Below are 56088 nucleotides of genomic sequence, written 5' to 3'. Positions count from 1 at the left end.
GTCATGCCCTTGGCCGGCATCAGTTGCAGGTTCACGCACATATTGATGGCCGACTGCAGACCGAAGACGGTGACGAGGCCGCCGACCGCATAGCGGGTGAAATCATCGTGTTCCTTGAGCGCGATGCTCAAGCCGCGCAGCACGATGAAGGCAAAGATCGACATGATGAAGAAGCACATGATCAGCCCGAACTCCTCGCCGGCGACCGAGAAGACGAAGTCGGTATGAGCATCCGGAACAATGCGCTTGACGGTTCCTTCGCCCGGCCCAACACCGAACCAACTGCCGTTGATCAGCGCCTCGCGGCCCATGTCGACTTGGAACGTATCGCCTTCGCCGGTCAGAAATTTGTCGATGCGCAAGGCAACGTGCGGGAACACCGAATAGGCTGCGAACAGACCGCTTGCCCCGACCATGCCGAGAGCCACGATCCACAGCCACGGCAGGCCGGCCATGAAGAACATGACGCCCCACGTGCCGGTCACCAGCATGGTCTGGCCGAGGTCGGGCTGCGCCACCAGAAGCGAGATGACCAAAGCAAGCAAAAGCATGGCGAACAGATTGCCGGGAATATCGGGCTGGCGCTTGTGCTCGGCAAACAGCCACGCGCAGATGATGACGAAGGCGGGTTTCAGGAATTCGGACGGCTGGATGGAAAGGCCGGCGAGCGACACCCAGCGCCGCGCGCCCTTCACCTCGACGCCGATGTAGAGCACCGCCACCATCAGCACCAGCATGATGCAGAGCATTACCAGCGACATGCGCCTTATCTGCCGCGCCTCCAGGAAGGAGACCGCAAGCATGACAATGAGCGCCGGGATGGTGAAGATGACCTGCCTGGTGGCGAAATGAAAGCTGTCGAGGCCGATACGCTCGGCCACTGCGGGGCTCGCCGCGAAGGACAAAATGATGCCTAGCCCCATGAGCGACAGGAACGCGGCCAGGAACCAGCGATCGATCGTCCACCACCAGGTTGCAACAGGACTTTTGTCGAGACGGCTTTGCATCAACGTGGCCCTCCGATGGGTTTGACCCCATCAATAGCAGTCGCAGCTTGCCTGAAGGCTTCGCCGCGAACCTCGAAATTCTTGAACTGGTCGAAACTGGCGCAGGCCGGCGAAAGCAGCACCACGGCTTCGCCGCCGGTGTCGTTTGCCGCGTCATGGGCGGCATGCTCGACCGCCGCCGCAAGCGTTCCCGAAATCTCGTATGGCACCGCCTCGCCGAGCGTCGCCGCGAAGGCAGGCGCCGCCTCGCCGATCAGATAGGCCTTGGCGATGCGCGGGAAGAAGCCGCGCAGCGGCTCGATGCCTCCTTCCTTCGGCAGGCCGCCGGCGATCCAGTAGATGCGGTTGGCGAAGCTCGACAGCGCGGGTGCGGCCGCGTCGGCATTGGTTGCCTTGGAATCGTTGACGAACAGTACATGGTCCTTGCGGCCGACCTGCTCCATGCGGTGCGCAAGCCCCGGGAAGCTTTCCAGCCCGGCCTGGATTTCGCCGAGTTCGAGCCCGACTTTCAGACAGGCGACGACGGCGGCCAGCGCATTCTGCGCATTGTGCTGGCCGCGCAGCGAGCCGATGCCTTCGAGGAAGGCGACGCGGCTGTAGCGGCCATGAACGGCTTCCATCAGATTGGTGCCATCGGCGAAATAGCCATCGGTCAAAGGCAAGCGCTTGGAAATACGAACGACCGGCCGGCCGGCCCTCTCCAGACGGTCGGCGATCTGGGCGCACCAGGAATCGTCGACGCCGATGATCGCGGTGTCGCTGCCGGCGACCAGCCGCTCCTTGATCGAGGCGTAATGCGCCATCGTGCCGTGCCGGTCGAGATGGTCGGGCGTAAGGTTGAGCAGGATGCCGGCGGTCGGGTTGATCGAGGGCGCCAGATCGATCTGATAAGACGAGCACTCGACCACATAGTGCCGCTGAGGCTCGGGCGGATCGAGCGTCATGATTGCGCGGCCTATATTGCCGCCCACCTGCATGTCACGTCCCGCCGACTTCAAGATATGCGCCGTCAGTGCCGTCGTCGTGGACTTGCCGTTGGTGCCGGTGATCGCGATGAAGGGTGCTGCCGGCGCGCGGCTGTTGCGCTCGCGGCAGAACAGCTCGATATCGCCGATCACCTCGACGCCGGCGCCGCGTGCGAGCTCCACCGTCCAATGCGGCTTCGGATGCGTCAGCGGCACGCCTGGCGACAGCACGAAGGCAGCGAAACGCGGCCAGTCGGCTCCACGCAGGTCCCCGGTCGCAATGCCTGCGTCGGCCGCCTTGGCGACGCTGTCTGGATTGTCGTCCCAGGCCAGCACCTCGGCGCCCCCTGCGATCAGCGCATGCGCGGTGGCGATCCCCGAGCCGCCAAGCCCGAAGAGCGAAACGCGTTTGCCGGAAAAGGAAGCGGCGGGGATCAAGCAGGCGTCCTATCTGAGCTTGAGGGTGGAGAGGCCGACCAGCGCCAGGATGACGGCGATGATCCAGAAGCGGATCACCACCTGGCTTTCGGTCCAGCCGAGCTTTTCGAAATGGTGATGGATCGGCGCCATCAGGAAGACACGCTTGCCGGTCATCTTGAAATAGCCGACCTGGATGATGACCGACAGGATCTCGACCACGAACAGGCCGCCGACGATGACCAGCACGATCTCGTGCTTGGTGGCGACGGCGATGGTGCCGATCAGCCCGCCCATCGCCAGTGAGCCGGTGTCGCCCATGAAGATCGCGGCCGGGGGTGCGTTGAACCAGAGGAAGCCCAGGCCCGCGCCGATCACCGCGCCGAGCACGACGGCGAGCTCACCGGTGCCGGGCACGAAATGGATCTGCAGATATTCGGCGAATACCGCGTTGCCCGACAGATAGGCGATGACGCCGAAGGACGCCGCCGCGATCATGATCGGCACGATCGCCAGCCCGTCGAGACCGTCGGTCAGGTTCACCGCATTTCCCGCGCCGACGATGACGAAGCAGGAGAACGGCACGAAGAACCAGCCGAGATTTATCAGGAATTCCTTGGCGAAGGGAAAAGTCAGCGACGATGAGAACGGCGCCTGGCCATTGTGCATTATCACCCACGCTGCGATGGCGGCGATGATGAACTCGATCGCCAGCCTCGCCTTGCCGGAAAAGCCCAGATGCGACTGCTTGGTGACCTTGAGATAGTCGTCGTAAAAGCCGATCGAGCCGAAGCCGACGGTGACCAAAAGCACCACCCAGACATAGATGCTGGACAGGTTCGCCCATAAGAGCGACGAGCCGATGATGCCGGACAGGATCATCAGCCCGCCCATGGTCGGCGTTCCCGCTTTCTTGAAATGCGTCTGCGGACCATCGGCGCGGATCGGCTGGCCCTTGCCTTGCCGCAGACGCAGCGAATTGATGATCGTCGGCCCGAAGATGAAAACGATCAGCGCCGAGGTGATCAGCGCGCCGCCGGTGCGAAAAGTGATGTAGCGGAAGACGTTGAAGAGTGAGATCTTATCCGCGAAATCGACGAGCAGTGTGAACATGGTTCTTCCGTCCCCGGAACCCGACCTAGGCCGGCTTAATGTTTGTGGCTTCCGCCGGAAATTTGCCGAGCAATGCCTCGACCAGCTTTGAAAACCCGATGCCTTTCGACGATTTGACCATCACCACGTCGCCGGGCCTGAGCGCGGAGATCACGATCGGCTTCAGCTCTTCGGCTCCCGCCCGATATTCCGTCTGGATATCGGCCGGCAAAACCTCGGCCAGCGCCTGCATTTCCGGCCCGCCGAGGAAGACGTTGCGCGTGCCCGTGCCGACGATCAGCTCGGCGAGCGCCGCGTGGAGCTTGGCCGAATGGCTGCCGAGCTCCAGCATGTCGCCGAGCACCGCGATGCGTCGGCCCTCGCCCGAGACCGGCGTAGCGTTGAGCAGGGCCATCGCCGCCGCCATCGACGCCGGATTGGCGTTGTAGCTCTCGTCGATCAGCGTGATCGGCCCGTTGGGATGATGCAGGACGTGGCGCCGGCCGCGCCCGCGCTCGGCCGAAAGGTCCGCAAGCGCGGCCGCGATCTTTTCGACATCGGCGCTGACCAGCTGCGAGGCGCCAAGCACCGCCAGCACATTCTGCACGATATGGCGGCCGGGCGCCCCGACACGAGCCGTCACGTCCTTCTTGCCGATCTTGACAGCGATGTCGGAATGGTCGGCATGAAGCTCGCAGCCGACAAGGCGGAAGGCCGAGCGGGCATTTTCGCCGAAGTCGAAGACATGCGCGACGCCTGCCTCTTTCGCCATTTTTCCGAGCAGCTTCCAGCGTGGATCGTCGCGGTTGAGCAGCGCGGCGCCACCAGGCTCGATCCCCTCGAAAATCTCGGCCTTGGCCATGGCGATCTCGTCGAGATTCTTGAAGAAACCGAGATGGGCGGCGGCAATGATCGTCACGATGGCGACATGCGGCCTGACCATCTTGACCAGCGGCCTGATCTCGCCTGGATGGTTCATGCCGATCTCGAAGACCGCGTAGTCGCAGTCCTGCGGCATGCGCGCCAGGGTCAGCGGCACGCCCCAATGGTTGTTGAACGACTGCGCCGAGGCGTGCACCTTGCCGACTGCCGACAGCACATGGCGCAGCGCTTCCTTCGTGGTCGTCTTGCCGGCCGAGCCCGTGACCGCGATGATCCTGGCCTTCGAGCGGGCACGGGCCGCAACACCAAGTTTCTCAAGCGCTGCAAGCACATCCTGCACGACGATCATCGGCGCCGTCAGCCGGCCGAGCGAGGGCAGCTTGCCCTCGGCGACGACCAGCACGGCCGCTCCGGCCTTGACCGCCGCTGTCGCGAAATCATGGCCGTCCATCGCCTCGCCCTTGATGGCGAAGAAAGCGTCTCCGGGTTCCAGGCTGCGGCTGTCGATCGAAATGCCGGTGATGCCCTCCGGCAGCGAGCCGATCGGCCTGCCGCCCATGGCTTCGACGAGCGCTTCCGACGTCCACAGCAGGTTCATGCGGCGCGCTCCTTGAGCGCCTCGCGCACTTCCTCATGGTCTGAGAAGTGGAAGGTTTCGGAGCCGATGGTCTGGCCTTCCTCATGCCCCTTGCCGGCGACGATGAGCGTGTCGCCGGCGCGAAGCATCGCCACCGCCTCGTGGATCGCCTTGCGGCGGTCGCCGATCTCGATGGCGCCGGGCGCAGCCGCAAGGATCGCGGCGCGGATGGTCTCGGGCACTTCCGTGCGCGGATTGTCGTCGGTGACGATGACGATATCGGCGAGCCGCGTCGCGATCTCGCCCATGATCGGCCTTTTCCCCCGGTCCCGGTCGCCGCCGCAGCCGAACACCACGACGACGCGGCCAGTGGTGAAAGGCCGCACCGAAGTCAGCACATTTTCCAGCGCATCGGGCTTATGGGCATAGTCGACATAAACGGGGGCACCGGCGGCAGTGGTGCCGACGAGGTCGAGCCGGCCCGGCGCGCCCTTTAATTTCTCCAATGCCGCCAAGGTCTTGGCCGCGGGTGTTCCGGTCGCGATGGCAAGCCCAGCCGAAACCAGCGCATTGGCGATCTGGAAGTCGCCGGCCAAAGGCAGGTCGACCTCATGCAGCACGCCGTCCGCCACGATTTCGGCGCGCTGGCGATGGCGCTCATGCTCGACCCGCTTCAGCGTCAGGAAATCGCCATGGCGGCCGACGGTCAGCACTTTCAGCCCCGCCGCCCTCGCGGCTTTGATGGTCGGCTCCGACCACGGATCATCGGCAAAGACGATCGCGGGAGCGCCCTTCGGCAGCAGCGTATCGAACAGGCGCAGCTTGGCGCGGTGATAATCCTCGACCGTCGGATGGTAATCCATGTGGTCGCGGCCGAGATTGGTGAAGGCGCCGGCGGCCAGCTTCACGCCGTCGAGGCGGCGCTGGTCGAGACCGTGGCTGGAGGCTTCCATCGAGGCGTGGGTGACACCCGCATCCGCCAGTTCCTTGAGCAATCGGTGCAGCGCCACCGGGTCGGGCGTCGTCAGTGAGCCATATTCGTTGCGGCCGGGCGCCACGACACCGGTCGTGCCGATCGAGGCGGCGGCAAAACCCGCCTGCTCCCAGATCTGGCGGATGAAGGCGGCGACGGATGTCTTGCCGGCGGTGCCGGTGACGGCGACCATGGTTTCCGGCTGGCGGCCGAACAAGCGCGCCGCGCTGAGCGCCAGCGCCAGGCGCGGATCATCGACGGCGAGAACCGGGATCGACAGGCCGGAGACGGTCGTGCCCCTGCCGGTGACGATCGCCGCGGCGCCGCGGGCCGCGGCGTCGGCCGCATAGGTCGAGCCGTCGGCCTTGCTGCCGGCAAGCGCGAAGAAGACGACGCCGGTCTTGACCGCGCGGGAATCGGAGGAAAATCCGGTCACCTCCAGATCGGGGAAAGCTGTTCCCTCGACAGGCAGGATACCGGCTAGATCTTTTAGATGCATCGAGTCCCGTTCACCGCAACAAAATAGCGCGCAGTTGCCGGCGCGCCCCAAGAATCACTGATAGGAAACCAGCGTTGCACCATTTTCATGGCTGAAATCTGGCTTCACGCCAAGCATGGCGGCCGCGCGTCTGATGATGTTGCCGGCCATGACCCCCGCATTGTTGGCGGCAACGTCCGTCATACCGGGCTTTTCAGGATGCGGGGCGTCGGCGATCGTGAACACCAGATATTGCGGATCGTCCATCGGGAAGGCGGCGACGAAAGTGTTGAAATTCAAGTCCTTGGAGTAGCGGCCGTTGATGACCTTCTCGGCCGTTCCGGTCTTGCCGCCAACGCGGTAGCCGGGGACTCTGGCGTTTCTGGCCGAGCCCTTCTCGGCATTGAGCGTATAGAGATAGCGCATGCCTTCGACCGTCTTGTCACTGACCACTTTCTTGGCCACCGCCATTGCCTCCTGCTCGCTGCGCACCAGGAATGTCGGCTCGATCAGATAGCCCTGCATCAGCGCCGCGCAGCCGACGGCTGCCTGCAGCGGCGTCGTCGACACGCCATGGCCGAAGGCGATGGTGAACGAATTGACCTGTTTCCAGACCTTGGGTTCGGTCGGGCGCGCGACCTCCGGCAGTTCGGTCTGCATCCTGTCCAGAATGCCGAGGCGGTGCAGGAATTCGCGGTGCCCCTCGATGCCGACCAGCTCGGCTTCCCTGGCCGACCCGATGTTGGACGAATAGAGGAACACTTCCGGCAATGACAGCACACGGTTCTTGCCATGGAAATCGTGGATGGCCTGATGGCCGACCCGGATCGGATGCGAAGCGTCGAAGCGGCTGTTCATTGTCGCCTTGCCGGAATCGAGCGCCATGGCCGAGGTGAAGCTCTTGAAAGTCGATCCCATCTCGTAGAGACCCGCCGACATGCGGTTCAGCCGATCCTTTTCCTGCGCATTATACGGATTGTTCGGATCGAAGTCCGGCACCGAAGCCATGGCCATCACTTCGCCCGTCTTGATGTTGAGCACGACGGCGCCGGCGCCCAATGCGCGATAGCGCTCCAGGCCGGCGGCGATCTCGTCGCGCACCACATGCTGGACGCGCAGATCCATCGACAGCTTGACCGGCTTGAGATCCTTGGCCACGGCGAGCCCCGACGCCTGCAGGTCGCTCAGCCCCTGCTCGTCGATATACTTCTCCATGCCGGAGATGCCCTGGTTGTCGATGTTGGTAAGGCCGACGATATAGGACGAGGTCTCGCCGCTCGGATAGAAGCGGCGCTTTTCGGTGCGGAAACCGAGGCCGGGGACGCCCAGCGCCAGGATGTCGGCCTGCTGCTTCGGCGTCAGCTGGCGCTGCAGCCAGACGAACCCGGCCCCGCTCTTGAGCTTGCGGTAGGTCTGCTCGTAATCGATCTCGGGCAGCACGGTCGACAATTTCTCGATCGCTTCGTCGGCGTCGACGATGCGGCGCGGCTCGGCGAACAGCGACGCCGTCTTGATGTCGGTCGCCAGCACCTCGCCGTTGCGATCGACGATGTCCGGACGCGACGCCGTGACCCGGCTCTCCGGGCCGCCCGAAAGATCCGGGTTCTGCATGCCGAGATAGAGGAGCCGGCCGGCAATGGTCGAATAGATGGTGAAGAACACCGCCATGGTCATGACGATGCGTGTCTTTGCCTTGCCGCCCGTCGCCTTGCGGGCGGCGTCGACGACGATCGAGCCGTCCTCAGCCTGCTTCTTTCGGCGCTTCAGCAGGTCACCGATCCTTGGAAGCCTGCTGATCATTGAACGGTGCTCCCGGTGACCACTGGATCCTTGCCGTCCGCAGGCTCCTTCCCCGAATTGTCGGCCATGCCGCCAAGGCGCTGCGAGGAGAGGTCCTCGATGGTCAAGGGTTTCACCGGAATGTCGTCGAGGCTGCCGATCTGGTGCGCGTTGACCGGTTCGAGTCCGAGTTGGCTCTTATAGACGTCGGCAAGCTTCTGCAGTCGCGACGGCTGCGTGAGCAGGCTCCAGTCCGCCTTGAGGAGGTCGATCGTTTCTTCCTCGTAGTGGATCTGCGCTTGAATCTTCTGCACCGCCGCCAGTTGCTCTTCGGCTTCGCGCTTCGTCTTGTAGGTAAGGGCCGCGGCCGAGACCATGACGGCGATCAGGACTATGTCGCTAGTACGAAACACGTGCTCACCTCTCCCCCGGCCGTTCGACGGCGGGAAGCTTTGGAAGGCCGAAAATCGAAAAATCGTCGGCGCGCGCCGGGGCATCCGTGCGGATCGCCGCGCGCAGCCTGGCCGAGCGCGCGCGCGGATTGGCGTCCAGCTCGGCCTCTCCCGGCGTCACGCCGCCGCCGGCCTTGCGGAAGGTCGCAGCGCGCGCCGGCGCATCGGGCATATGCCTTGAGCCGCCGCCAGCTTCGGAACGGTCGGCGATGAAGCGCTTGACGATGCGGTCTTCCAGGGAATGGAACGTCACCACGGCAAGCCGTCCGCCGGGCTTCAATGCCCGCTCGGCGGCCAGCAGCGCCCTTGCGAGCTCGCCAAGCTCGTCATTGACGAAGATGCGCAGCGCTTGGAAGACGCGCGTGGCCGGATGGATCTTGTCCTTCGGCCCCCGTCCGATATGCGTTTGGATGGCGTCGGCGAGATCGAGCGTGCGCTCGAAAGGCTTCTTCTCGCGCCGGCTCTCGATCATGCGCGCGATGCGGCCGGCATGACGTTCCTCGCCGAGAAAACCGAAGATGCGGGCAAGGTCGCCGGCCTTGAAAGTGTTGACGACGTCGGCGGCGGAGAGACCCGCCTGCGCCATGCGCATGTCGAGCGGCCCGTCGGCCCGAAACGAAAATCCGCGCTCGGCCTGGTCGAGCTGCATTGACGAGACGCCGATATCGAGCACAACGCCATCGGCGCTTTCGACATGCTCGTCCAGCGTCGAGAACGGCGCCTGGACCAGCCTCAGCCGTTCGCCGGCCTGCTCTTCGAGCGCCCTGCCCGCCGCGATCGCGTCCGGGTCGCGGTCAATGGCGACGACCGACGCGCCGCGCTCGAGGATGGCGCTGGTGTAGCCGCCGGCGCCGAATGTTCCGTCGATGATCGTCTCGCCGGCCTTGGGCGCGAGCGCGTCAAGCACCTCGGCAAGGAGGACCGGAATGTGACGGGCCAGTCCGCCAACGGCGTGAGGGTCATCGCCGTGGCCAGCCATCATTCCGATCGCTCCCCGGGCTTCGTCCCCTGCCGTAGCTGCAAAAGCCTGGCCCGCGCCTGGGCCCCATAGGCGGCAAGCCGTCCCGGTTCCCATACTTGAAAGAAGTTGCCGCGACCGACAAAGGCCACCTCGTTCGAGATGCCCGTATGCTCGCGGATGAAATCGGTCATGGTGATGCGGCCGTCCTGGTCCAGCTTTAGAAATGTCCCGTCTCCATGGCAGAAGAACGACATGTCGTCCGCCGTCTGCAGGAATGGATTTTCCAGCGCGATCCGCTGCTCGTAGCGGTCGAGCAGGTCGAGGCCGCCGACATCCATGGCCGGCAGGTCCAGGCAGCGCAGCGCGTAGAGTTCCGCATAGCCGCGTTTCTGCACCACGGCGCGGAACTGCGCCGGAACGGACACCCGCCCTTTCGCATCGATCCTGCTCACGGTGTTTGACAGAAACCGGTCCAATAAACGCTACAGCCGCTGTTGTTGCCGCTGCACCCCTCATGTTGTTCTCCGCGCCCTCGCCGCATTCGCGGCAAATGGCTTCATTCACCGAGGCAAAAACCGGCAAACGCACAGCCGCCGCGGCTGCCCGATTGGCGTACGCTTCACCCTGACGCGGAACGAAAGCTTGATTTAAATGGGATATCATGGGGCACTATGGGCGTCAACGGGAACAGGCATCACAAACATGCACGCCACAACCAGAAAGCGCAGGTTGAAGGCACGTCTCGTCTTTATCGTCTATTAAGCCTAACGAAGCGTTTAGAGCCCTCTGGCCCAAAAAGACGCAGCTTGCTGCGCACAGCCGGCGCGCATAGCGTCGGTGGAAGTTTTCTGCCGAAGGATCGAGCCGATGTCGGACACTGCGAAGTCACGCGCCGCGACACTTGCCCATCTGCGCAGCGCCGATTTCGCCAAGGGCGATCCCATCCCCTTGTCGCTGACCATGGCCTCGATTTTCCACGCGCCTGGCGACGCGACGGGCTTCGATCAATATGGCCGATTCAGCAATCCGACCTGGCATGCCGTCGAGCATGCGCTCGGCCATCTGGAAGACGCGCAATGCGTTATTTTTCCGTCGGGAATGGCCGCGATTTCCGCGGCTTTCTTCGCGCTCGTCAAATCGGGCGACCGCATCCTCTTGCCGTCGGACGGCTATCATACGACGCGGGCCTTGGCCGAACGTTTCCTGAAACCGCTCGGCGTTGCCTATGAGGTGCGGCCGACGGCAAGCATGCTCGACGGCGGTTTCGCGGGTTACCAGGCGGTTTTCGTCGAAAGTCCGTCCAACCCGCGGCTGGACATCTGCGACATCACCGCGGCCGCCAAGGCCGTCCACGCGCAAGGCGGAACCCTGATCGTGGACAACACGACGATGACGCCCTTCGGCCAGCGTCCGCTCGATCTCGGCGCCGACATCGTGGTCTCGGCCGACACCAAGGCGATCAACGGCCATTCGGACGTTCTCTTCGGCCATGTCGCCAGCCGCGATCCCGACATTGTCGCCAGGGTGAAGGATTGGCGCGAGACGGCCGGCGGCATCCCCGGACCGTTCGAGGCATGGCTGGTGCATCGCGGCCTCGAAACGTTGGAAGTGCGCCTCGACCGCATGTGCTCGTCGGCCGAAACTATCGCTCGGCGGCTGAAGGACCATCGCGCCGTCAGCGGCCTGCGCTTTCCCGGGCTCGTGGGCGATGCCTCGCATAATCTGGCGCGTGCCCAGATGGAGCGCTTCGGTTTCCTGATTTCCTTCGAACTGGCCTCCGAAGAACAGGCCGAGGCGTTCATCGACGGTTGCGCGCTGATTGAATCGGCAACCTCCTTCGGCGGCGTGCACACGTCGGCCGAGCGGCGCTCGAAACGGGGCGACGCGGTGCCGCCGGGCTTCGTTCGTCTCGCGATCGGCTGCGAACCGGTCGAGGAACTCTGGAAGGCAATCAAGGCGTCGCTGGACAAGCTCGGCGCCTAGTCCGCTATATCAGGTCGTCAGCCTCGATTTTGCGCCGGCCATGCAGGACGCGAAGGACTTCGATCGCGTCGTTGCCAATCCGATAAAACGTAAGATACTCCCCGACAACGAGGTGGCGGATGCCCGGCAGAATATCATCGCGCGGCGCGCCTGATCGGGGATGAAGGGTCAGCAAATCCCATCGCCTCTGAAGAGCTTCCACAAAACGGACTGCGGCGTTTGGGTTGCGGGCAGCGATGTAGTCGCCGATAGTTTCGAGGTCTACCAATGCCTGTGGAAGCAGGCGGTACTTCACTCGTCAGCGCCTTTGGCTTCCCCCATCTTCGCATATTTGGCGCGCAATCGCTCGATTAAGGGAGGGCCGTCCAGGGCAGGTCCGCTGTCGATGCCTTCCTGCACCAGTTCCCGCAATTCCTCGACGGTATAGCCGAGCAGGTCGCGCCGCTCCTTCCATTGCCTGAGTGCATCGCGGATGACTTCACTGGCCGAGGCGTATTCGCCAGCAGCGACGACATTGTCGACCGCAGCCGCCAGTTCCGGCGAAAGCGTGATGCTGCGTTTGTCGACCTGGCCCATGATGCACTCCTGCTCTTCCCCAAAGGTACGATTTAATCGCACCAGCTTCAAGGATACGTTCGACCAGGCCGCGGAGGCTATCTTGCAGAATGCTTGATCAGGAGATTCGCCTGTCGGCCTAACCTCCTGATCCCATTCAGCTATCGCTGCGAAAAATGCCAGCTGGCCTGTAAGCCGGGTTCTGTATGGCCCTCGCCTCGCAGCGAGAACGTGGCGGCCATTCATCTTGGGCGCATGTTGCCACGCGCCTCACGCAACCTACCCGGACGGTGGGCCGGAAACAGCCCTCGAAGGTTTCCCTCGTACCGCCCCTATTCGGTTTTGCTCCCGGTGGGGTTTGCCCTGCCGCTCCTGTTGCCAGTCGCGCGGTGGGCTCTTACCCCACCCTTTCACCCTTGCCGCGGCAACGCCGCGGCGGTTTGCTTTCTGTGGCACTTTCCCTGGGGTCGCCCCCGCCGGCCGTTAGCCGGCACCGTGTCTCCATGGAGCCCGGACTTTCCTCACCCGCAACCTTTCGGTTCTCGCGGGCGCGGCCGCCCGGCCAGCTGGCAAGCGCGTATAAAGGGATTCCCGCCTGAAAACGCAAACGAAAAAGCTGGGGAGGCACCCAAGGCAGTGAATCTGGGCAACGACATGCCTGGACGACACGCGTTGCCAAATCCATTTCGGCTTAAGCCGGCGAGCCCAAGGCCGCCATCTGCACCTTCACCTTGCTGCAATAGGCGGCCGAAATCGGATTCATCCGCGTCGCGCCATGGCCGGCATTGTATTTGAGGATCGTGCCGCAGGTGGTGCCGCCGCCGAGACCTTGCGCCATGGCAAGGTATTTCATGCCATATTTGATGTTGGTGTCCGGATCGAACAGCCCCTTGGCCGAACCGGTGTAACCCATCATGCGCGCCGTGGCCGGCTTGATCTGCATCAGGCCGATCTCGCCGGCGCTGCCGACCATGTTCGGCCTGTAGTTGCTTTCGATCTTGATGACGGCCGTGGCCAGCGACACCGGCACGCCATAGCTTGCGGCATAACGGGCAACGATCGCTGAATACTGGCCGCCGCCCGTCGCAGAGGACGACAAACCCGGCTTCTCAGGATGGATGGACGCTGTCGCGGTCAGGTCGATGGTCTGCCTGTTGCGCTTGGCTCGTTTGGCTGTCGATTTCGTCACCCTGGTTGCGGCCGCCTTCTGCATCTTGGCCGGAGCAGCTCTCGCGGTTCCGGATGTTTTGACGCTCACGGCGCCCTTGGGCGTCGCAGGAGCGGCTGCGAAGCCATTGTCTGCCCTGGGGCTCAGCGGGGAACTGTTGGCCTGGTTGAACGCAAAGCTTATCACTCCGGCAGCAACAGCTGCCGCTACGACGGTCAATTTTTGCATGTAGTCCTGTTCTGTTAGAACCGCGCGAAGAACTTCACGCAGCTATGCCAATTCAACATGGGATCATCCGGGGGGATAGACGCCCGACGACTTGCGGGAGAGGCATTTGGAGGCGGAATTGGCGTCAATAAAGGCGGCGCAATTCACTTTAAGTGACAGGTTGTAATTTAAGCAACTTGTCGTTGCTATTCGAGCGAGGCTGCCTTTACGGAAGCCAGGAGTCTTTCCAGCGTGCGGATCGTCGATTTATCCGCCACGCCATCCACCAGCCGCCGCCGGAAATGTCGCTGGAAAGCCGCCACCACGATCTCCGTCTGCCGGTCGTAGACACAAGATATCTCGACGTCATAGCCGTAGAGCGCCAGCATCGACTGCAACGCCTCGACCTCGGCGCCGGTGTCGCCGGCTTTCAGTGCGGCGCCGGACTTTATCGCCGCCGCTGGCACCAGATGGCCGACACCGGCCGCGAACAGCGCCTTCCAGGGAAATTTTTCGCCAGGATCGATCTTGCGACCCGGAGCCACGTCCGAATGCGCGAGCACCCTTACCGCAGGGATCGAATAACGGCCCACAATACCTGCGCACAACTCGATCAAGGCGCCAATCTGCCGCTTCGGGAAAGCCTTGTAGCCCAGCGAATGCCCGGGATTGACGATCTCGATGCCGACCGAACAGGAGTTTATGTCGGTACACCCGAGCCAGGAACTTTTGCCGGCATGCCAGGCGCGATCGCTCTCGCGCACCATCTGGACGATGCGGCCATCTTCATGAACAAGATAATGCGAGGAGACTTCGCTCGCCGGGTCGCACAGCCACGCCTCGGCGCCGGCGCCGCTTGCCATGCCGGTATAATGCAGCACGATCATGTCGGGCCGGGGCGTCTCGCGGCGCGGACCGAAATTCGGCGACACCCGGACCTCGGCACCTGGCTGGTCGGGCAGGAAGCCGCTCATACGTGCCTGAAGCCCCGCTCGATCATCTCATAGGCGGCATTGATCGCCGCGACCCGGGTCGTGGCGATCTTGATGAATTCCTGCGGCAGACCGCGCGCGATCAACCTGTCCGGGTGATTGTCGGAGATCAGCTTGCGATAGCGTTTCCTGACCTCCTCGAACGGCTTGCCGCGCTCAATGCCCAGAACGACGTAGGGATCGGCGGCGCCGAGATTGACATGCCTGGACAGGATCGCCTCGTAATGCATCTCGTCGATCCGAAAGATCTCGGCGATCCGGTGCAGGAACTGCCCTTCCCGCTCATGGATGAGCCCATCCGCCTTGGCGATGTGGAAGAGGCCGTCGAGTATATCTTCCAGCATCATGCAGTTGGCATGGCCGGAACCGCAGAGCTGCGCCATGCGCTGGGCATAGGTCTCGAAGCCGGCGACGTCCTGCTTGGCGATATCGTAAAGCCGCGCCACGTTGCGTGTCTCGCTCGGCGGCACTTCGAAGATTTCCTGGAAGGCGCGCACCTCGTCCTGCGTGACGATGCCGTCGGCCTTGGCCATCTTGGCCGAAAGCGCGATCATCGCCACCGAGAAGGCAACGCGCCGACGCAGATCCGGATCACCGGAAAACACGGTGCGCACGGCTTCCACGACATCCGCGACGCCCGAGGACGCCGACGACGAAACACGAGCGATGAAGTCGCCAAGGCGGTCCCAAATCGACATGCCGGCTTCATAGTGCGAACCGGGCGGTTCTATCAAGCCGGGACGATGCCGCAGGTGACTGGCGATGTGCCGACCGACGGCGCAAAGAGAAGGCCGGCAATGCCGGCCTTCATCGAGATTGTGGATCGGCCCTTACTGCGCAGGCGCGGCAGGAGCCGGCTTTGTTGCCGGAGCCGGTTCGGCAGACTTCGAAGCGTCGGGCGAAGCCGGCTTCATGGGCTGCTCGTTGGCCGGCGGATTGGTGCTCTGGGTTGTGGTCTTGTCGGTGCTATTGTCGCTGCAAGCCGCGACCCCCAGCAGGGCGAGCGCCGAGACCGACGCCAGAATGAGCTTCTTCATGCTATCTCTCCTTCAGCAGACGCTCACATTTCGGTGAGCGGTCGCAGGGGAAATGCATCAGCAGGCTGCCGGTTTCGTAACGTTGCATTTCGACGTGTAACATCAACCTATGATTGCTGGCGCCGAAAATCCCAAACCAGCAGAACATGCGCTCGAAGACATGAATGGATAAGCAGAATGCCGGCAGCCGCAGGAACTGGGAAATGGGACTTCTGGATCGACCGCGGCGGCACCTTTACCGACGTCATCGGCCGTGATCCGCAGGGCCGGTTGCACCCCCGAAAGCTCCTGTCCGAAAATCCCGAGGCCTATGCAGATGCCGCTATTCAGGGCATCCGCGACCTGTTGGGTCTGAAAGCGGGCGCCGCCATCTCCGCCGACGCTATCGGCGACGTCAAAATGGGCACGACCGTTGCCACCAATGCGCTGCTCGAGCGCAAGGGCGACCGCGTGCTGCTGCTCATCACCAAGGGTTTTCGCGACGCATTGCGCATCGCCTATCAGGCGAGGCCGGACATCTTCGCCAAGAAGATCATCTTGCCGGAGCAGCTCTATGAGCGCGTTATCGAGATCGACGAGCGCGTGCGCGCCGACGGCTGCGTCGAGCGCCTGCTCGATATCGCGGCCTGCCGCCCGGCAATCGAACAGGCCAAGGCCGACGGCATCGACGCGGTCGCCATTGTTTTCATGCATGCCTGGAAGTATCCGGAGCACGAAAAGGCCGTCGCGAAAGTCTGCCGCAAGATCGGCTTCAGCCAGATTTCCGTGAGCCACGAGGTCTCGCCGCTCATCAAGCTGGTCGGCCGCGGCGACACCACCGTGGTGGATGCTTATCTGTCGCCGATCCTGTCGCGCTATGTGCGGCGGGTGGCGGGAGAACTGGGCGCCGGGCCGCGCCTGATGTTCATGATGTCGTCGGGCGGGTTGACCGCTGCCGACCTGTTCCAGGGCAAGGACGCGCTGCTCTCCGGCCCGGCTGGCGGGGTCGTCGGCATGGTCGAGACGGCGAAGCTCGCCGGCTTCGAAAAAGTCATCGGCTTCGATATGGGCGGCACCTCTACCGACGTCGCCCATTATGACGGCGAATACGAGCGCGCCTTCGACACCGAGGTCGCCGGCGTGCGCATCCGCGCGCCGATGATGCGCATCCACACCGTCGCCGCCGGCGGCGGCTCGATCCTGCATTACGAAGCAGGCCGCTTCCGCGTCGGCCCGGATTCCGCCGGCGCCAATCCCGGCCCTGCCGCCTACCGGCGCGGCGGCCCGCTCGCCGTCACCGATGCCAATGTCATGCTCGGCAAATTGCAGCCCGATTTCTTTCCGGCGATTTTTGGGCCCGGCCAGGACCAGGCGCTCGACATCGGAAGGGTTGGCGAAAAATTCGCGGCACTTGCCGCCGAAATCGGCGACGGCCGGACGCCCGAGGCGGTCGCCGAAGGCTTTGTCACCATCGCCGTCGAGAACATGGCCAACGCCATCAAGAAGATCTCGGTGCAGCGCGGCTATGACGTCACCGAGTATCTGCTGAACTGTTTTGGCGGCGCCGGCGGCCAGCACGCCTGCCTGGTCGCCGATGCGCTCGGCATGGAAGCGGTGCTGATCCATCCCTTCTCGGGCCTGCTTTCGGCTTACGGCATCGGCCTCTCGTCGGTCTTCGCCTCGCGCCAACAGGGTCTGCTGCAGCCGCTTGCCGAAGAATCCCGCTCGGCGATCGAGGCACTGATCACGGCGCTGCGCGGCGACGTCATTGCCGAGCTTGGCGAGCAAGGCATTGCCGAGGACGCGGTTTCGACGAGACCTGTCCTGCACATCCGATATGACGGTACCGACACGGCGCTGCCGGTGAATTTCGAGCATGGCTCGATCTTCCGCGCCAGGAGCGATTTCGAGACGGCGCATAAGGCGCAGTTCGGTTTCGTCTATGACGACAAGCCGATCGTCATCGAGACGGTCGCCGTCGAAGGCATGGAAGCCGCTCGACAGGACAAGGCTGAGGCCTACGCCCCTGCCGGACCGGCAGGAGTTGAGGTCAAACCTTCGGAAAACCGGCGCATCTACACCGAAGGCCGCTGGCACGAGGCCGGCGTCTACCGCCGTGAAAACCTGCGGCCATCCCGCAGGGTCGCCGGGCCCGCGCTGATCATCGAGCCGAACCAGACCATCGTCGTCGAGCCGGGCTGGCGCGCTGAAATCACCAGTCTCGATCACGTCGTGATTCGCCGGACAGAAAGAAAGGCGCGTACCGCGGCGCTCGGCACCAAAGCCGATCCGGTGATGCTGGAAGTCTTCAACAACCTCTTCATGTCGATCGCCGAGCAGATGGGCGTGACGCTGCAGAACACCGCCTATTCGGTCAACATCAAGGAACGGCTCGATTTCTCCTGCGCCGTGTTCGACCGCCACGGCGCGCTGGTCGCCAACGCGCCGCACATGCCGGTGCATCTGGGTTCCATGGACCGTTCCGTTGAAACCATCATTCGCCTAAATTCCGGCGACATCCATCCCGGCGACGTGTTTGCGCTCAATGCCCCTTACAATGGCGGCACGCATCTGCCCGACATCACGGTGGTGACGCCTGTCTTCAACGATGCGCTAAATGAGATCCTGTTCTGGGCGGCATCGCGCGGTCATCACGCCGATGTCGGCGGCACCGCGCCCGGCTCGATGACGCCGCTGGCGACAACGGTCGATGAGGAAGGCGTGCTGTTCGACAATTTCCGCATCGTCGACCGCGGCCGCTTCCGTGAGAAGGAGTTGGAGACGCTGCTTACCGACCATCCTTATCCGGCGCGCAATCGCGTCCAGAACATCGCCGACCTCAAGGCGCAGATCGCCGCCAACGAAAAGGGCGTGGCGGAGCTGCGCAAGATGGTCGCGCATTTCGGCCTCGATGTGGTCGAGGCCTATATGGGCCATGTCCAGGACAATGCCGCCGAAAGCGTGCGCCGCGTGATCGAGCGGCTCCCCGACAGCGCGGCTTATGAATACCCCACCGACACCGGCCAGGTGATCAAGGTGAAGATCACCGTCGACCGCCAAAAGCGCGAGGCGACGGTCGATTTCACCGGCACCTCGCCTGTCATGAAGAACAATTTCAACGCGCCGGAGCCCGTCGCCCGCGCCGCGGTGCTTTATGCCTTCCGCGTCATGGTCGAGGACATGATCCCGATGAACGCCGGATGCCTCAGGCCGATCAACATCGTTATTCCGGATGGCTGCATGCTCAAACCGTCCTATCCGGCGGCGGTCGTCGCTGGCAATGTCGAGACCTCGCAGCATGTCACCAACGCGCTGTTCGGCGCGATGGGCGCGATGGCCAACGCCCAAGGCACGATGAACAACCTCACCTTCGGCAACAGGAAATACCAGTATTACGAGACGATCTGCTCCGGCTCGCCGGCGGGCCGGATGAATTCCGGGCGCGGCTTCGCCGGAACGTCCGGCGTCCATACCCACATGACCAATTCGCGCCTTACCGACCCCGAGGTGCTGGAACTGCGCTTCCCCGTCGTGCTGGAAGACTTCCATATCCGCGAAGGCTCCGGCGGCAAGGGCAAGTGGAACGCCGGCGACGGCACCAGGCGCACCATCCGCTTCCTCGAAAAGATGGAATGCGCGATCCTGTCCTCGCACCGCAACCGGCCGCCCCAGGGCCTCGAAGGCGGCGGCGACGGCGAGGCCGGCTCGACCAAGGTCAGGCGCAATGACGGATCGGTCGACGTCCTGAAGGCCTGCGACCAAACCACGCTCGATGCCGGCGAGGCCGTCATCGTCACCACGCCGACACCCGGAGCGTTCGGAAAGGCGTAAGAACAGCGTCAACAGGCTGTCACCTGGCTGTCATGCCGCTGCGCTACCCGCTTGCGCCAACGCAAACGGGGAATCACCTTTCCATGTCGGACGTATCCGGAGAACTCGTTTATCGTCGAGGCAAGGAAGTCGGAAAGGCGGTCTACCAGAACCGGGCACTGTCGAAGGACGGCGTTTCCGAGCGGCTCTTCGCCTTCCTGTTCTCCGGCCTCGTCTATCCGCAGATCTGGGAAGACCCCGAGGTCGACATGGAGGCCATGCAGCTTGGCGCGGGGCACCGGGTCGTCACGATCGCCTCGGGCGGCTGCAACATTCTGGCCTATCTCACCCGCTCGCCGGCCCGGATCGACGCCGTCGATCTCAACGCCGCGCATGTCGCGCTGAACCGCATGAAGGTGGAAGCGGTGCGCCACCTGCCGACGCAGCGCGACCTGTTCCGCTTCTTCGGCGCCGCCGGCACCAGCCACAATTCGGACGCCTATGATCGCTTCATCGCGCCGCATCTCGATCCGGTCAGCCGCCACTACTGGGAGCGCCGCAATTGGCGCGGCCGCCGCCGCATCTCGGTCTTCAACCGTAACTTCTACCAGACCGGCCTGCTCGGCCTCTTCATCGCCATGGGCCATCGCGTCGCAAAACTGTTCGGCGTCGACCCGGCCGGCATCATGAAGGCGGAGAACATCGGCGAGCAGCGCCGCTTCTTCAACGAGAAGCTGGCGCCGATCTTCGACACGAAGCTCTTGCGCTGGGCGACCTCGCGCAAGGCTTCGCTGTTCGGCCTCGGCATTCCGCCGGCGCAATATGACTCGCTGATCACCTCCGGCGACGGTTCGATGGCGAGCGTGCTCAAGGCGCGGCTGGAAAAGCTCGCTTGCGATTTCCCGCTCAAGAACAATTACTTCGCCTGGCAGGCCTTTGCCCGACGCTACCCTCAACCCGGTGAAGCGGCGCTGCCTGCTTATCTGGAAGAGGGCAATTACAAGACGATCCGCAACAACATCGATCGCGTCGCCATCCACCACGCCAATCTGATCAAGTTCCTTGCCGCCAACGATGCGGGCAGCGCCGACCGCTTCGTCCTGCTCGACGCGCAGGACTGGATGACCGACGACCTGCTCAACGCGCTGTGGACCGAGATCACCCGCACCGCTTCGGTGGGCGCCCGCGTCATCTTCCGCACCGCGGCCGAACCAAGCCTCCTTCCCGGCCGTGTCTCCGGTTCGCTGCTCGACCAATGGATCTACGAGGCCGACGCCTCGCGCGAATTCTCGGCAAAAGACCGCTCGGCGATCTATGGCGGCTTCCACCTCTATGTGAAGCGCGCAGCATGAGCACGACGGAGCTGCCGGCCAGCCATGCCGAACTGATGGACGGCGTCTACCGCTGGCAGCGCCATATCTATGACCTGACCCGCAAATATTATCTGCTTGGCCGAGACCGGCTGATCGACGGGCTGGACGTGCCGCAGGGCGGCACCGTTCTGGAGCTCGGCTGCGGCACCGGCCGCAACATCGCCCTTGCCGCCTACCGCTATCCGGAGGCCCGTTTCTTCGGCCTCGACATCTCGGCCGAGATGCTGGAGACGGCAAACGCGGCCGTCGCGCGTGAAGGTCTGTCCGGCAAAGTCAGCCTGGCGCGCGGCGACGCCACCAATTTCGACGCCAAGGCTCTCTTCGGCATCGAACGCTTCGACCGCGTCTTCATCTCCTATTCGCTGTCGATGATCCCCGGCTGGGAAAAGACCGTATCGGCCGCCCTTGCCGCGCTCGCCTCTGGCGGCTCGCTGCATGTCGTCGATTTCGGCCAGCAGGAAGGCCTGCCGCCCTGGTTCCGCGCCCTGCTGCGCGGCTGGCTGCGGAAATTCCATGTCGCGCCGCGCGCTTCACTGCGCGACGTGCTTGAATCGGAATCGCAGCGCACCGGCGCAACCTTCCGTTTCAGAACGCTTTATCGCGGCTATGCCTGGCTGGCCGTGATCGGATCCTGCAAATAGCAAACGCGATCAGTGCAGCGCCTTCACCAGCGCCCCAACCATCCTCTGTGGTCGATATCCGAACTTGCCCGGCGTCAGCCCAAGCCGCACCACCACCAACTGCTCCGACGGAATGATTGCCACCGTCTGGCCGTCATGGCCCTCCATCCAGTAGGTGTCTTTGGGCAGGCCTGCAGCGACGCCTGCGCCGGGATTTTCCTCATCGCCCGGGCCTTCAATCCAGACTTGTCCCTTGCCGTAGACCTTCGAGGCCGGCACGGGCTCGCGCATCCAGTCGACGAAACCGGCAGGCAGTATCTGGTTTCCGTTCCAGACGCCGCCCTGCAGCAGGAATTGACCGAAGCGCGCCCAGTCATGCGCCGTGGCATAGAGGTAGGAGGAGCCGACGAACGTGCCTTGCTCGTCGGTCTCGAGCACCGCGCTGTGCATACCGAGCGGCTCGAACAGCGCCGTGCGCGGCCATGCCAGCGCCTTCGCCTTGTCGCCGATCGCGTCCTGCCACAGCCGCGACAGCATCACCGCCGTGCCGCTCGAATAGGAAAACACTTTTCCCACCTCGCCGGTCAGCGGTTGAGCCTCGGCGAAGCGAGCCATGTCCGGCTCGAGATAAAGCATGCGCGTCACGTCGGCGACGTCGCCATAGTCCTCGTTGAACGCCAGCCCGCTCGACATTGCCATCATGTCGGCAAGGCTGACGGCGGCGCGTCCGTCGGCCTTCCACGGCTTGAACAGGCCCTTGTTGTCGAGCGCCAGCTTGCCGTCCTTGATCAGCGTGCCGACGATCGCGGCATTCACCGTCTTGGTCATCGACCAGCCGAGCAGCGGCGTCTTGGCCGAAAAGCCCTCGCCATAACGCTCGGCGACGATGCGGCCGTTCTTCACGACCACGATGGCGCGCATGCCAATGCCGGCCATAGCGGCATCGTCGACGATCTTCGCGACTTCGGGGTTCTGCGAAGCATCCACACGCTCACCATCGGGCCAGAGCGCGTCGGGCTGCGCCGCCGCCGGCGGCGCGGCACGCAGCGATATCTGCCTTGCCTTGCCGGTGTCGCCGTCCGGAACCGACGCGCAGCCGACGCCATCGCGCTCGACGGCAACGCTCTTGCCGAAAAACCCAAGCAAGCCCGCCGAAACGAGTCCTCTTTCCTTGTCGACGGAGACCTTCATCAGCTTGAGCAACGGATGGCCGGGCGCCTGCACGTCGACGGCAAGAACCTCTTTGGCGTCGCGGCCGGCGATGAAGACATTCGAGCAGACGATCTTGGCCGCATAGCCGGAGCCGACGCGGATCAGCTCCGGTGGCGCGAGATAGAGCCAGGCGAAGAGTGCCGCCACCGCCAGGACCACAAGCCCAAGCAGCCATTTGATGAACTTCACCACAGCCCGCATCGTCCCCCGCCTTTCGGATTCGCCGGCTCGATTTATGTCATCGATTTGCCGCCATTGCTTCCGCAAAATCGCCGGCATCGTCGAGCGCCGTCAATGGATTATCAACCATGTTCGGCGATCAAATGCTCCATGTCGCCCAAAAGTGCGCAGCGGTTTTGGGACAACGACATGGACAGACAAACGAGACTTAGGACGGTCATGTGGGGCGATCGTCCGGAGGGGGCCTGCGTAAGCGACCGCCATCATTAAAGGACCCACCAGCGGCCGGCTGAACCCGGCTCGGGGGATATCATGCGCCGTTTTGCGGCCATCCTGATGCTTACGCTGCTGGGCGCCTGCTCGACCGTGGAGGACCTCTCACCATTGTCGCCGTCGTCGCAGACCGTTGCCGTGCGCGCACCCAAATTCGAGGACTCCAATCCGCATGAGTGGGACAGCGGCGCGCCGTGGACATACGCCATCCACGGCACCGATGTTTCCAAATACCAGACCTCGGTCGACTGGCCGACCGCCAAGGCCAGCGGCATCTCCTTCGCCTTCATCAAGGCGACCGAGGGCGGCGATCGTTTCGACGACTATTTCAACGAGCACTGGGCGCGCACAAGAGCGGCCGGAGTTCCGCGCGCCGCCTATCATTTCTTCTATTTCTGCACCCCGGCGGAAACCCAGGCGCGCTGGTTCATCGCCAATGTCCCGCGAGACCCGTCGGCGCTGCCGCCGGTGCTCGACATGGAATGGAACCCGAAATCGCCGACCTGCAGGCTGCGCCCCGATCCGGCCACCGTGCGCAGCGAAATGACCGTCTTCCTCCAAATGGTCGAGCGCTACTACGGCAAGAAGCCGATCATCTACACCTCGGTCGATTTCTTCGACGACAACCAATTGGCGACCTTCCGCGGCTATCCCTATTGGCTGCGCTCGGTCGCCGGCCATCCGCGCGAGAAATACGGCAGCCACCCCTTCACCTTCTGGCAGTACACCGGCACCGGCATCGTGCCCGGCATGATCGGCAAGTCCGACATCAACGTCTTCAACGGCTCGGAAGCCGCCTGGAAGAAGTGGCTGCGGCAGAACACCCGTTGACATCGGCCGTCCCGCCTGCTTTTCGACACGGCGGGCGGCGAAACATGCAACCGCTGGTAATCCGGAGCGGCGCACTCGTGCGAGTGCCTGGCGCGGCTCCCGAACTTTGAAATCCTCGCATGCGCCTTTCCGATCCCGGTCCGGATCGCGATGGTGTCATGCGCCGGTCTCGAAAGGAAAGCGATGCGATTGCGCGTTGAAATCCTGGCGGCGCTCTTTGTCGGCGTGTTTGCGCTGCCTGCCGCGGCACAGGAATGCGGCGGCGATTTCGAGGCCTGGAAGCAGGGCGTCGCGGCCGAAGCCAAGGCGGCCGGCGTCGGCGCCGTCGGGCTCGACGCGCTGGAGGACGCCACCATCGACCAGCGGGCGCTGGCGCGGGACCGTGCCCAGGGCGTGTTCACCCAGACCTTCACCGAATTCGCCAATCGCATGATCTCGGCCTACCGCCTGAAGCAGGGCGCGGCCAATCTAAAGAAATATGCCGATGTTTTCGCCCGCGCCGACAAGGAGTTCGGCGTTCAGCCGGCCATCATCGCTGCTTTTTGGGGCCTGGAGACCGACTTCGGCGCCGTCCAGGGCGACTTCCATACGCTGAATGCGCTGGTGACGCTTTCGCATGATTGCCGCCGCCCTCAGCTCTTCCGGCAGCAATTGGTGCCGCTGCTCATCTTGATCGACCGCGGCGTGCTGCCGGCCGACGTCAAAGGCGCCTGGGCCGGCGAGATCGGCCAGACGCAGATCCTGCCGACCGACTATCTTGCCAAGGGCCTGGACGGCGACGGCGACGGCAAGGTCGACCTCAGGAACAGCGTGCCGGACGTCATCATGACCACGGCCAATAAGATCATGTCGCGCGGCTGGAAGCGCGATCAGCCCTGGGTCCAGGAAGTGCGCGTTCCCGACGAGATGCCATGGGACCAGACCGGCCGCACCAACAAGCTGCCGCTGTCGCAATGGGCGCAATGGGGTGTCACCGAACCCAACGGCAACCCGCTTATCGACAATGGTCTCAGGGCTGGTCTGGCGCTGCCGATGGGTCGCAAGGGTCCCGCCTTCCTGACCTACGACAATTTCGACGTCTATCTGGAATGGAATCAGTCCTTCACCTACGCGCTGACGGCGGCCGTGCTTGCGACCCGCCTTGCCGGCGCGCCGCAATTCGATCCGCGCACGCCCGAGCAAGGCCTGAGCGGCGACCAGATGAAGGCCTTGCAGACCAAGCTCGAAGCCAAGGGCTACGACGTCGGCACGGTCGACGGCATCCTCGGCACCAACACGCGCGAAGCGGTCCGCAAGGAGCAGACGCGGCTCGGGTTGCCGGTCGATGGCTGGCCGACGCCGGAGCTTTTGGCGAAGCTGTAGCGCCCTTCCCTTCTCCCCTTGCGGGGGAAGGTGGATCGGCGCGCAAGCGCCGAGACGGATGTTCCAGCGGAGTGAGACGTTGGCTTTCCCTGGAGCACCCCTCATCGGTCGTCTTCGGCGACACCCACAAGGGGAGAAGGGGAGCTCAATCCGCCATCGTCTCCAGGCTGGCCAACCCTTGCGGCGCGTCGCCTTCGTCGAAGGGCGTCGTCACCTCGACGAATGTGTCGGGAAAGAAGCCGTTGAAGCGGGTCCTCAGCGACAGCGAGTAGGCGCCGATATGGCCGATCTCGATCCAGTCGCCGGTGTCGACCGTTTCCGGCAGCCAGAACGGTCTGGACAGGATATCGACGGAATCGCAGGTCGCGCCGCAGACCTTGAACGGCACGATGGTCTTCTCGTCGCCGTTGCGCGTGCGGATCGCGGGATCGGGGATGAAGCGTGCCGGCAGCGTGATCTTGCCGGTCCATGAATCCGACAGCGACGCCCAGATGCCGTCATTGATGTAGAGCCGCTTGCCCTTGCGCAACAGCACCCGCACGATCAGCGACAGGCACCGCGCCACGATCACCCGGCCGGGCTCGGCCACCAGCGGCATCTGGTCGAACTGATATTCTTTCAGGTCGCCGGCCAGCCGCGACATAAGCTGGCCGAGCGAAGGCATCTCGACCTGCCTGCGGTTGGGGTCGTGGCCATATTCGGCGGGAAAGCCGCCGCCGACATCCAGCCCGGCAATGTCGAAGGTCAGACGGTTGCGCACCCAGTCGGCCGAGGCCAGCGCCCTCTCATAGGTGTCGGGATCCTCGATCTGGCTGCCGACGTGGAAGCAGAGCCCTACCTTGTAGCCGGTGCGGTTCAGCCGCTCGGCAAGCTCGACCGCATTGGCCGGCCCGGCGCCGAATTTCTTCGACAATTCGTAAGCCGCATGGCCCTTGGTCTGAATCCGGACGAAGACGGTGATGGCGCCCGGGTCGATATCGAGCGCCCGCACCACCCGCGTCAGCTTGGTGATCTCGTCCTCATGGTCGAGCGAGATCACCCGGATGCCGTATTTCTCCAGGGCCAGCTTGATGTCCGACTGCGCCTTGACCGGATGCATGTAGAGCATCTCGGCATCCGCCGAGACCGCGCGCACGGCGGCGAACTCGCCGGGTGACGCGACGTCGAATGTGCCGACGCCGGCCTCGACCAGCGTCTTCAGCACGATCTGCTCGCCATTGGTCTTGACCGCATAAGCGGTCTTGCCGGGAAACATGCCCATGAACTGCAGGGCATCCTCCTTCAGCACCTGCGGGCGAAAACAATAGACCGGATCGTCGGGACGAAGCGCCAGTGCCGCATCACGGGCATTTCCGAATCGCTGCATCGACGAATCCTCAGGTCTGGAGCGCGCACAATTAATCCTAGCTAACCGCCAAAGAAAACAGTTCTGTGTCTGGCGACCCGGAGCGGCCTATTGCACATTTTGGCGACGCTAAACCACCAGTCAGGTTTCGGGTGGCCCTTGCCTGCGGACGCGATATCGGTTGGTGAGGTGTAACGGCTGAAATTGAAATCGGCCCGGGGAGGAACAGGACATGTCCATTACGGCCGCCGCCGCGCCGACGCGCGGACCGATGACGCTCAAGGATTGGGCGCAGCTTCTCTTGCTCGGCGCGATCTGGGGCGGCTCGTTCTTCTTTGCCCGCATTGCCGTTTCCGAAATCCACCCGCTGGCGCTGGTGCTGTTTCGCGTCGCCATCGCCGCGATCGCACTCCAGCTCTATCTGGCGGTCCGCGGCCCCTCGTTCCGGCTCGCCTTCCCGCATGCCGGCCTGTTCTTCCTGCTGGCGCTCACCAACAACGTCGTGCCCTTCTCGCTGATCTTCGCCGGGCAGACGCAGCTCGGTGCCGGCGTCGCCTCGGTGCTCAACGCCACGACGCCGTTCTGGACGCTTGTCCTGGCCAACGCGCTAACGACCGACGAAAAGCTGTCCTGGAACAAGCTGGCCGGCATCGGGCTCGGTGTTGCGGGAACGGCGGTAATGATCGGCCCGGGCCTTATTGCCGGCCTCGGCGGCCCTGTCTGGGCCAAGTTCGCGCTGATCGGCGCCTCAGTGTCCTACGCAATCGCCCTGATGATCGCGCGCCGCTTCAAGGGCGTGCCGTCGCCGGTCATCGCCACCGGGCAACTGACGGCATCGAGCATCATCATGATCCCCATCGTGCTCATTGCCTATGGGCCGACGGGCTTGTTTTCGGCCTCGCCACCGGTCTGGGCCGCGGTGCTGGGGCTGGCGCTGCTGTCCACCGCCTTCGCCTATATCCTCTATTTCAACCTCGTCGCCTCGGCCGGCGCCACCAATGCCTCGCTGGTCACCTTGATCGTGCCGGTCAGCGCGGTGCTGCTCGGCTTCCTCTTCCTCGGCGAGCGGCTGGCGCTGTTCGAGATCGGCGGCATGACTCTGATCGGACTCGGTCTGATCACCATCGATGGACGATTGTTCGGCAAATGGTAGCGGTGTCATGTCACAGCGGCGCCACAATTTATTCACAACCGTGAAGCCGGCTTTTGCCAAAGAGTTTCAACGGCTAATGGCAAATTCCAGGTCGCAAATTCCACAACCATGTCGCATTGCAGCACGTTTTCCGCTTGCCTGTGACCCAAATGACTCTAGATTCCGGCCATAGCTCTGAAGAGGAGGCTATGGCATGGGACTGGCGAGGCCGATCAACGCTTTGATGATTTGTGCCGCATTTGCATTCATCGGTGCCCTTATCATAGGTGTTCTTCCCTGACCCGCCAAAGCCGGGAAGACTAAGCACCGAAATAGTCCAACAGTTCGAAAAGGCCGGGTTCTACCCGGCCTTTTCCGTGGAAACCCTGACTTCCCGTTACAGCTTTGGCTCAAGCCGCGGCGGATCCGGCTGCCTCCGCCTCATGCGAGCGGATGCCGATCATGTGGCAGACGGCAAAGACGAGGTCGGCGCGGTTCATCGTGTAGAAATGGAAGTCGCCGACGCCGCGCTCGACAAGGTCGAGCACCTGCTCGGCCGCCACGGCCGAGGCCACCAGCGCATGCGTCTGGGGGTCGTTCTCCAGTCCTTCGAAGCGCTCGGCCAGCCATGCCGGAACCAGGGCGCCGCAGCGAGACGAGAAATTGGCGACCTGCGTGAAATTATGCACCGGCAGGATGCCCGGCACGATCGGGATATAGATGCCGGCGCGCCGCGCCCGCTCGACATAGCGCTCGTAGAGGTCGTTATCGAAGAAGAATTGGGTGATCGCCCGCGTCGCGCCATTGTCGGCCTTGCGCTTCAGCATATCGATGTCGGTGGCAAAATCCGGGCTTTCCGGATGCTTTTCCGGATAGGCGGAGACCGAGATGTCGAAATCGCCCGCGTTCTTCAGCGCGCCCACCAGTTCGGCGCCATTGGCATAGCCGTCGGGATGCGGACGATAGCTTGTGCCGACACCTGCCGCCGGATCGCCGCGCAGCGCCACGAAGCGCTTAACGCCCATATCCGCGAATTCGCGGATGACCGTGTCGACCTGATCGCGCGCCGCATCGACGCAAGTCATGTGCGCCGCAGGCGTCAGCGATGTCTCGTTCAAGATGCGCTTGACCGTGCGCGCCGTGCGCTCACGGGTCGAGCCGCCGGCGCCATAGGTCACCGAGACGAATTTCGGCTTCAGCGGCTCCAGCCTTGTGACCGTGTCCCACAGCCTTACTTCCATCTCGTCGGTCTTCGGCGGGAAAAATTCGAACGAGACCCTGACCTTGTCGCCGATGTCGGGGCGGCGGGAAAAGCGGAACTGGTTCATCAGGCTGTTTCCCTTACTGGCAAGGAATCGTTGGACGGATCGGCGATCAAAAGGCGACGGTCGCGGCCGAGCCAGAGCTTCACCGTAAGCCCTGCCTCGTTGCCGCCGCGCGGCTCGAATTCCTGGCTGTCCTCGAGATCGAGGCCGGCCTCCTCGAACCAGTCGGACATCTGCCGGTCGGAGAAGCCCAGCCGCATGTGCGCGTGCTGGTCGCGCAGGAATTCGAGATTATGCGGCGCGAAGTCGACGACGATCAGCCGGCCCGATGGCCTGAGCAGCCGTGCCGCTTCGGCGATGGCGCGGGCGGGATCGTCGAGATAGTGCAGCACCTGGTGAATGGTGACGAGATCGAAGGCGTTGCGCTCGACCGGCGGCGAGAAAATATCTCCCTGGCGAACCTGCGCATTGGCGATGCCGGCCTTGTCGAGATTGGCGCGCGCCACGGTCAGCATCTCGCGCGACATGTCGATGCCGACGCCGCGCCGGTAGAGCGGCGCGAAGATTTCGAGCAGCCTGCCCGTGCCGGTGCCGAGGTCGAGCATCGACTGGAACGGCCGCTTGCCGACGAGCCTGATGAGTGCCGCCTCCACCGCGCGGTCCGGCACATGCAGGGAGCGGATGTGATCCCAGCTCGCGGCATTCTCGGAGAAATATTCAGCGGCCCGGTCCTGCCGCTTGCGCTTCACCGCCGCCAGCCGCTCGAGATCGCGCACCACCTGCGGATCGGCCTCGCTTATGCCCGACACCAGACGCTGGACGAAATCGCGCGAATTATCGATGTCGGTCAGCCTGAAAAAAGCCCAGGACCCTTCCTGATAGCGGCCGATCAGCCCGGCATCGAGCAGCAGCTTCAGATGACGCGAGACGCGCGGCTGCGACTGGCCAAGGATCTCGGTGAGGTCGGATACGGTGAGATCCCCGCGCGCCAGCAGCACCAGGATGCGCAGCCGGCTGGATTCGGCCGCCGCCTTCAATGTATCTACCATTGTGTCGAGCGAGACATGCATGAGCGGGCTCTCGTTGAAAGATATAAAGATATGTTTATGTCGGTTTTGATATCCTGGCAAGCGCTATGTCGCTTCCGGACAAGAAAATGGCGCAGCCGTGATCCGCGCGTGGCAGACGGTTCTTGTGTGGGGTGAAGAAGATGTTTGAAACGCGCGAAGGTGAGACGCTTCTTGCAGCCGATCCGGCGGGGTTGCGGCCGGACGGCTATCTCGTCTTCCTCGGCCGCATCGTCTCGCCCTGGGCCAGTCGCGAGAATTGCCCCAAGAACATGCGCGCCGCTCGGGAATTGGGGCGAGCCGCGACGGTCGTGATCGACGAGCCCTATCGCCCGGGGCTGCAAAGCCTGGAACGCGCCAGCCACGTCGTCATCCTGTCCTGGCTCCACCACGCGCCGCGGAATCTGATTGTGCAGAAACCGCGCCATGCGGCTGAACCGAAAGGCGTTTTCTCGCTGCGTTCCCCTGCCCGGCCGAACCCTGTCGGCCTGCATGTGGCGAAACTCGTCGCACTCCACATCGAGGCCGGCCGGATCGGGATCGACGCCATCGATGTGCTCGACGGGACACCGGTCATCGACATCAAGCCTTATTACGCTTCCACGGATGCCTTCCCGGAAGCGACGATTGCCGGGCGGGACGAGAAATGAACGCACCCACCGGCCGCCGCCGCGCCATCGCCAAGGCGCTGACCGCGCTGTTGCCGCTCGCGCCCTACGCCGACGTGGAAGAGATCCGCGCCGACGCCGGGTCGGTGCATATGAAGAGCTTGCCGCCGACGATCGCGGTATGGCTGGCCACCATCGCCCATGTCCGCCATGTCCACACCGATTACGAGAAATTGCTCGCCGAGGGCTATGACCGGGATTCGGCGCGCTTCTTCGTAATCGGCCGGACCAATGAGGTGCTCACCCGTTGGCGCGCTACACGCCTGCTTCAGGAAGACGACGAGGACGAATAGGCGCCTTCGCCCTCTATGCGCATCCCACCAAATTAAATCGGATGCCGCCTCTGGAAAAACGGCGGCGGCGCCGTACATGGGATAAGCGGAGATTCCTCCGTTTATCCCTCCGAATTCATCGCCCTCTGGGCAAGGACAGCAGATCATGACTGACAAGGTTTGGTTCATCACCGGATCGTCGAAGGGCTTTGGCCGCGTCTGGGCCGAGGCCGCGCTCGCCCGCGGCGATCGCGTCGCCGCAACCGCGCGCGATGCCGGCACGCTTGCCGATCTCGTCGAGAAATATGGCGACAAGGTCGCTGCCATGCAGCTCGACGTCACCGACAAGCAGGCGGTCGACGCCGCGATCGCCGAAGCGCAGAAGCGCTTCGGCCGGCTCGATGTCGTCATCAACAATGCCGGCTACGGCCATTTCGGCGCCATCGAGGAGGTCAGCGAGCAGGAAGCACGCGACCAGATCGAGACCAACATCTTCGGCGCACTTTGGGTGACCCAGGCCGCGCTGCCCATTATGAGGGCGCAACGCTCCGGCCACATCATCCAGATCTCCTCGATCGGCGGCGTCAACGCCTTTGGCTCGCTCGGCCTTTATCACGCCTCGAAATGGGCGCTGGAAGCCTTCAGCCAGTCGCTCAGCCTGGAGGTCGCCGGCTTCGGCATCCACGTCACCCTTGTCGAGCCGGGCGGCTTCTCCACCGACTGGGCCGGGCCGTCGGCCAAGGTCTCCAAGCCGTTGGAGGCCTATGAGCCGGTCCGCGCGGCGATGGCCGAGCGCCGCAGCCGCTCGGTCGCCGGCGATCCGCAAGCGACCGGACCGGCGATGCTGGCGATCGTCGATGCCGCCGAGCCGCCGCTCAGGGTCTTCTTCGGCGATGGCGGCCTGCCGATGATCAGGCAGGAATATGCCAACCGCATCGCCACCTGGGAAAAGTGGGACCATGTCTCGGTGATGGCGCAGGGCGCCAACAAGAACCGCAAAGCCTGACACTGCCTTGGCCGGACCTGGACCGGCCGAGGCATGTTGAGATTCAGGTCAGGGCGAGTCGAGAACGGTGGTTTCCGAGAACCGGAACGGAGCGTGCGTTTGGGCACGTGAGTACCGGAAGCGCAGGAAATCGCCGTTTCGCAGGCCGACCTCACCTGAATATCAGCATGCCTCACCGATAAATCCACTGCTCGGGGACCCGGATGGAAATCTCTTCGCCAGCCCGAATGACGCCCGGCTTTTCGACCCAGGCGACGAGGCCGCGCAGTCGCTTCGCCTCCTTGGGGAAGAGCAGCGCGGTGGCATTGTGATCCGCGGCGCCGACATGCTCGGCGATCGACTGTCCGGCAACGCGGCACGGCTTGTTCTGGCCGTCGACCTTGAGTGTCACGCCACCGTTGAAGAACATCAGCGAACCGGCCGGCAGCATCGAAAGATGCGGCACGCCTTCGATCACAAGATTGGCGCCGATCCACTCCGGCTTGATCTCCTCGAGACCCATGCGTTGCGCGATGATGGCGAGCTCGGCCGCCGCGACAAGTGACAATTGCCGCTCGTTTCGCATCTCGGTGCCGCGCGGATACCAGGGCTCGCGCCCGCCCGAACGCCGCGTTGTGCCGCCATGGAAGTCGCCGGCGATCCCGTCGAAGCCAAGCCGCAGTTCTTCGACCGCCCTCGTCTCGAAATGGTTGTGCGGAGCGGCGTAGAGCGCCGCCGCCTTTGCCGTCAGCTTGCGGCCGGGCACTATGTCGAATGTCGGTTCGGCCGCTGGAAAAAGTTCTAGGTTCGTTTCCTGCATGCCGCTGGTCTAAAGGCCGCTGAGAATGCGGTCCAGTCGAAAGCGCTGATGATCCGATCACACCGTTTGATGGCGATCACGAGGTTATTACCAGAAAATGCCACCCGCGCTGCACACTCGTCGCATTACCGCCGTGCGGCCGACATAAACGATGCGTGCTGTGTCGGGAGCAGGCTCGATCATGCAGGTTGGACACGCTGTCGCGGCGCTTTGGCTGTTCTGGGTGGTGTCCTGGATCCTTGCCGCTGCCTGGGCCGATCCGGCGCAGAAGCGCGCGGACTTCAAGACAGAGGCACGCTACCGCGTCTTTTGGGTGGCCGGCACCGCGCTGCTGTTCGTGCCGGCGCACGACTATGGCGGCCGGCTGCGGCTTTGGACGCCGACGCTTACCGAAGCCTGGATCTGCGTCGCCCTAATCGCCATCGGCATCGCCTTCGCCTGGTGGGCGCGCCTGCATCTCGGCCGGCTGTGGTCCGCCACTGTCACCGCCAAGGCGGATCATCGCGTGGTCGATACGGGCCCATATGGCCTAGTCCGCCATCCGATCTACTCGGGACTGCTGCTGTCCGTCCTGGCGACCATGGCAGTCAAGGGCACGGTATGGGGCATTGCCGGCGCCGCCCTGCTGCTCGTCGGCGTCGTCGTCAAGGCGCGGCTGGAAGAAAGCTTCCTGCGCGGCGAGCTCGGCCCGGCCTATGACGACTACGCCAGGCGCGTGCCCATGCTGGTGCCCTTCGCGCCGGCCTGAAGCCGCATCTCAAAGCATGCGCAGCAGCGCGCCGCCGATCGAATAGCCGGCGCCGAAGGCGCAGATCAGGCCGAAATCGCCAGCCTTCATATCGGCATGGTTCTCCGACAGCGCCACGATCGCGCCGGCGCCGGCGGTGTTGCCGAGCCGCTCCAGCACCATCGGCGCGCGGTCATGGTCGACGTCGTGGCCGAAGGACAGTTTCAGGATCATCGCATTCATGCGCGCATTGGCCTGATGCAGCCAGAAGCGGCGAATGCCTTCCGGCGTCAGCCCGTGCTCGGCCAGGAACTCGACAATGAATTTCTGGCCGGCGACGGTGACTTCCTTGAACACCTTGTTGCCGACCTGCTTGATGAGATTGCCCTCCAGGTTGATCATGTAGGGATCATCCTGCGCCGTGCGCGTGTAGTAGCCGAGATTGGTGCGGATGTTGTTTGACATCTGCGTCCAGGTGCGCGTGTCGAGCACCTCGAAGCGTTCCGGCCGCTTCTCGCCCTGCGCCAAACCCTCGACGACCATGGCGACCGAAGCGTCGCCGAAGATGAAATGCGTCTGCCGGTCGCGGAAATTGAGGTGGCCGGTGATGATCTCCGGCGTCGACACCAGGATGCGCTTGTGCGCCCCTGCCCTCACCAGGTTGACCGCGACATGCAGCGCCGCCGCGGCGGAAGAGCAGCCAAGCCCCATATCGAAGCCGGCGCCCTTGGTGCCTAGCGCCTCCTGCATCTCGATGGCGATGGCCGGATAGGGCCGCTGATGGTGCGAGGCAGAGCAGATCACCAGATCGATCTCCGACCCGTCGACCCCGGCATGGGCAAGCGCCTTCCTGGCCGAAGCGAGGCCGAACTCCGCCTCGAGCGACAGTGCGTCGTCCGGCCGCGCCGGAATGCGCGGCGACATGCGGGTCGGGTCGAGGATGCCCTCGCGCTCGATCACATGGCGGGTTCTCACGCCGGAGGCATGCACGATGAAGTCGCTGTCCGACTTCTGCAAGAGCGGCTCGCCGGTCTCGGCGCGGCGCGCATTCTCGGTGTCGACCCAGCTGTTGAAGCTTGCGACCAGCTCTTCATTGGTGATGACGGGCTCAGGGATTTCGGCGCCGATGCCGCTGATGATGACGCGATGCATGTCCAATCCGTCCGAGAGGCGGCAAGTTGTGCCGAGGCGAGGCGCTACACTTGTCGCATTTGCCCGGTTTATTCCAGCTTAATTCGACAACCACCGCTGGCATTCAGGTGGTGGATGCTCAAGCGCGCTTGGCGACGATGAAGATGCGCGGGAAGCGCAGCAGCACCTTGCCGTTCGCCGTCTTCGGATAGGCCTTGGCGATCTTCGCCGTGTAGCTGTCGAGGAACAGCTTCTTCTCATCCGCATCGAGCGGATCGAGGAAGGGCTTCAGCCCCGTCGACTTGACCCATTCGACGATTGCTTCGGCATCGGCCAGCGGATGGTTGTAGATGGTGTGCCAGATGTCGAGCCGGTCGACGAGCGGCGACAGAAGATCGTAGTAGAAGGACACCGGCGGCAGCGGCGCGCGCGCAGCGCCCTCGAGCTTCGCCGAGAACGGCACTTCCGCCGCGGTTTCGCGCATCAGTCGGTGCGAGGGCTCGCCGAGATTGTCGGGCATCTGGATGGCCAGGGCGCCGCCGGGCGCAAGCAATCCCGTCAGCCGCTGGAACACCGCCGGATGGTCCGGCAACCACTGGAACGCGGCGTTGGCGAAGATGACGTCGACGGGATGCTGCGGTTGCCATCCGGCGGCATCCGCCAGCTCGAAATCGACATTCGGAAGCCGCGCCCGCGCCTTCTCGATCATGTCCGGCGAGGTGTCGAAACCGCTCACCTGGGCATCCGGCCAGCGCTCGACCAGAAGCTCGGTCGAGTTGCCGGGACCGCAGCCGACATCGACCACGCGACGCGGAAAATCGACCGGCACCTGCGCAACCAGATCCCGCGCCGGCCGCGTGCGCTCATCCTCGAACTTCAGATATTGGGCGGCGGACCAGTCAGCCATGTGAGAACCTGCTTTGTTCGCCGCCCTTTGGACTGATCTTATCGCGTCAGCCGCTTGTGGGTCATGCGGTGCGGGGTCGCCGCTTCGGCGCCCAGGCGGCGCAGCTTGTCCTTCTCATATTCCTCGAAATTGCCTTCGAACCACTCGACATGCGCGTCGCCCTCGAAGGCGAGCATGTGGGTGGCCATGCGGTCGAGGAACATGCGGTCGTGGCTGATGATGACCGCGCAGCCGGCATAGGCTTCCAGCGCATCTTCTAGCGCGCCCAGCGTTTCGGTGTCGAGGTCGTTGGTCGGTTCGTCGAGCAAAAGCACGTTGCCGCCGCCCTTCAGCATCTTGGCCAGGTGGACGCGGTTGCGCTGGCCGCCCGAGAGGTTGCCGACCTTCTGCTGCTGGTCGCCGCCGCGGAAGTTGAAGGACGAGCAGTAGGCGCGGCTGTTGACCTCGTGCTTGCCGAGCTTGATGACTTCGGCGCCGCCGGAGATCTCTTCCCATACCGTCTTGTTCGGGTCGAGCGCGTCGCGACTCTGGTCGACATAGCCGAGCCGCACCGTCTCGCCCTTGCGGATCGAGCCGGCATCCGGCGTTTCCTGGCCCGTGATCATCTTGAACAGCGTCGTCTTGCCGGCGCCGTTCGGGCCGATGACGCCGACAATGCCGCCCGGCGGCAGCTTGAACGACAGATCCTCGATCAGGAGCTCGTCGCCGAAGCCCTTGCTGAGGCCTTCGACCTCGATGACGAGGTTGCCGAGGCGCTCGCTCGACGGGATGACGATCTGGGTGTCGGTCGGCTTGCGGTTCTGCGACTGCTCGACCAGTTCTTCATAGGCCTTGATACGCGCCTTGGACTTCGTCTGGCGCGCCTTGGGCGAGGACTGGATCCACTCGCGCTCGCGCCAGATCGACTTCTGGCGCGCGTCGTCCTCGCGGCCTTCCTGGATCAGGCGCTTGGCCTTGGCGTCGAGATATTTGGTGTAGTTGCCCTCGTAAGGGATACCGCGGCCGCGATCGAGCTCGAGGATCCAGCCGGTGACGTTGTCGAGGAAGTAGCGGTCGTGGGTGATGATCAGCACCGAGCCAGGATAGTCGCGCAGATGCTTTTCCAGCCACTGCGTGGTCTCGGCGTCGAGATGGTTGGTCGGTTCGTCGAGCAGCAAGAGGTCGGGCTGCTCGAGCAACAGCCTGCACAGCGCCACGCGGCGGCGCTCGCCGCCCGACAGGTTGGTTACTTCGGAGTCAGGCGGCGGGCATTGCAGCGCGTCCATCGCCATTTCGACCTGCTGTTCGAGATCCCAGAGATTGAGGCGGTCCATCTCGTCCTGGAGCTTGGCCGACTCGTCGGCCGTCTCGTCGGAATAGTTCATCATCAGCTCGTTGTAGCGCTCGATGATGGCGGTCTTCCTGGCGACGCCGTCCATGACGTTTTCACGCACGGTCTTGGTGTTGTCGAGCTGCGGCTCCTGCGCCAGGTAGCCGACGGTGGCGCCCTCGGCCAGCCACGCCTCGCCCTGGAACTCCTTGTCGAGCCCGGCCATGATGCGCAGGATCGTCGACTTGCCCGAGCCGTTGGGGCCGAGAATGCCGATCTTGGCATCCGGATAGAAGGACAGGTGAACGTTATCGAGCACCTTCTTGGTGCCGTAGGCCTTCGACAGGCCGGACATGTGATAGATGAACTGGCGAGCCACGCGCGCTTTCCCTGGAAACTGAAGTGTCAAGGTGGATGGGGGTTGGGCGCTATGTAGGCGATGAAGCGCCGAACGGCAATCGCTTTCGGCGCGAGACGCGCCAATCGGCGCGGATTCGCCGGTTTGCGGCGCCCAAATTCGCTCAGGGCTTTTTCGCCGCTCTCGCGATCGCGCGAAATCGGGGGTTAACCATTCGCCTTCAAAACGATGCTAGGTTGGGAAATCGCGGCCATGCTGCGGTTTCGGGGAAGGATCGGATCGACGACGTGCTGAACGGTGCCCTGCTCCTTGCCGAAGCGGTTCTCTATTTCGGTGCCATGGTCACGCTTTTCCGCTTCCGGCGCCGCATCGGGCTTGGCGTGTTCATCTGCGCGCTCGGCGTCATGCATTTCCTCGAAACCTACCTTGCCAGCGTCTTCTACGTCGCGCTGCCGTTCGGGCTGGTGTCGCCAGGCTCCGCCGTGCTCTTCTCCGGCAAGCTCGTCATGCTGCTTCTGCTCTACATGAAGGAGGATGCGGCGACCGTTCGCCAGCCGATCTACGGCCTGCTGCTTGGCAACGCAGTGATGATCGGGCTGGTACTGGTCCTGCGCCTGCACGCGATCGCTCCGCTTCCAAGCGGCAAGCTTCCCGATATCGCCTTCATCGACGAGATGGGCTGGCTGATGGTCTGGGGCACCACGCTGCTCTTCGTGGACGCAATCCTGATCATCCTGCTCTACGAGAAGCTCGGCGCCTATCTGCGCGCAAGGCCATTCCTACGCATCCTCGTATCGGTCGCCTGCGTGCTCACCTTCGACCAGGCCGGCTTCTTCACCGCGCTGCATTTCGTCGCCGGCGCGCCGGTCGAGGTCTTCTTCGGCGGCTGGTTCGCCAAGATGGGCGCAGCGCTTGCCTATAGCGGCATGCTCGTCGCGTATCTGAAATGGGTCGAAGACCACGATGTCGCCGTGCCGCGCGGCCTCTCCGACATTTTCGACGCCCTCACCTATCGCGAGCGCTACGAAGCGCTGATCAAACATGTCGGCCGTGACGGCCTCACCGGCCTGCTGCATCGCGGCAGTTTCGATGCCGACGGCGAGTCCGCAGTCTCGACCGCCATCAGGATCGGCAAGCCGCTCAGCCTGCTCGTCGTCGACGTCGACCACTTCAAGTCGATCAACGACCGCTTCGGTCATGCCGAGGGCGACAAGGTGCTGAAATCGATAGCTGCCCTGCTGGCCGAGACGGTCGGCGCCCACGATCAGGTGTTCCGCATCGGCGGCGAGGAATTCGCCGTGCTGACGCAGCAGTCGCACGGGCCCGCCAGGCTGCTCGGCGAGACTATCAGGAACGCCGCCAAGACCTCGGCGCATACCGGCCGTTTCAGCATCACGGTGAGCGCCGGCGTCTCCACCGTCAGCGAGACGACGCGCTGTCTTGCCGACGTTTTCGCGCTGGCCGACCAGCGCCTCTACAAGGCGAAATTGAGCGGCCGCGACCGCGTGGTCGGCGAACCTGGCAGCGAGGCTATCATCCTGCAGGCGGCCCCCAGATCAGCCTGACAGAGAACGGGCTGACCCAAATTCTCGCCTATTGGAAACCGATAGCGTCGACAGTGCCCTTCGGGCAACCGGCCTTGGCTGTCGGCGCAGACGCCATCAGGAGATCGGCGAGCTTGCTGTCCGGGCCGATCGGACCGGACAGGCCGAGCGTGATCTCGCCGATCATACGCCTTCCACTCGACGGGTCGACCAGACAGGACACGCGCACCCGGTCGCCCGCTCCTGCGCCGAAGGCCTCGTTGAACGCGCCGCGGATCTGGTCCGAGGTCAATTGCTTTCCGATGTTCTTGTTGAAGAGATCGCGCACGGCCGAACCGTTCACCGCCCGCATCAGATTGAGCGCGTCTGAAAAATACTGCTGCTGGCTCTTGCCGTAGCAGGTGCCGTGCTTGATCCATTCGTGCCGCTCCAGTTTGGAGGCCGTGCCCGGCATGACCTGGTCGAGCTCGGCGCGCGTATTGGCGTCGAGGTCGACCGGCGGCAGGTCTCCCCAGTGCGCCGGATTGTCATTGGCTTTGTCGCTTGCCGACACCTGGCAATAGAAATTGCCGTTGGGCTGCGGCCACAGCCCATGCAGCGTGAAGTGCGAAGCGTCGAACTCACCGGGGCTCTGCGCCTTGCATTCGGGCTTGCTTGCCTTGGTCTCGCAGAAAGCCGGCTGCCAGCTCAGCGCAAAGACGTATTCGGGTTTTCCGGAGGCTGACGACGGCTTGGTCTGACCGGAAGGCGCCGGCGTGGTCGCAGCACTGCCGCCGCTGACATGGCCGCAACTGATCTTCACCCAGCGCCGCTCGGGATCGGCGCCCGGCACCTGGATAAGGTAGTGGGTGGGCTCTTCCTTGTTGCCGGCAAGAAGCTCATAGCTCTGCCCGGCCTGCGTCGAGATATTGCCGGGGTTCTTGCCGCTCTTGATGGCCTGCGTCGCCGGGCAGGCGCTGTCGGCGACGAAAGTGCCGCTCATCTTCACGTCGGCATGCGCCGCGCCGGCACCGGCCAGAGCCAGCACCATCGAACCCCACAATGCCCAAACCCGCATCCCGCTCTCCCGGCGACCATTGAACCGTATTGGATTCGTCACACTAGAACAGCCGACGTGTCAGAATTGCGATCTTTTTCGCCGCTCGAAAAAACAATCCCCAGCTGAGCACTCTCCATCGGCGGATTCGCAAGTGCGCTCATCCACTTGACGCCGGCAAAAGCCTCGCCCAACAGTCGCCCAGGGAGCGAGACATGCCATTCGACAGAAAGACCAGCCTGGCCTCACCGACCGGGGCCGAGCTCAACCTCCATGTGAAACACGCGGAGGTGAAGCCACGTGCCGTGGTCCAGATCAATCACGGCCTGGCCGAGCATGCGGCGCGCTACGCCCGCTTTGCCGATTTCCTGAGCGGGCGCGGCTTCCATTTCTACGCCCACGACCATCGCGGCCATGGCGCGACGAAGGCGGCCGACGCGCCGCTCGGCAAGTTCGCGGATAGCGACGGCATCGCCAAGGTGATCGCCGATGTCGATGCCGTTCACGACCTGATCGCGGCCGAGCATCCGGGCTTGCCGGTGATCGCTTTTGGACATTCGCTGGGCGCCTCGGTCGCGCTCAACTTCGTGTTGCGCCATTCCGAACGCGTCCATGCCGCCGCGATCTGGAACGGTAATTTCTCGCAAGGCCTGCTCGGCCAATTGGCGCTGATCATCCTCGGCTGGGAACGGATGCGGCTGGGCTCCGACGTGCCGTCGCGCCTTCTGCCCAAGCTCACTTTCCAGGCGTGGGGCAAGGCGGTGCCCGACCACCGGACCTTATTCGACTGGCTGTCGCGCGACTCTGCCGAGGTCGACAAATACATCGCCGATCCACTCTGCGGCTGGGACGCCTCCATCTCGATGTGGCGCGATGCGGTCAAGATGGCGCAGCACGCCGGCAAGGATTCCAGCTTCGCCGGCGTCCGCCGCGACCTTCCTTTCAATCTCGTCGGCGGCGAGAAGGACCCCGCATCGGATTACGGCAAGGCGGTCAACCACCTCGCCAGACGGATGCGGGCAATGGGCTTTTCGAATCTGGTTTCAAAGGTTTACCCGGAAACCCGCCATGAAAGCCTGAACGAGATCAACCGCGACGCCGTCATGAACGATTTTGCCGCCTGGGCCGACAGCGTGCTCAAATCCTGACCTGGCGTGGCCCATCGCATGGGTCGTGACACGGCCGGTGCGGGTTGCTAGAGGCTGCGCTTTGTTTAACCACGGTGATCCATGGCCGAACCTCCGCTGAAAGGCATCCGCGTTATCGAAATCGCCCGCATCCTGGCTGGTCCCTGGGCCGGGCAGTTGCTCGCCGATCTCGGCGCCGATGTCATCAAGGTCGAGAGCCCCGATGGCGGCGACGACACCCGCAAATGGGGTCCGCCCTTCGTCATGAGCCATGATGGTGAGAACCTTTCGGCCGCCTATTACCATTCCTGCAACCGCGGCAAGCGCTCCATTGCCATCGATTTCTCCAAGCCTGAGGGCGCCGAGACGCTGCGCAAGCTGGTCGCCACCGCCGACGTGCTGATCGAGAACTTCAAGCTTGGCGGCCTCAAGAAATACGGCCTCGACTATGAGAGCCTGAAGGCGATTAACCCGCGCCTCGTCTATTGCTCGATCACCGGCTTCGGCCAGGACGGTCCCTATGCGCCGCGCGCGGGCTATGATTTTATCATCCAGGCCATGGCCGGCATGATGTCGATCACCGGCGAGCCGGGCCGCGAGCCGCAGAAGGCCGGCGTCGCCATCTCCGATCTGTTCACCGGCCTCTATTCGGTGGTCGCCATCCAGGCGGCACTGCGCCATGCCGAAAAGACCGGCGAAGGCCAGCATATCGACATGGCGCTCTACGACAGCCAGATCTCGGCGCTCGGCAACCAGAACCTCAACTATCTCGTCTCCGGCAAGTCGCCGGTGCAGATGGGCAACGCGCATATGAACATTGCCCCTTACGAGGTGCTGCCGGTGAGGGACGGCCACATCATCCTGGCGGTCGGCAATGACGGCCAGTTCGGCAAGTTCTGCGCCGTAGTCGGCCTGACGGATCTGCCCGCCAATCCCAATTTTGCCACCAATCCCGCCCGCGTCGCCAATCGCGCTAAGCTCCGCGAACTGATTATCGCGACGCTGAGCACTTGGGATCGCGATCCGCTGCTGGCGAAGCTCGAGGCGGCCGGCGTCCCGGCAAGCCCGATCAACACCATCGGCCAGATGTTCGACGATCCGCAGACGATCGCGCGCGGCATGCGGCTCGACCTCGACGACGGCCATGGCAACCGCCTGCCCTCGGTGCGCGCGCCGATGGTGATGTCGGGCACGCCGCTCGTCTATGAGCGCCCCTCGCCGCGCCTAGGCGAGCACACTCAAGAAATCCTTGCCGAACTGGAGAGAGCAGCAAAATGAAAACCGGCGGACAACTGATCGTCGATGCGCTCGAAGCGAACGGCGCCGACCGCATCTTCTGCGTTCCGGGCGAATCCTATCTCGCAGTGCTCGACGCGCTGCATGACTCGTCGATCCGCACCATCGTCTGCCGCCAGGAAGGGGGTGCTGCGATGATGGCCGACTGCCAGGGAAGGCTGACCGGCAAGCCCGGCATCTGCTTCGTCACCCGCGGCCCCGGCGCCACCAACGCCTCGGCCGGCGTCCACATCGCCATGCAGGATTCGGTGCCGATGATCCTGTTCATCGGCCAGGTCGCCAGCCACGCCAAGGAGCGCGAGGCCTTCCAGGAAGTCGACTACAAGCGCTTCTTCGGCGACATCGCCAAATGGGTGGTCGAGATCGACGATGCCGCGCGCATCCCGGAATTCGTCACGCGCGCCTTCGCCGTGGCGACGTCCGGCCGTCCCGGCCCGGTGGTCATCTCGCTGCCGGAAGATATGCTGACCAGCGAGGTCGAGGCTCCGGAAGCGCTGCCGCACACGCCGGTCGAGACGCGCCCGGGCGAAGCCGAGCTCGACGCACTGGAGATGTTGCTGAGCAACGCCAAGCGGCCGTTCGTCATTCTCGGCGGCACGCGCTGGAACGAGGAAGCGGTGGCGCATATGCGCACGATCGCCGAGACATGGGCACTGCCGGTCGGCTGCTCCTTCCGCCGCCAGATGCTGTTCGATCATCTGCATGCGAATTACGCCGGCGATGTCGGCATCGGCATCAATCCCAAGGTGGCGGAGCGGATCAAGCAGGCCGACGTCGTGCTTTTGATCGGCGGCCGCCTGGGCGAGATGCCGTCTTCCGACTACACGCTGCTGAAAAGCCCGTACCCCGACCAGGCGCTGGCGCATGTCCACGCGGATGCCGGCGAACTCGGTCGCGTCTACCGGCCGACGCTGGCCATTAACGCTTCGCCTGCCGCCTTCGTCGAGGCTTTCGCCAAGCGCAGGCCCGCCGCCAAGACCGCTTGGGCGGGCGAGGCGGAAAAGGCCCACGCCGCCTATCTCGAATGGTCGACGCCGCCGCAGACCGGCCCCGGCGCCGTCCAGATGGGACCGATCATGGACTATCTCGGAAAGGTTCTGCCGGAGGATGCCATCCTCACCAATGGCGCCGGCAACTACGCCACCTGGGTGCATCGCTTCTACCGCAACCGCCGCTTCGGCACGCAAGCGGCCCCGACTTCCGGATCGATGGGCTACGGCACGCCGGCCGCGGTCGCCGCCAAGTCACTGTTCCCGGATCGCACGGTGGTCGCCTTTGCCGGCGACGGCTGTTTCCTGATGAACGGCCAGGAGTTCGCGACGGCTGTCCAGTATGACCTGCCGATCGTCGTTATCGTCGTCAACAACGGCATTTACGGCACGATCCGCATGCATCAGGAGCGCGAATATCCGAGCCGCGTCGTCGCCACCGACCTTAAAAACCCGGACTTCGCGGCGCTGGCCCGCGCCTATGGCGGCCATGGCGAGACGGTGGAAAAAACCGCCGACTTCGGGCCGGCCTTCGAACGCGCGCGCGCCTGCGGCAAGCCGGCGATCGTCGAGATCAGGCTGGATCCCGAAGCGATCACGCCGACCCGCACGCTGACGCAGATCCGCAACAAGGCCTGAGCGCCGACGAAGGCGTAGGCAGAGTTCCTTCGCGCCGACGTCCGAATTGTCGCGATCCTATCGGGCGCTACATCGCCTTCTCGATCTGGCCGCGGATCTCGCCGTCCTTGTTCTTGGCTGTGTGGACGTTGACGTAATATTTGCCGGCCTCCAGATCGGCTGCCTGCGCGTCCGTCAGCGTCGCCGATCCCTTGATCGGGCTCTTCAGCTTCTTGAACGGGATGACCGGGTCTGCGTTTGCGCCCCTATCCGCCGGCCCGTGTATGTGGGCGGCCACGGCTGGCCCGCTGAGGCCGGAATATTTGACGTTCCAGCTGAGCTTCTTGCTTGTGGTGTCGAAGGTGAGTGTGGCGGTTCCCTTGCCCTTGGTGGTGACGGGCGGGCTCTGCTGGCTGCCGTCGAGCGTCGCCTTGTACTTCACCATCTCGGCCATGGCCGGCGATGCGAGAAGGAAGGCGGTCGAAACGGCCAAGGCCGAAAGCATCGGCACGGATAGGATGCGCATGAAGAACCTCCGTTGATTGCAGCATCCTCCGCGGCTCCCCGGCGCGCGGATGCGCCAATTAACGGCCGAGCGGCTGAATGTATCCCGGCACGCAGTTATTTTTTTACCGCAAGCAACGAAAAAGGGGCGGTCGCCCGCCCCTTCCATCCTCCGCATTGAGAGCGGAGCTTACTTGATCGCCTTGTCGGTGATCGCAGTGGTGTAAGCGCCGCTCGCCTCCTTGCTGATGATCTTCTGATCGAGCAGCGCCTTGGCGGTGCGCTCGTAAGCGGCCGGGATCAGCTTGCCGTCGGCATTGTCGACCAGCTTAGCCACTTCCTTCATCATGAACTTCTGGTGGTTCTCGTCCTGGCCGCCGGCGTCGACGACGATCTCGGCCGCCTCGTCGGTGTTTTCCGTGGCGTATTTCCAGCCCTTCATCGAGGCGCGCACGAAGCGCACCATCTTGTCCTCGAAGGCCGGGTCCTTGAGCTTGTCCTCGAGCGTGTAGAGCCCGTCCTCTAGAAGGTCGTTGCCCATGGCGGAGTAGTTGAACACGACCAGGTCTTCCGGCTTGTAGCCGGCGTCCAGCACCTGGCCGTATTCGTTATAGGTCATCACCGAGATGCAGTCGGCCTGCTTCTGGATCAGTGGCTGCACGTCAAAACTCTGCTTGAGCACGGTCACGCCGTCCGGGCCGCCATCGGTCTTGAGGCCGATCTTGTTCATCCAGGCGTAGAACGGATATTCGTTGCCAAAGAACCAGACGCCGAGCGTGTGGCCTTTGAAGTCGGCTTCCGTCTTGATCGGACCGTTCTTGGGGCAGACCAGCTCCATGCCGGCCTTCTTGAACGGCTGGGCGATGTTGACCAGCATCACGCCCTTGTCGCGGGCCGCCAGCGCGCCGCCCATCCAGTCGACGATGACGTCGGCGCCGCCGCCGGCGATCACCTGCTCGGGCGCGATGTCCGGGCCGCCCGGCTTGATGTCGACGTCGAGACCTTCGGCGTCATAGAAACCCTTGGCCTTGGCGACATAATAGCCGGCGAACTGGGCCTGCGTGACCCATTTCAGTTGCAGTGTCACCTTGTCGGCGGCCATGGCCTGGAAGGCGGCCAGCGACATGGCGCCGGCTAGAGCAGAAATCAGCAGTCTTTTCATCTTATTACCCTCTGAAGTTAGCACCCAAACCCACCGCCCCTATCCACCACGGACAGAGGGATGCCAAAATGTGACGGCTCTCTCGACGAGAGCGACCACGCCATAAAAGACCGAACCCGCAAGTGCTGCAACTGCGATTTCGGCCCACACCATGTCGATGTTCATCCGCCCGACTTCCGTCGAGATGCGAAATCCCATGCCGACCACAGGCGTTCCGAAGAACTCGGCGACGATGGCGCCGATCAGCGCCAGCGTCGAGTTGATCTTCAGCGCATTGAAGATGAAGGGCATTGCCGCCGGCAGCCTGAGCTTGAGCAGCGTCGGCCAGTAGCCCGATGCATAAGTGCGCATCAGGTCGCGCTCCATATGTCCGGACGCGGCAAGCCCCGCCACCGTGTTCACCAGCATCGGGAAGAAGGTCATGATGATGACCACCGCGGCCTTGGATGGCCAGTCGAAGCCGAACCACATGACCATGATCGGCGCGACACCGATGATCGGCAGCGCCGAAACCATATTGCCGATCGGCAGCAGCCCGCGCCGCAGGAACGGCACGCGGTCGGCGAGGATAGCGACAGTAAAGCCGGCGAGATTGCCGACGACATAGCCGATCAGCACCGCCTTGAAGATCGTCTGCCGCACGTCCGACCCCAGGATCGGCAGCGAGTTAGCGATGCGCGCGCCGATGGCGCTCGGCGGCGGCAAAAGAATGAAGGGGATGCCGGCGCCGCGCGTCACCGCCTCCCAGATGATCAGGATCCAGGCGCCGAAGATCGCCGGGATGATCAGGCGCAGCGCGTTCCTTGCGACGCTCCCGCTCGGACGCAACGAGGAGAGCAAGGCAACGCAGTGCCAGGCAAGCAGCCAGGCAGCGGCAAGCAGCAGGAAATATGGCGCCAGCGCCGTGCTCTCGAAACCGGCGATGCCCTTGACCAAGAGCCAGGCTGCGGCATGAGCGCCGACGAAGAGCACGATGGCCTCGACGACCGGCGTCAGCCTTAAGGTCGAGACCAGCGCCGCAATGAGCAGCAGCCCGATGAACAGCCCCTTGGCGCCCATATAGGGATAGGCCAGCGTTGCGGCCGGCTCCGCCAGCGCGGCTGCCTCCGGCTTCGTCATTGCGCCAAGCGCAAAGGCGATGAGACAAAGCAGGATTGCCAGCACCGCTTGCCATGATGGCTTCAGCCAATTCATGCCGGCCTCCCGCCCATGGCGCGGTCGACCAGGCGTCCGGCGATGCCCACGACCATCACCAGCAGCGCCGCGACGACGGACCCCGCGACAAGCGCCGACCAGATATCGATCGTCTGGCTGTAATAGGCGCCCGCAAGCAGCTTCGCGCCGATGCCGGCGACCGCACCCGTCGGCAATTCGCCGACGATGGCGCCGACGAGGCTTGCCGCCACCGCCACTTTCATCGAGGTGAACAGGAATGGCACCGAGGCCGGTACCCGCAGCTTCCAGAAGGTTTGCGAAGCGCTGGCATTATAAGTGTGCATCAGGTCGAGATGCATGAGCTCGGGCGAGCGCAGGCCCTTCACCATGCCGACGGCGACCGGGAAGAACGACAGATAGGTCGAGATCAGCGCCTTGGGGATCAGGCCGGTGATGCCGATCGCCGCCAGCACGACGATGATCATCGGCGCCACCGCCAGGATCGGAATGGTCTGCGAGGCGATGATCCACGGCATCAGGCTGCGGTCGAGCGTCGCCACATGTACGATGCCCACCGCAATGACGATGCCGAGCGCGGTGCCGAAGGCGAAGCCGAGCAGCGTCGAGGACAATGTCACCCAGGCATTATAGACCAGGCTGCGGTTCGACGTGACGGACCGCAGGAAGGTGTTTTGGAAGAAATTCACCGCCACCTGATGCGGCGCCGGTAGCGTCGGCTTCGGCTGCGACAGCGTTTTGCCGATGAACTCGACCGCCCCGGGCGTTTCGTTGGCCCTGGCGTCGAGATCGCGCTGGAACGGCGCGTTGAGGATGACGGCGAATAGGTACCAGAGCACGACCACGCCGGCGAGAATGGCGGTGACAGGGAAGATCTTGGAGCGGAAGGAGTCCATCTAGCGCCGCCCTTCTCCTCTCCCCCACGGGGAGAGGGTGGCCGGAGCAAAGCGGAGGCCGGGCACGTTCGACTGGAGTGCTGCGGCGGCACTGGTATTTTTCGTCATCCTAGGGCGGAGCAAGGAGCGAAGCGACGCAGCGCAGACCCTAGGATCCATTCCGTTACTTCTGAGCTCCGCGATGTTCCAGAATAAAGCTCCCTGCGCCCTGCGGTGTTTAGCGGGCATTCTCCACCGCTTTGACCCTTCGGCCGAGGTCACGGCATGGATCCTAGGGTCTGCGCTCCGCTTCGCGTCGCTCCGCCCTACGATGACGAACGCGCGAGTGGCCGTCCCCTCACCTGGCGTCCGCTTCGCTCCGGCCACCCTCTCCCCGGTGGGGAGAGGAGAAAACTCCTCCCCCTCAATCATCATAGCTATGCCCTGCCCTCAAGCCATCCCGCACCCGCGCGGCGATCGCCAAAAACTCCGGCGTCTCGCGGATGTCGAGCGGCCGCTCCCTCGGCAGCGTCGATTCAATGATGTCGGTGACACGGCCGGGCCGCGGTGACATCACCACGATGCGCGTCGACAGATACACCGCCTCGGGGATCGAATGGGTGACGAAGCAGATCGTCTTGTTGGTCCGCGCCCAGAGGTCGAGAAGCTGCTCGTTCAGATGGTCGCGCACGATCTCGTCCAGCGCGCCGAACGGTTCGTCCATCAAGAGCAGATCCGCATCGAAGGCGAGAGCGCGCGCGATCGAGGCGCGCTGCTGCATGCCGCCGGAAAGCTGCCAGGGATATTTCTTTTCGAAGCCGGAAAGATTGACCAACTCCATCGTGCGCTTGATGCGCTCCGCCTGCTCGGCCTGGCTGAGGCCCATGACCTCCAGCGGCAAAGCCACATTGCGCTCGATCGTGCGCCACGGAAACAAGGCGGCAGCCTGGAAGACGTAGCCATAGGCGCGTTTTTCGCGCGCCTGCTCCGGCGTCATCCCGTTGACGGAGATCGTCCCGGAGGTCGCCTTCTCCAGATCGGCGATGACGCGCAGCAAGGTCGTCTTGCCGCAGCCGGACGGGCCGATGAAGGAGACGAATTCGCCCTTGCCGATGGTCAGATCGACATTGGACAGCGCCTGCACCGGACCGTCATTGGTCTGGAAGGTGAGGCCGAGCTTGCTTGCCGAAACGACGGCTGGCTGCTGTTCGGTCATTGGCTGCAGCCTGCCTTTCGCAGCCGCTGCCGCGCTGTCCGCAATCCGGTTGATTTTATGATAGCGTTGCTTTCCACTCGTCCTGTCCCACCCGATCGACGCCGCCCGGAGCCTTGCCGATGTCGCCTAAACCCACCTGTCGTCTCGTTCGCCCCGAAAGCACCTATCAGGGCAAGCAGGGGCTGAGCTATTTCGCCGGTATCGCCGCCGAAACCGTCGGCTCCTCCGGCATCTGCATGCATCTTCTCACCATGCCGCCCGGCGCGCGCGCCAAGGCGCATATGCATGAAAGCCACGAGACGGCGATCTACGTGCTCTCCGGCGAAGTCCACACCTGGTACGGCGACCGGCTCGAGCACCACATCGTCGTCAAGGCGGGCGACCTCTTCTACATTCCGGCGGGCGTGCCGCATCTGCCCGCCAATCTGAGCGACGCCCCGTCTTCGGCGGTGATCGCCCGCACCGATCCCAACGAGCAGGAAAGCGTCGTCCTGCTGCCGGAGCTGGATGGCCTCGTCGCTTAGGGCATTTTGCAGCCAAGCGGCATCGCTTGGCGTCGCATAAATGCGGCCGGAACGAATACGTCTCACAGGAACGGACGGGATCGCCGTCATTTGCATCGCGCGACTTCGCCCATCACATTGCCGTCCTCGTCGGCCACCACCAGCTTCTTCGCATTCTTCGCGCTGCGCTTGATGGTGAACTTGGCCGGCGCCTGCCCCTCTTCGCCCTCCGCCTCGCACTTTGCCGTCACCACCAGCGATCCGTCGGCCTGCGCTTGGCGGTCGCTGAAAGTGCAGGCGCTGGCCGCCGTGATCAGTTCCTTGTCGGTCAGAAGCAGCATCTTGTCGGCAGCGACCTGCTGGCCGTTCCTGTTGATGCAGCCATATTTGTCGCCGTAAGGCTTGCTGAGGTCGATGCCGGCGGCATGAGCCTGGCCGGCGGCCAGCATCGCGGCCGCCGCGATCGCAAGATGAAGAGCCCGCATGGTCAGACCCCGGTGGCCGGAATGCCGGTTCGCTCCACCTTGCGCGGCGCGGAAATCTCCTTCCAGGTCGACAGCGCCCGGTTGACCGCGGCGTTCGGCTCGCGGGCGACGAACTCGCCATGGCCGACCTTGGCCTTCACGTCCGCTTCCTCGATCGAGAGTTCGCCGCGCGAGAAGACGAAGCGCGGCAGGCCGGTCACCTCGAACCCTTCGAAGACGTTGTAGTCGATCACCGACTGCTGGTTCTTGGCCGAGATCGTCTTGTTGCGCTTCGGGTCCCATACGACGATGTCGGCGTCGGCGCCTTCGACGATCGCGCCCTTCTTCGGGTACATGTTGAGGATCTTGGCGATGTTGGTCGAGGTTACCGCGACGAACTCGTTCATCGTCAGCCGCCCGGTGTTGACGCCTCGCGTCCACAAAACCGGCAAACGGTCTTCGAGCCCCCCGGTGCCGTTCGGGATCTTGGTGAAATCGCCGATGCCGTTGCGCTTTTGGCTGGTGGTGAAGGAGCAATGGTCGGTCGCCACTACCTGCAGCGAGCCGGCCTGCAGGCCGGCCCACAGCGAATCCTGGTGCCACTTGCTGCGGAAGGGCGGGCTCATCACGCGGCGCGCCGCATGGTCCCAGTCCTTGTTAAAATATTCGCTCTCGTCAAGCGTCAGGTGCTGGATCAGCGGCTCGCCATAAACGCGCATGCCCTTCTGGCGCGCGCGGCGGATCGCTTCATGGCTCTGCTCGCAGGAGACATGCACGACGTAGAGCGGCACGCCCGCCATGTCGGCGATCATGATGGCGCGGTTTGTCGCCTCGCCTTCCACTTCCGGCGGGCGCGAATAGGCATGGCCTTCGGGGCCGTTGTTGCCGGCGGCTAGAAGCTTTTGCGAAAGCGCCGCAACCACGTCGCCATTCTCGGCATGGACCAGCGGCAGCGCGCCGAGACCGGCGCAACGCTGGAACGACGAATACATCTCGTCGTCGTCCACCATCAGCGCGCCCTTATAGGCCATGAAATGCTTGAACGAGGTGATGCCCCGGTCGACGACTTGAGCCATCTCGTCGAACACCTGCTTGCCCCACCAGGTGATCGCCATGTGGAAGGAATAATCGCAGGAAGCTTTCGAGGTCTTGTTGTCCCACATCTGCAGCGCTTCCAGCAGCGATTGCTGCGGCGCCGGCAGGCAGAAATCGACTACCATGGTCGTGCCGCCGGAAAGGGCGGCGCGCGTGCCGGATTCGAAATCGTCGGCCGAATAAGTGCCCATGAAGGGCATTTCGAGATGGGTGTGCGGATCGATGCCGCCCGGCATGACGTAGCAGCCCGTGGCGTCGAACTCATGGTCGCCGTGCAGGTTGGAGCCGATGGCGACGATCTTGCCATGCTGCATAAGCACGTCGGCCTTCCACGTGCGATCGGCGGTGACGACGGTGCCATTCCGGATGACTTTGGTCATATCTGTTCCCCTGTTCATTCGCGCTTCTTTGCGAGCGGCGTTGCGAGGTGATTGATCTAGTCGGTCATTCGACGATCCCCGCCGTCTCCACCACCGCGTGGAACAGCACGTCGGCGCCCGCCGCCGCCCATTCCTTGGTGATCTCCTCGGCCTCGTTGTGGCTGAGGCCGCCGACGCAGGGGCACATGACCATGGTCGCCGGCGCCACCTTGGCCGCCCAGCAGGCGTCGTGGCCGGCGCCGGAGATGATATTCATATGGCTGTAACCGAGCTTTTCGGCGGCTGTGCGCACGCGGCCGACCAGCGTCGGATCGAAGGTAACCGGGTCGAAATGGCCGACCGCCTCGACCGAGCATTTCACGCCGAGCGCCTCGCAGATCTTCGGTGCTTCCTTTTCGATGCGGGCGCGCATGCCGTCGAGCTTGGCCTGGTCCGGCGAGCGGATGTCGACGGTGAAGATCACCGTACCCGGCAGGACGTTCCGGGAATTGGGCGAGAACTTCACCTGGCCCACCCCGCCAACGGCATCCGGCTGGTTTTCCATCGCGACCGTCTGCACCATCTCCAGGATGCGCGCCATGGCAAGGCCTGCATTGACGCGCATGTTCATCGGCGTCGAGCCGGTATGCGCTTCCCTGCCGGTCAGCGTGAACTCCAGCCACCACAGGCCCTGGCAGTGGGTCACGACACCGATTTGCTTGTTCTCGGCTTCGAGGATCGGCCCCTGCTCGATATGATATTCGAAATAGGCGTGCATCTTGCGCGCCCCGACCGTCTCGTCGCCCACCCAGCCGATCCGCTTCAGCTCGTCGCCGAAGGTCAGGCCGTCGAGATCCTTGCGGGCATAGGCATATTCCTGGGTGTGCACGCCGGCGAACACGCCCGAGGCGAGCATCGCCGGCGCGAAACGAGCGCCCTCCTCGTTCGTCCAGTTGGTGACGACGATCGGGTGCCTGGTCTTGATGCCGAGATCGTTGAGCGAGCGCACCACCTCCAGGCCGGAAAGTACGCCGAGCACGCCGTCATATTTACCGCCGGTCGGCTGGGTGTCGAGATGGGAGCCGACATAGACCGGCAGCGCGTCCGGATCGGTGCCGGCCCGCGTCATGAACATGGTGCCCATCTGGTCCACGCCCATGGTGAGCCCGGCCTCATCGCACCAGGACTTGAACAGCTCGCGGCCTTGCTTGTCGGAATCGGTCAGTGTTTGGCGATTGTTGCCGCCGGCAATGCCGGGGCCGATCTTCGCCATCTCCATGATGGAATCCCACAAGCGGTCTGAATTCACTCGCAGGTTTTCGCCGGGTGCGGCCATTTGCGGTTCCCATTTTCACCAGGGGTCTTGTCGCCCCTTGAGTGGTTTGCATCCTGACCGTATGGTCAGCTTTCAGACTACACAAGCTGACCAAGCGGTCAACGAGAATCTTGGGGGAGACATGACCGAACCCACCCGTCCCATGCGACGCCAGGATATAAGGCGGGAGAACGAAAAAGCCATCCTGCTCGCCGCCGAAAAGGTGTTTGCGGAAGCCGGGTTCGGCGGCGCCACGATGCAGCTGATCGCCGATCTGGCGGGGCTGCCGAAGGCAAATCTCCACTATTATTTCGCCACCAAGGAAGAGCTCTACCGGTCCGTCGTTCAAAACATTTTCGAGATCTGGCTGCAGGCGGCCAATTGCTTCGACGCGGCGCGCGGCCCGGTGGACGGCATCAGCGCCTACATCGACGCCAAGATGGAAATATCGCGTCGCCACCCAGACGGCTCGAAGGTCTGGGCCTCGGAAGTGATGCACGGCGCGCCGGTGCTTCAGGACTATATGGAATCGACGCTGCGCGAATGGACCGACGGCCGCGTCGAGATCATCAGGCGCTGGATCGAGGAGGGCAAGATGGACCCGGTGGACCCGCGTCATCTGCTTTACATGCTCTGGGCCACGACCCAGCATTACGCCGATTTCGGCCACCAGATCGAGACGCTGAACGGCGGCAAGTCGCTCTCCGACCGGCAATGGCGGGAAGCCAAGGAAAACATCAAGCGGGTGATCCTGACCGGCATCGGCGCGCAGCCCGCCTGATTGACTGCCATCGCAACAAACGATCGGTCGGTGCGACCCGCCGACCTGCCTGCGTGCTTCGCAGGCTCGTGCTATTCCTTCAATTCATCGAGGAACATTTGCGCCAGCCGCGGCTCCCCTGGCCGATTAGGCCCGCGTTCCGTCCTCAGTTCAGCCAGTCGTTGCATGGGCGCAAACAGGTCGACAAAACCCATTTCTTCCCGACCGCGACAAGCTCGTCGCCTATCGCGGCGAGCCGCTTTGCACTTTCCGGCAAATACCGGCTTTCAAGAGAGGCGGGAAGCGTTCCTTCGTTCTGGCCGAACAGTCCCCATCTGCCATCCGCGCAGTCGCGAAGCGCAACCAGCAAGGCAGCGGAATAGGCAGCCTCGAGAGACTGCCTTTCCTTTTCCAAAGCCGCTTCGCGCTTGGCAGAGACCATTCCCGGAGCTTCCTAGTCGATCGACCTCAGCACCTCACGCACATGGTCGATCAGCTCGTTGATCTGGCCCTTGCTGATGATCAGCGGCGGCGACAGCGCGATGATGTCGCCGGTGGTGCGGATCAGCGCGCCGCGTTCGAACGCCTTGACGAAGGCCGAGAACGCCCGCTTGGTCGGGCTGCCGGCGATCGGCGCCAGCTCGATCGCGCCGATCAGACCGATGTTGCGGATGTCGATGACATGCGGTTCGCCCTTCAGCGAATGCAGCGCGTCTTCCCAGTAAGGCGCCAGCTCCTCGCCGCGCGTCAAAAGGCCCTCTTGCTTGTAGGTGTCCAGCGTGCCGAGCGCCGCGGCGCAGGCGATCGGGTTGCCCGAATAAGTGTAGCCGTGGAAAAACTCGATCATGTGCTCCGGGCCGGTCATGAAGGCGTCGTGGATCTCCTTCTTGACGAACACCGCGCCCATCGGGATGACGCCGTTGGAGACGCCCTTGGCGGTGGTCATGATGTCCGGGGTGACGCCGAAATAGTCCGCAGCGAACGGCGCGCCGAGGCGGCCGAAGCCGGTGATCACTTCATCGAAAATCAACAATATGCCGTGCTTCGTGCAGATTTCTCGAAGTTTCTGCAGATAGCCCTTCGGCGGCAGGATGACGCCGGTGGAGCCGGCGACCGGCTCGACGATGACGGCCGCGATGGTCGAAGCATCGTGCAGCGCAATCAGCCGCTCGAGATCGTTCGCCAGTTCCGCGCCATGTTCCGGAACGCCCTTCGAGAAGGCGTTCTTCTCCGGCAGATGCGTATGCGGCAGATGGTCGACGCCGCCGAGCAGCGTGCCGAACATCTTGCGGTTGGAGACGATGCCGCCGACCGAGATGCCGCCGAAATTCACGCCGTGATAGCCGCGTTCGCGGCCGATCAGGCGGGTGCGCGAGCCCTCGCCGCGAACGCGGTGATAGGCGATCGCCATCTTGAGTGCGGTATCCACCGATTCCGATCCGGAATTGGTGAAGAAGACATGGTCCATGCCCTTGGGCGCGATATCGACCAGCCGGTTCGCCAGCTCGAACACGATCGGATGGCCCATCTGGAAAGCCGGCGCGTAGTCGAGCTCGGCAGCCTGGTTCTGGATGGCCTCGGTGATCTTCGGCCGGCAGTGGCCGGCGTTCACACACCACAGGCCCGCAGTGCCGTCGAGCACCTTGCGGCCGTCGCTGGTGGTGTAATGCATGTCCTTGGCGGACACGAACATGCGCGGCGCCTGCTTGAACTGGCGGTTTGCCGTGAACGGCATCCAGAATGCGCTGAGATCGTTCGGCGTGACTTTCAGCCGGTTGGACATGACCAAGACTTCCCCTTGTAAGCGTGTTTCGGTGCGGCCAACGCTTGGTCTTCGCTGCGTTTTCGTGCTACGCAAATTTTTGACCGGTTGGACAAACGTTAGCACCGCCTGTCGGCGGACAAGGGATTACTAGCGGAAATGCGGCATAAAAAGCGCGCTCCACAGCCCAAGGAAAAACTGGTCCAGACAATTGGTCCAGCGAGCTCGCGCGAAGACGGATGACGGCGGCGATGGAAGGCTCCGCTCCCCGCCGCACCCGCATCCAGCAGGAAAAGCGCGAGCTGATCCTCGAAGCCGCGCTCGAAGTCTTCTCCGCCAACGGGTTTCGCGGCTCGACCATCGATCAGATCGCCGAGGCCGCCGGCATGTCGAAGCCCAACCTTCTCTATTACTTCCGCCGCAAGGAGGACATTCACGAGACGTTGATGCAGCGCCTGCTCGACACCTGGCTGGCGCCATTGCGCGAGCTTGACGACATCGGCGATCCGCTGACGGAGCTCAGAAGCTACATCCGCAGGAAGCTTGAGATGGCGCGCGACTTTCCGCGCGAAAGCCGGCTGTTCGCCAACGAGATCCTGCAGGGCGCGCCGCGCATCAAGCCGATGCTGGAGGGCGAGTTGAAGACCCTGGTCGACGAGAAGGCCGCCGTCATCAAGGGCTGGATGCGCGCCGGCAAGATCGCCCGCACCGACCCCTGGCACCTCATCTTCTCGATCTGGGCGACGACGCAGCACTATGCCGATTTCGACGTCCAGGTGCGCGCCGTGCTCGGCGCCGACCGCGGCGGCGACGGCCGCTTCGAGGACGCGGCCCGGGTCCTGGAGCAGTTGTTCCTGGATGGGCTGAAACCGAAGGGCTAGCGCCGACAGGTGGACCCGTATGTGGGGCCAACTTTTGCTGACCTTGGAGATTGGCCGAGGCGCCCATCACTTCGTCATCCACGGGCGGAGCAAGGAGCGAAGCGACGCGGCGCAGACCCGAGGATCCATTCCGTGACCTCGGAGCGTCCAGAATTCTGCTCCGCTGCACCCTTCGATTAAGGTAACGGAATGGCAACTGTGTTCATGCGAATGCGGTTTTGTCGCGCATGATGGCGTTGAGGACGACGAGGAGCTTCC

The 56088-nt window shown here is 63.7% G+C and carries 51 protein-coding genes and 1 other RNA gene (1 of these 52 only partly in view); 18 read left to right on the top strand and 34 right to left on the bottom strand.

Annotation, left to right across the window (positions count from 1 at the left end; all coding sequences use genetic code 11):
* The 9 genes in view from ftsW to mraZ are tightly spaced (at most 54 nt apart) and all read right to left on the bottom strand, a layout consistent with a single transcriptional unit that may run on beyond the window.
* Positions 1 to 1007: the 5' portion of a putative lipid II flippase FtsW gene (ftsW, locus tag LB528_RS06990; protein ID WP_224581480.1), read on the bottom strand. It extends 145 nt beyond the left edge of the window; 1007 of the gene's 1152 nt are visible here — the first part of the coding sequence; its start codon is at positions 1005 to 1007; its stop codon lies off the left edge, out of view.
* Positions 1007 to 2410, bottom strand: a complete 1404-nt coding sequence (gene murD / locus LB528_RS06985; protein WP_224714316.1) for a UDP-N-acetylmuramoyl-L-alanine--D-glutamate ligase — start codon at positions 2408 to 2410, stop codon at positions 1007 to 1009. Before murD ends, ftsW begins: the two co-directional genes overlap by 1 nt.
* A 9-nt stretch (positions 2411 to 2419) precedes the next feature.
* Complete coding sequence (gene mraY, locus LB528_RS06980; protein WP_224516442.1) at positions 2420 to 3502, bottom strand: phospho-N-acetylmuramoyl-pentapeptide-transferase; 1083 nt, start codon at positions 3500 to 3502, stop codon at positions 2420 to 2422.
* Between the two features lie 25 nt (positions 3503 to 3527).
* Positions 3528 to 4961, bottom strand: a complete 1434-nt coding sequence (locus LB528_RS06975) for a UDP-N-acetylmuramoylalanyl-D-glutamyl-2,6-diaminopimelate--D-alanyl-D-alanine ligase (RefSeq protein ID WP_224714315.1) — start codon at positions 4959 to 4961, stop codon at positions 3528 to 3530.
* Positions 4958 to 6412 (bottom strand): UDP-N-acetylmuramoyl-L-alanyl-D-glutamate--2,6-diaminopimelate ligase, encoded by a 1455-nt coding sequence (locus LB528_RS06970; RefSeq protein ID WP_224714314.1) that lies wholly within the window; start codon positions 6410 to 6412, stop codon positions 4958 to 4960. The genes LB528_RS06975 and LB528_RS06970 overlap by 4 nt, the downstream gene beginning before the upstream one ends.
* Before the next feature lie 54 nt (positions 6413 to 6466).
* On the bottom strand, positions 6467 to 8191 hold the full coding sequence (locus LB528_RS06965) for a peptidoglycan D,D-transpeptidase FtsI family protein (RefSeq protein WP_224714313.1): 1725 nt from the start codon (positions 8189 to 8191) through the stop codon (positions 6467 to 6469).
* Positions 8188 to 8583: a hypothetical protein gene (locus tag LB528_RS06960; RefSeq protein ID WP_224516438.1), complete on the bottom strand. Its 396-nt coding sequence runs from the start codon at positions 8581 to 8583 to the stop codon at positions 8188 to 8190. Before LB528_RS06960 ends, LB528_RS06965 begins: the two co-directional genes overlap by 4 nt.
* A 4-nt stretch (positions 8584 to 8587) precedes the next feature.
* Positions 8588 to 9604, bottom strand: a complete 1017-nt coding sequence (gene rsmH, locus LB528_RS06955) for a 16S rRNA (cytosine(1402)-N(4))-methyltransferase RsmH (RefSeq protein WP_224714312.1) — start codon at positions 9602 to 9604, stop codon at positions 8588 to 8590.
* Positions 9601 to 10059, bottom strand: coding sequence for a division/cell wall cluster transcriptional repressor MraZ (gene mraZ / locus LB528_RS06950; RefSeq protein WP_224714311.1), 459 nt, complete (start codon positions 10057 to 10059; stop codon positions 9601 to 9603). The genes rsmH and mraZ overlap by 4 nt, the downstream gene beginning before the upstream one ends.
* Positions 10060 to 10450: 391 nt before the next feature.
* Between mraZ and LB528_RS06945 the strand changes: the two genes are divergently transcribed.
* The gene (locus tag LB528_RS06945; protein ID WP_224714310.1) at positions 10451 to 11566 is read left to right on the top strand and encodes a cystathionine gamma-lyase; all 1116 of its coding nucleotides are present in this window, start codon (positions 10451 to 10453) and stop codon (positions 11564 to 11566) included.
* A 4-nt stretch (positions 11567 to 11570) separates the two neighbouring features.
* Here LB528_RS06945 and LB528_RS06940 read toward each other — a convergent pair whose 3' ends face one another.
* The 7 genes from LB528_RS06940 to LB528_RS06910 all read right to left on the bottom strand — a co-directional run bounded on the left by LB528_RS06940 (position 11571) and on the right by LB528_RS06910 (position 15525).
* Positions 11571 to 11861 (bottom strand): type II toxin-antitoxin system RelE/ParE family toxin, encoded by a 291-nt coding sequence (locus tag LB528_RS06940; protein WP_224516434.1) that lies wholly within the window; start codon positions 11859 to 11861, stop codon positions 11571 to 11573.
* Complete coding sequence (locus tag LB528_RS06935; RefSeq protein ID WP_224714417.1) at positions 11858 to 12142, bottom strand: type II toxin-antitoxin system ParD family antitoxin; 285 nt, start codon at positions 12140 to 12142, stop codon at positions 11858 to 11860. The genes LB528_RS06940 and LB528_RS06935 overlap by 4 nt, the downstream gene beginning before the upstream one ends.
* A 154-nt stretch (positions 12143 to 12296) precedes the next feature.
* An RNA gene (gene rnpB / locus LB528_RS06930) (RNase P RNA component class A) lies at positions 12297 to 12691 on the bottom strand.
* 121 nt (positions 12692 to 12812) lie between these two features.
* Positions 12813 to 13517: a lytic transglycosylase domain-containing protein gene (locus LB528_RS06925; protein WP_224714309.1), complete on the bottom strand. Its 705-nt coding sequence runs from the start codon at positions 13515 to 13517 to the stop codon at positions 12813 to 12815.
* A gap of 185 nt (positions 13518 to 13702) precedes the next feature.
* Entirely contained in the window at positions 13703 to 14470 is a 768-nt protein-coding gene (locus LB528_RS06920) for an N-acetylmuramoyl-L-alanine amidase (RefSeq protein WP_224714308.1), read from the bottom strand.
* Positions 14467 to 15186: a J domain-containing protein gene (locus tag LB528_RS06915; RefSeq protein WP_224714307.1), complete on the bottom strand. Its 720-nt coding sequence runs from the start codon at positions 15184 to 15186 to the stop codon at positions 14467 to 14469. The genes LB528_RS06920 and LB528_RS06915 overlap by 4 nt, the downstream gene beginning before the upstream one ends.
* A 132-nt stretch (positions 15187 to 15318) precedes the next feature.
* The gene (locus tag LB528_RS06910) at positions 15319 to 15525 is read right to left on the bottom strand and encodes a hypothetical protein (RefSeq protein ID WP_224714306.1); all 207 of its coding nucleotides are present in this window, start codon (positions 15523 to 15525) and stop codon (positions 15319 to 15321) included.
* 177 nt (positions 15526 to 15702) lie between these two features.
* Here LB528_RS06910 and LB528_RS06905 point away from each other — a divergent pair, with 177 nt between their 5' ends.
* From LB528_RS06905 to LB528_RS06895, 3 genes are read left to right on the top strand one after another with little or no spacing between them, the layout of a single operon-like run.
* Entirely contained in the window at positions 15703 to 19335 is a 3633-nt protein-coding gene (locus tag LB528_RS06905) for a hydantoinase B/oxoprolinase family protein (protein WP_224714305.1), read from the top strand.
* A gap of 32 nt (positions 19336 to 19367) precedes the next feature.
* A complete protein-coding gene (locus LB528_RS06900; RefSeq protein WP_224714304.1) occupies positions 19368 to 20666 on the top strand; it encodes a DUF3419 family protein in 1299 nt (432 codons plus the stop codon).
* Positions 20663 to 21328, top strand: a complete 666-nt coding sequence (locus LB528_RS06895) for an SAM-dependent methyltransferase (RefSeq protein ID WP_224714303.1) — start codon at positions 20663 to 20665, stop codon at positions 21326 to 21328. The genes LB528_RS06900 and LB528_RS06895 overlap by 4 nt, the downstream gene beginning before the upstream one ends.
* A gap of 9 nt (positions 21329 to 21337) precedes the next feature.
* Here the strand turns inward: LB528_RS06895 and LB528_RS06890 are convergent, their stop codons facing one another.
* A complete protein-coding gene (locus LB528_RS06890; RefSeq protein WP_224516426.1) occupies positions 21338 to 22720 on the bottom strand; it encodes a serine hydrolase domain-containing protein in 1383 nt (460 codons plus the stop codon).
* Between the two features lie 291 nt (positions 22721 to 23011).
* Between LB528_RS06890 and LB528_RS06885 the strand changes: the two genes are divergently transcribed.
* Both LB528_RS06885 and LB528_RS06880 read left to right on the top strand, forming a co-directional pair.
* Positions 23012 to 23803, top strand: a complete 792-nt coding sequence (locus LB528_RS06885) for a GH25 family lysozyme (protein WP_224516425.1) — start codon at positions 23012 to 23014, stop codon at positions 23801 to 23803.
* A 183-nt stretch (positions 23804 to 23986) separates the two neighbouring features.
* Entirely contained in the window at positions 23987 to 25165 is a 1179-nt protein-coding gene (locus tag LB528_RS06880) for a lytic murein transglycosylase (RefSeq protein ID WP_224516424.1), read from the top strand.
* 145 nt (positions 25166 to 25310) lie between these two features.
* Here the strand turns inward: LB528_RS06880 and LB528_RS06875 are convergent, their stop codons facing one another.
* Entirely contained in the window at positions 25311 to 26531 is a 1221-nt protein-coding gene (locus LB528_RS06875; protein WP_224516423.1) for an alanine racemase, read from the bottom strand.
* Between the two features lie 211 nt (positions 26532 to 26742).
* Here LB528_RS06875 and LB528_RS06870 point away from each other — a divergent pair, with 211 nt between their 5' ends.
* A complete protein-coding gene (locus LB528_RS06870) occupies positions 26743 to 27663 on the top strand; it encodes a DMT family transporter (protein WP_224516422.1) in 921 nt (306 codons plus the stop codon).
* 389 nt (positions 27664 to 28052) lie between these two features.
* On the opposite strand, the gene metF is transcribed toward LB528_RS06870, so the two are convergent.
* Both metF and LB528_RS06860 read right to left on the bottom strand, forming a co-directional pair.
* On the bottom strand, positions 28053 to 28970 hold the full coding sequence (gene metF / locus LB528_RS06865; protein WP_224516421.1) for a methylenetetrahydrofolate reductase [NAD(P)H]: 918 nt from the start codon (positions 28968 to 28970) through the stop codon (positions 28053 to 28055).
* Entirely contained in the window at positions 28970 to 29977 is a 1008-nt protein-coding gene (locus LB528_RS06860) for an ArsR/SmtB family transcription factor (RefSeq protein WP_224516420.1), read from the bottom strand. Before LB528_RS06860 ends, metF begins: the two co-directional genes overlap by 1 nt.
* A gap of 140 nt (positions 29978 to 30117) precedes the next feature.
* Between LB528_RS06860 and tsaA the strand changes: the two genes are divergently transcribed.
* The 3 genes from tsaA (at position 30118) to LB528_RS06845 (ending at position 31920) form a co-directional block, all read left to right on the top strand.
* A complete protein-coding gene (gene tsaA / locus LB528_RS06855; protein WP_224714302.1) occupies positions 30118 to 30624 on the top strand; it encodes a tRNA (N6-threonylcarbamoyladenosine(37)-N6)-methyltransferase TrmO in 507 nt (168 codons plus the stop codon).
* Positions 30621 to 30935, top strand: a complete 315-nt coding sequence (locus tag LB528_RS06850) for a DUF2293 domain-containing protein (RefSeq protein ID WP_224714301.1) — start codon at positions 30621 to 30623, stop codon at positions 30933 to 30935. Before tsaA ends, LB528_RS06850 begins: the two co-directional genes overlap by 4 nt.
* 145 nt (positions 30936 to 31080) lie before the next feature.
* Positions 31081 to 31920, top strand: coding sequence for an SDR family oxidoreductase (locus tag LB528_RS06845; RefSeq protein ID WP_224714300.1), 840 nt, complete (start codon positions 31081 to 31083; stop codon positions 31918 to 31920).
* A gap of 172 nt (positions 31921 to 32092) precedes the next feature.
* On the opposite strand, the gene LB528_RS06840 is transcribed toward LB528_RS06845, so the two are convergent.
* On the bottom strand, positions 32093 to 32719 hold the full coding sequence (locus tag LB528_RS06840; protein WP_224516416.1) for an MOSC domain-containing protein: 627 nt from the start codon (positions 32717 to 32719) through the stop codon (positions 32093 to 32095).
* A 181-nt stretch (positions 32720 to 32900) separates the two neighbouring features.
* Here LB528_RS06840 and LB528_RS06835 point away from each other — a divergent pair, with 181 nt between their 5' ends.
* Positions 32901 to 33467, top strand: a complete 567-nt coding sequence (locus LB528_RS06835) for a methyltransferase family protein (RefSeq protein WP_224516415.1) — start codon at positions 32901 to 32903, stop codon at positions 33465 to 33467.
* 9 nt (positions 33468 to 33476) lie between these two features.
* Here LB528_RS06835 and LB528_RS06830 read toward each other — a convergent pair whose 3' ends face one another.
* The 3 genes from LB528_RS06830 to ettA all read right to left on the bottom strand — a co-directional run bounded on the left by LB528_RS06830 (position 33477) and on the right by ettA (position 37172).
* Positions 33477 to 34598 carry a beta-ketoacyl-ACP synthase III gene (locus LB528_RS06830; RefSeq protein ID WP_224714299.1) on the bottom strand — a complete coding sequence of 374 codons (1122 nt, stop codon included), beginning with the start codon at positions 34596 to 34598 and terminating at the stop codon, positions 33477 to 33479.
* A 118-nt stretch (positions 34599 to 34716) separates the two neighbouring features.
* Positions 34717 to 35484, bottom strand: a complete 768-nt coding sequence (gene tam, locus LB528_RS06825; RefSeq protein WP_224714298.1) for a trans-aconitate 2-methyltransferase — start codon at positions 35482 to 35484, stop codon at positions 34717 to 34719.
* A gap of 38 nt (positions 35485 to 35522) precedes the next feature.
* Entirely contained in the window at positions 35523 to 37172 is a 1650-nt protein-coding gene (ettA, locus tag LB528_RS06820) for an energy-dependent translational throttle protein EttA (RefSeq protein WP_224714297.1), read from the bottom strand.
* A gap of 266 nt (positions 37173 to 37438) precedes the next feature.
* On the opposite strand from ettA, the gene LB528_RS06815 reads away from it, so the two are divergent.
* A complete protein-coding gene (locus LB528_RS06815; protein WP_224714296.1) occupies positions 37439 to 38716 on the top strand; it encodes a sensor domain-containing diguanylate cyclase in 1278 nt (425 codons plus the stop codon).
* 28 nt (positions 38717 to 38744) lie between these two features.
* Here the strand turns inward: LB528_RS06815 and LB528_RS06810 are convergent, their stop codons facing one another.
* Positions 38745 to 39752 (bottom strand): ribonuclease T2 family protein, encoded by a 1008-nt coding sequence (locus LB528_RS06810; RefSeq protein ID WP_224714295.1) that lies wholly within the window; start codon positions 39750 to 39752, stop codon positions 38745 to 38747.
* Positions 39753 to 39946: 194 nt separating this feature from the next.
* On the opposite strand from LB528_RS06810, the gene LB528_RS06805 reads away from it, so the two are divergent.
* From LB528_RS06805 to LB528_RS06795, 3 genes are all read left to right on the top strand, one after another.
* Positions 39947 to 40879: an alpha/beta fold hydrolase gene (locus tag LB528_RS06805; protein WP_224714294.1), complete on the top strand. Its 933-nt coding sequence runs from the start codon at positions 39947 to 39949 to the stop codon at positions 40877 to 40879.
* Between the two features lie 81 nt (positions 40880 to 40960).
* Positions 40961 to 42136 carry a CaiB/BaiF CoA transferase family protein gene (locus LB528_RS06800; RefSeq protein WP_224714293.1) on the top strand — a complete coding sequence of 392 codons (1176 nt, stop codon included), beginning with the start codon at positions 40961 to 40963 and terminating at the stop codon, positions 42134 to 42136.
* Positions 42133 to 43782, top strand: coding sequence for a thiamine pyrophosphate-binding protein (locus LB528_RS06795; protein WP_224714292.1), 1650 nt, complete (start codon positions 42133 to 42135; stop codon positions 43780 to 43782). The genes LB528_RS06800 and LB528_RS06795 overlap by 4 nt, the downstream gene beginning before the upstream one ends.
* A gap of 67 nt (positions 43783 to 43849) precedes the next feature.
* Here the strand turns inward: LB528_RS06795 and LB528_RS06790 are convergent, their stop codons facing one another.
* The 5 genes from LB528_RS06790 to LB528_RS06770 all read right to left on the bottom strand — a co-directional run bounded on the left by LB528_RS06790 (position 43850) and on the right by LB528_RS06770 (position 48691).
* Positions 43850 to 44287 (bottom strand): CHRD domain-containing protein, encoded by a 438-nt coding sequence (locus LB528_RS06790; protein ID WP_224516404.1) that lies wholly within the window; start codon positions 44285 to 44287, stop codon positions 43850 to 43852.
* Positions 44288 to 44455: 168 nt separating this feature from the next.
* Positions 44456 to 45427: an ABC transporter substrate-binding protein gene (locus tag LB528_RS06785; protein ID WP_095768959.1), complete on the bottom strand. Its 972-nt coding sequence runs from the start codon at positions 45425 to 45427 to the stop codon at positions 44456 to 44458.
* A gap of 39 nt (positions 45428 to 45466) precedes the next feature.
* Entirely contained in the window at positions 45467 to 46621 is a 1155-nt protein-coding gene (locus LB528_RS06780; RefSeq protein ID WP_224714291.1) for an ABC transporter permease, read from the bottom strand.
* Positions 46618 to 47496 carry an ABC transporter permease gene (locus tag LB528_RS06775; RefSeq protein WP_224714290.1) on the bottom strand — a complete coding sequence of 293 codons (879 nt, stop codon included), beginning with the start codon at positions 47494 to 47496 and terminating at the stop codon, positions 46618 to 46620. The genes LB528_RS06780 and LB528_RS06775 overlap by 4 nt, the downstream gene beginning before the upstream one ends.
* 403 nt (positions 47497 to 47899) lie before the next feature.
* The gene (locus LB528_RS06770) at positions 47900 to 48691 is read right to left on the bottom strand and encodes an ABC transporter ATP-binding protein (RefSeq protein WP_224714289.1); all 792 of its coding nucleotides are present in this window, start codon (positions 48689 to 48691) and stop codon (positions 47900 to 47902) included.
* A gap of 119 nt (positions 48692 to 48810) precedes the next feature.
* Here LB528_RS06770 and LB528_RS06765 point away from each other — a divergent pair, with 119 nt between their 5' ends.
* Positions 48811 to 49215, top strand: coding sequence for a cupin domain-containing protein (locus LB528_RS06765; protein WP_411962116.1), 405 nt, complete (start codon positions 48811 to 48813; stop codon positions 49213 to 49215).
* 86 nt (positions 49216 to 49301) lie between these two features.
* Here LB528_RS06765 and LB528_RS06760 read toward each other — a convergent pair whose 3' ends face one another.
* From LB528_RS06760 to LB528_RS06750, 3 genes are all read right to left on the bottom strand, one after another.
* A complete protein-coding gene (locus LB528_RS06760; RefSeq protein ID WP_224714288.1) occupies positions 49302 to 49679 on the bottom strand; it encodes a hypothetical protein in 378 nt (125 codons plus the stop codon).
* A 2-nt stretch (positions 49680 to 49681) separates the two neighbouring features.
* Positions 49682 to 51133 (bottom strand): dihydropyrimidinase, encoded by a 1452-nt coding sequence (hydA, locus tag LB528_RS06755; RefSeq protein ID WP_224714287.1) that lies wholly within the window; start codon positions 51131 to 51133, stop codon positions 49682 to 49684.
* Between the two features lie 64 nt (positions 51134 to 51197).
* Positions 51198 to 52448 carry a Zn-dependent hydrolase gene (locus LB528_RS06750; RefSeq protein WP_224714286.1) on the bottom strand — a complete coding sequence of 417 codons (1251 nt, stop codon included), beginning with the start codon at positions 52446 to 52448 and terminating at the stop codon, positions 51198 to 51200.
* A gap of 121 nt (positions 52449 to 52569) precedes the next feature.
* Here LB528_RS06750 and LB528_RS06745 point away from each other — a divergent pair, with 121 nt between their 5' ends.
* Positions 52570 to 53208 (top strand): TetR/AcrR family transcriptional regulator, encoded by a 639-nt coding sequence (locus LB528_RS06745; RefSeq protein WP_040995887.1) that lies wholly within the window; start codon positions 52570 to 52572, stop codon positions 53206 to 53208.
* 433 nt (positions 53209 to 53641) lie between these two features.
* Here the strand turns inward: LB528_RS06745 and LB528_RS06740 are convergent, their stop codons facing one another.
* A complete protein-coding gene (locus LB528_RS06740) occupies positions 53642 to 54970 on the bottom strand; it encodes an aspartate aminotransferase family protein (RefSeq protein ID WP_224714285.1) in 1329 nt (442 codons plus the stop codon).
* A gap of 230 nt (positions 54971 to 55200) precedes the next feature.
* On the opposite strand from LB528_RS06740, the gene LB528_RS06735 reads away from it, so the two are divergent.
* Positions 55201 to 55830 carry a TetR family transcriptional regulator C-terminal domain-containing protein gene (locus LB528_RS06735; protein ID WP_224714416.1) on the top strand — a complete coding sequence of 210 codons (630 nt, stop codon included), beginning with the start codon at positions 55201 to 55203 and terminating at the stop codon, positions 55828 to 55830.
* Positions 55831 to 56088 lie beyond the last annotated feature (258 nt).

The organism is Mesorhizobium sp. CA4, from assembly GCF_020165075.1.
GTDB lineage: Bacteria > Pseudomonadota > Alphaproteobacteria > Rhizobiales > Rhizobiaceae > Mesorhizobium.
The sequence above is the reverse complement of the archived record's forward strand: the minus strand, read 5'-3'. Positions and strand labels throughout refer to the sequence as shown.

Excerpts from the sequence above, each read along its gene's own strand:
- mraY (WP_224516442.1), bottom strand. The coding sequence starts at position 3,502 with ATGTTCACACTGCTCGTCGATTTCGCGGATAAGATCTCACTCTTCAAC.
- LB528_RS06975 (WP_224714315.1), bottom strand. The coding sequence starts at position 4,961 with ATGAACCTGCTGTGGACGTCGGAAGCGCTCGTCGAAGCCATGGGCGGC.
- LB528_RS06970 (WP_224714314.1), bottom strand. The coding sequence starts at position 6,412 with ATGCATCTAAAAGATCTAGCCGGTATCCTGCCTGTCGAGGGAACAGCT.
- LB528_RS06965 (WP_224714313.1), bottom strand. The coding sequence starts at position 8,191 with ATGATCAGCAGGCTTCCAAGGATCGGTGACCTGCTGAAGCGCCGAAAG.
- rsmH (WP_224714312.1), bottom strand. The coding sequence starts at position 9,604 with ATGATGGCTGGCCACGGCGATGACCCTCACGCCGTTGGCGGACTGGCC.
- LB528_RS06945 (WP_224714310.1), top strand. The coding sequence starts at position 10,451 with ATGTCGGACACTGCGAAGTCACGCGCCGCGACACTTGCCCATCTGCGC.
- LB528_RS06935 (WP_224714417.1), bottom strand. The coding sequence starts at position 12,142 with ATGGGCCAGGTCGACAAACGCAGCATCACGCTTTCGCCGGAACTGGCG.
- LB528_RS06925 (WP_224714309.1), bottom strand. The coding sequence starts at position 13,517 with ATGCAAAAATTGACCGTCGTAGCGGCAGCTGTTGCTGCCGGAGTGATA.
- LB528_RS06920 (WP_224714308.1), bottom strand. The coding sequence starts at position 14,470 with ATGAGCGGCTTCCTGCCCGACCAGCCAGGTGCCGAGGTCCGGGTGTCG.
- LB528_RS06915 (WP_224714307.1), bottom strand. The coding sequence starts at position 15,186 with ATGTCGATTTGGGACCGCCTTGGCGACTTCATCGCTCGTGTTTCGTCG.
- LB528_RS06910 (WP_224714306.1), bottom strand. The coding sequence starts at position 15,525 with ATGAAGAAGCTCATTCTGGCGTCGGTCTCGGCGCTCGCCCTGCTGGGG.
- LB528_RS06905 (WP_224714305.1), top strand. The coding sequence starts at position 15,703 with ATGCCGGCAGCCGCAGGAACTGGGAAATGGGACTTCTGGATCGACCGC.
- LB528_RS06900 (WP_224714304.1), top strand. The coding sequence starts at position 19,368 with ATGCCGCTGCGCTACCCGCTTGCGCCAACGCAAACGGGGAATCACCTT.
- LB528_RS06895 (WP_224714303.1), top strand. The coding sequence starts at position 20,663 with ATGAGCACGACGGAGCTGCCGGCCAGCCATGCCGAACTGATGGACGGC.
- LB528_RS06890 (WP_224516426.1), bottom strand. The coding sequence starts at position 22,720 with ATGCGGGCTGTGGTGAAGTTCATCAAATGGCTGCTTGGGCTTGTGGTC.
- LB528_RS06885 (WP_224516425.1), top strand. The coding sequence starts at position 23,012 with ATGCGCCGTTTTGCGGCCATCCTGATGCTTACGCTGCTGGGCGCCTGC.
- LB528_RS06880 (WP_224516424.1), top strand. The coding sequence starts at position 23,987 with ATGCGATTGCGCGTTGAAATCCTGGCGGCGCTCTTTGTCGGCGTGTTT.
- LB528_RS06875 (WP_224516423.1), bottom strand. The coding sequence starts at position 26,531 with ATGCAGCGATTCGGAAATGCCCGTGATGCGGCACTGGCGCTTCGTCCC.
- LB528_RS06870 (WP_224516422.1), top strand. The coding sequence starts at position 26,743 with ATGTCCATTACGGCCGCCGCCGCGCCGACGCGCGGACCGATGACGCTC.
- metF (WP_224516421.1), bottom strand. The coding sequence starts at position 28,970 with ATGAACCAGTTCCGCTTTTCCCGCCGCCCCGACATCGGCGACAAGGTC.
- LB528_RS06860 (WP_224516420.1), bottom strand. The coding sequence starts at position 29,977 with ATGCATGTCTCGCTCGACACAATGGTAGATACATTGAAGGCGGCGGCC.
- tsaA (WP_224714302.1), top strand. The coding sequence starts at position 30,118 with ATGTTTGAAACGCGCGAAGGTGAGACGCTTCTTGCAGCCGATCCGGCG.
- LB528_RS06850 (WP_224714301.1), top strand. The coding sequence starts at position 30,621 with ATGAACGCACCCACCGGCCGCCGCCGCGCCATCGCCAAGGCGCTGACC.
- LB528_RS06845 (WP_224714300.1), top strand. The coding sequence starts at position 31,081 with ATGACTGACAAGGTTTGGTTCATCACCGGATCGTCGAAGGGCTTTGGC.
- LB528_RS06840 (WP_224516416.1), bottom strand. The coding sequence starts at position 32,719 with ATGCAGGAAACGAACCTAGAACTTTTTCCAGCGGCCGAACCGACATTC.
- LB528_RS06835 (WP_224516415.1), top strand. The coding sequence starts at position 32,901 with ATGCAGGTTGGACACGCTGTCGCGGCGCTTTGGCTGTTCTGGGTGGTG.
- LB528_RS06830 (WP_224714299.1), bottom strand. The coding sequence starts at position 34,598 with ATGCATCGCGTCATCATCAGCGGCATCGGCGCCGAAATCCCTGAGCCC.
- tam (WP_224714298.1), bottom strand. The coding sequence starts at position 35,484 with ATGGCTGACTGGTCCGCCGCCCAATATCTGAAGTTCGAGGATGAGCGC.
- LB528_RS06810 (WP_224714295.1), bottom strand. The coding sequence starts at position 39,752 with ATGCGGGTTTGGGCATTGTGGGGTTCGATGGTGCTGGCTCTGGCCGGT.
- LB528_RS06805 (WP_224714294.1), top strand. The coding sequence starts at position 39,947 with ATGCCATTCGACAGAAAGACCAGCCTGGCCTCACCGACCGGGGCCGAG.
- LB528_RS06800 (WP_224714293.1), top strand. The coding sequence starts at position 40,961 with ATGGCCGAACCTCCGCTGAAAGGCATCCGCGTTATCGAAATCGCCCGC.
- LB528_RS06795 (WP_224714292.1), top strand. The coding sequence starts at position 42,133 with ATGAAAACCGGCGGACAACTGATCGTCGATGCGCTCGAAGCGAACGGC.
- LB528_RS06790 (WP_224516404.1), bottom strand. The coding sequence starts at position 44,287 with ATGCGCATCCTATCCGTGCCGATGCTTTCGGCCTTGGCCGTTTCGACC.
- LB528_RS06785 (WP_095768959.1), bottom strand. The coding sequence starts at position 45,427 with ATGAAAAGACTGCTGATTTCTGCTCTAGCCGGCGCCATGTCGCTGGCC.
- LB528_RS06780 (WP_224714291.1), bottom strand. The coding sequence starts at position 46,621 with ATGAATTGGCTGAAGCCATCATGGCAAGCGGTGCTGGCAATCCTGCTT.
- LB528_RS06775 (WP_224714290.1), bottom strand. The coding sequence starts at position 47,496 with ATGGACTCCTTCCGCTCCAAGATCTTCCCTGTCACCGCCATTCTCGCC.
- LB528_RS06770 (WP_224714289.1), bottom strand. The coding sequence starts at position 48,691 with ATGACCGAACAGCAGCCAGCCGTCGTTTCGGCAAGCAAGCTCGGCCTC.
- LB528_RS06765 (WP_411962116.1), top strand. The coding sequence starts at position 48,811 with ATGTCGCCTAAACCCACCTGTCGTCTCGTTCGCCCCGAAAGCACCTAT.
- LB528_RS06760 (WP_224714288.1), bottom strand. The coding sequence starts at position 49,679 with ATGCGGGCTCTTCATCTTGCGATCGCGGCGGCCGCGATGCTGGCCGCC.
- hydA (WP_224714287.1), bottom strand. The coding sequence starts at position 51,133 with ATGACCAAAGTCATCCGGAATGGCACCGTCGTCACCGCCGATCGCACG.
- LB528_RS06750 (WP_224714286.1), bottom strand. The coding sequence starts at position 52,448 with ATGGCCGCACCCGGCGAAAACCTGCGAGTGAATTCAGACCGCTTGTGG.
- LB528_RS06745 (WP_040995887.1), top strand. The coding sequence starts at position 52,570 with ATGACCGAACCCACCCGTCCCATGCGACGCCAGGATATAAGGCGGGAG.
- LB528_RS06740 (WP_224714285.1), bottom strand. The coding sequence starts at position 54,970 with ATGTCCAACCGGCTGAAAGTCACGCCGAACGATCTCAGCGCATTCTGG.
- LB528_RS06735 (WP_224714416.1), top strand. The coding sequence starts at position 55,201 with ATGGAAGGCTCCGCTCCCCGCCGCACCCGCATCCAGCAGGAAAAGCGC.